This window comes from Bradyrhizobium sp. ISRA464, assembly GCF_029910095.1.
GTDB lineage: Bacteria > Pseudomonadota > Alphaproteobacteria > Rhizobiales > Xanthobacteraceae > Bradyrhizobium.
Map to the genome: position 1 here is coordinate 5695291 of NZ_CP094526.1, position 57671 is coordinate 5752961.

Annotated in this window: 52 protein-coding genes and 2 pseudogenes (1 of these 54 running past the window's edge); 17 read left to right on the plus strand and 37 right to left on the minus strand. The window is 61.1% G+C overall.

The genetic code is table 11. The features are described 5' to 3' along the window. The first annotated feature begins 116 nt into the window (after nucleotides 1-116). The 13 genes from MTX19_RS26580 (at nucleotide 117) to MTX19_RS26640 (ending at nucleotide 14445) form a co-directional block, all read left to right on the plus strand. Nucleotides 117-1073 carry a dihydrodipicolinate synthase family protein gene (locus tag MTX19_RS26580; protein WP_280980034.1) on the plus strand — a complete coding sequence of 319 codons (957 nt, stop codon included), beginning with the start codon at nucleotides 117-119 and terminating at the stop codon, nucleotides 1071-1073. A 530-nt stretch (nucleotides 1074-1603) separates the two neighbouring features. Further along, on the plus strand, nucleotides 1604-2902 hold the full coding sequence (locus tag MTX19_RS26585; RefSeq protein ID WP_280980035.1) for an ABC transporter substrate-binding protein: 1299 nt from the start codon (nucleotides 1604-1606) through the stop codon (nucleotides 2900-2902). An 81-nt stretch (nucleotides 2903-2983) separates the two neighbouring features. Then, nucleotides 2984-3697, plus strand: a complete 714-nt coding sequence (locus tag MTX19_RS26590; protein ID WP_280980036.1) for an ABC transporter ATP-binding protein — start codon at nucleotides 2984-2986, stop codon at nucleotides 3695-3697. After that, the gene (locus MTX19_RS26595) at nucleotides 3694-4431 is read left to right on the plus strand and encodes an ABC transporter ATP-binding protein (protein WP_280980037.1); all 738 of its coding nucleotides are present in this window, start codon (nucleotides 3694-3696) and stop codon (nucleotides 4429-4431) included. The genes MTX19_RS26590 and MTX19_RS26595 overlap by 4 nt, the downstream gene beginning before the upstream one ends. Nucleotides 4432-4433: 2 nt before the next feature. Next, nucleotides 4434-5330, plus strand: coding sequence for a branched-chain amino acid ABC transporter permease (locus tag MTX19_RS26600; RefSeq protein WP_280980038.1), 897 nt, complete (start codon nucleotides 4434-4436; stop codon nucleotides 5328-5330). Nucleotides 5331-5353: 23 nt separating this feature from the next. After that, nucleotides 5354-6325 carry a branched-chain amino acid ABC transporter permease gene (locus MTX19_RS26605; protein ID WP_280980039.1) on the plus strand — a complete coding sequence of 324 codons (972 nt, stop codon included), beginning with the start codon at nucleotides 5354-5356 and terminating at the stop codon, nucleotides 6323-6325. A gap of 310 nt (nucleotides 6326-6635) precedes the next feature. Next, nucleotides 6636-7754 carry an IS110 family transposase gene (locus MTX19_RS26610; protein WP_280979077.1) on the plus strand — a complete coding sequence of 373 codons (1119 nt, stop codon included), beginning with the start codon at nucleotides 6636-6638 and terminating at the stop codon, nucleotides 7752-7754. Between the two features lie 445 nt (nucleotides 7755-8199). Continuing rightward, nucleotides 8200-9255, plus strand: coding sequence for an IS110 family transposase (locus MTX19_RS26615; RefSeq protein WP_280979078.1), 1056 nt, complete (start codon nucleotides 8200-8202; stop codon nucleotides 9253-9255). 735 nt (nucleotides 9256-9990) lie between these two features. Beyond that, nucleotides 9991-10152, plus strand: a complete 162-nt coding sequence (locus MTX19_RS26620) for a hypothetical protein (RefSeq protein WP_280980040.1) — start codon at nucleotides 9991-9993, stop codon at nucleotides 10150-10152. An 86-nt stretch (nucleotides 10153-10238) separates the two neighbouring features. Further along, a complete protein-coding gene (locus MTX19_RS26625; RefSeq protein ID WP_280985547.1) occupies nucleotides 10239-11729 on the plus strand; it encodes a hypothetical protein in 1491 nt (496 codons plus the stop codon). Between the two features lie 450 nt (nucleotides 11730-12179). Beyond that, complete coding sequence (locus MTX19_RS26630; RefSeq protein ID WP_280976153.1) at nucleotides 12180-12356, plus strand: hypothetical protein; 177 nt, start codon at nucleotides 12180-12182, stop codon at nucleotides 12354-12356. A gap of 327 nt (nucleotides 12357-12683) precedes the next feature. Continuing rightward, nucleotides 12684-13016: a hypothetical protein gene (locus tag MTX19_RS26635; protein ID WP_280980043.1), complete on the plus strand. Its 333-nt coding sequence runs from the start codon at nucleotides 12684-12686 to the stop codon at nucleotides 13014-13016. Between the two features lie 52 nt (nucleotides 13017-13068). Beyond that, nucleotides 13069-14445 (plus strand): IS1182 family transposase, encoded by a 1377-nt coding sequence (locus MTX19_RS26640; protein ID WP_280980044.1) that lies wholly within the window; start codon nucleotides 13069-13071, stop codon nucleotides 14443-14445. A 135-nt stretch (nucleotides 14446-14580) separates the two neighbouring features. Here MTX19_RS26640 and MTX19_RS26645 read toward each other — a convergent pair whose 3' ends face one another. The 8 genes from MTX19_RS26645 to MTX19_RS26680 all read right to left on the minus strand — a co-directional run bounded on the left by MTX19_RS26645 (nucleotide 14581) and on the right by MTX19_RS26680 (nucleotide 21912). Next, nucleotides 14581-15534, minus strand: a complete 954-nt coding sequence (locus tag MTX19_RS26645) for an aldo/keto reductase (RefSeq protein WP_280980045.1) — start codon at nucleotides 15532-15534, stop codon at nucleotides 14581-14583. A gap of 544 nt (nucleotides 15535-16078) precedes the next feature. Further along, nucleotides 16079-17680, minus strand: a complete 1602-nt coding sequence (locus MTX19_RS26650; RefSeq protein ID WP_280980046.1) for an IS66 family transposase — start codon at nucleotides 17678-17680, stop codon at nucleotides 16079-16081. Nucleotides 17681-17748: 68 nt separating this feature from the next. After that, the gene (gene tnpB / locus MTX19_RS26655) at nucleotides 17749-18102 is read right to left on the minus strand and encodes an IS66 family insertion sequence element accessory protein TnpB (protein WP_128930932.1); all 354 of its coding nucleotides are present in this window, start codon (nucleotides 18100-18102) and stop codon (nucleotides 17749-17751) included. Further along, on the minus strand, nucleotides 18099-18527 hold the full coding sequence (locus tag MTX19_RS26660; protein ID WP_280981739.1) for a transposase: 429 nt from the start codon (nucleotides 18525-18527) through the stop codon (nucleotides 18099-18101). The genes tnpB and MTX19_RS26660 overlap by 4 nt, the downstream gene beginning before the upstream one ends. 38 nt (nucleotides 18528-18565) lie before the next feature. Then, complete coding sequence (locus tag MTX19_RS26665) at nucleotides 18566-19360, minus strand: aldo/keto reductase (protein ID WP_280980047.1); 795 nt, start codon at nucleotides 19358-19360, stop codon at nucleotides 18566-18568. 8 nt (nucleotides 19361-19368) lie between these two features. Further along, on the minus strand, nucleotides 19369-20649 hold the full coding sequence (locus tag MTX19_RS26670; RefSeq protein WP_280980048.1) for an MFS transporter: 1281 nt from the start codon (nucleotides 20647-20649) through the stop codon (nucleotides 19369-19371). Nucleotides 20650-20678: 29 nt separating this feature from the next. Then, on the minus strand, nucleotides 20679-21434 hold the full coding sequence (locus MTX19_RS26675; RefSeq protein WP_280985548.1) for an NAD(P)-binding domain-containing protein: 756 nt from the start codon (nucleotides 21432-21434) through the stop codon (nucleotides 20679-20681). 157 nt (nucleotides 21435-21591) lie between these two features. After that, nucleotides 21592-21912 carry a hypothetical protein gene (locus MTX19_RS26680; RefSeq protein WP_280980051.1) on the minus strand — a complete coding sequence of 107 codons (321 nt, stop codon included), beginning with the start codon at nucleotides 21910-21912 and terminating at the stop codon, nucleotides 21592-21594. Between the two features lie 675 nt (nucleotides 21913-22587). Between MTX19_RS26680 and MTX19_RS26685 the strand changes: the two are divergent. Next, nucleotides 22588-22818, plus strand: a pseudogene (locus MTX19_RS26685) (carbohydrate porin); the annotation flags it as partial. 120 nt (nucleotides 22819-22938) lie between these two features. Here the strand turns inward: MTX19_RS26685 and MTX19_RS26690 are convergent. From MTX19_RS26690 to MTX19_RS26720, 7 genes and pseudogenes are all read right to left on the minus strand, one after another. Further along, nucleotides 22939-23776, minus strand: a pseudogene (locus MTX19_RS26690) (DUF1194 domain-containing protein). Nucleotides 23777-24475: 699 nt separating this feature from the next. Beyond that, nucleotides 24476-25321, minus strand: a complete 846-nt coding sequence (locus tag MTX19_RS26695; protein WP_348638205.1) for an ABC transporter ATP-binding protein — start codon at nucleotides 25319-25321, stop codon at nucleotides 24476-24478. A 6-nt stretch (nucleotides 25322-25327) separates the two neighbouring features. Continuing rightward, entirely contained in the window at nucleotides 25328-26029 is a 702-nt protein-coding gene (locus MTX19_RS26700; protein ID WP_280980052.1) for an ATP-binding cassette domain-containing protein, read from the minus strand. Continuing rightward, complete coding sequence (locus MTX19_RS26705) at nucleotides 26023-26520, minus strand: branched-chain amino acid ABC transporter permease (RefSeq protein ID WP_280980053.1); 498 nt, start codon at nucleotides 26518-26520, stop codon at nucleotides 26023-26025. The genes MTX19_RS26700 and MTX19_RS26705 overlap by 7 nt, the downstream gene beginning before the upstream one ends. Then, nucleotides 26468-27061 carry a hypothetical protein gene (locus MTX19_RS26710; RefSeq protein ID WP_280980054.1) on the minus strand — a complete coding sequence of 198 codons (594 nt, stop codon included), beginning with the start codon at nucleotides 27059-27061 and terminating at the stop codon, nucleotides 26468-26470. Before MTX19_RS26710 ends, MTX19_RS26705 begins: the two co-directional genes overlap by 53 nt. Continuing rightward, nucleotides 27061-27927: a branched-chain amino acid ABC transporter permease gene (locus MTX19_RS26715; RefSeq protein WP_280980055.1), complete on the minus strand. Its 867-nt coding sequence runs from the start codon at nucleotides 27925-27927 to the stop codon at nucleotides 27061-27063. Before MTX19_RS26715 ends, MTX19_RS26710 begins: the two co-directional genes overlap by 1 nt. Nucleotides 27928-27943: 16 nt before the next feature. Further along, entirely contained in the window at nucleotides 27944-28840 is an 897-nt protein-coding gene (locus MTX19_RS26720) for an ABC transporter substrate-binding protein (protein ID WP_280980056.1), read from the minus strand. On the opposite strand from MTX19_RS26720, the gene MTX19_RS26725 reads away from it, so the two are divergent. Next, entirely contained in the window at nucleotides 28839-29285 is a 447-nt protein-coding gene (locus MTX19_RS26725) for a GTP-binding protein (protein WP_280984889.1), read from the plus strand. The two genes, MTX19_RS26720 and MTX19_RS26725, sit on opposite strands and share 2 nt — an antisense overlap. Nucleotides 29286-29709: 424 nt before the next feature. Here MTX19_RS26725 and MTX19_RS26730 read toward each other — a convergent pair whose 3' ends face one another. The 9 genes from MTX19_RS26730 to MTX19_RS26770 form a co-directional block, all read right to left on the minus strand. Then, a complete protein-coding gene (locus tag MTX19_RS26730) occupies nucleotides 29710-31434 on the minus strand; it encodes a chemotaxis protein (protein WP_280980057.1) in 1725 nt (574 codons plus the stop codon). Nucleotides 31435-31441: 7 nt separating this feature from the next. Then, the gene (locus MTX19_RS26735) at nucleotides 31442-32533 is read right to left on the minus strand and encodes a chemotaxis response regulator protein-glutamate methylesterase (RefSeq protein WP_280980058.1); all 1092 of its coding nucleotides are present in this window, start codon (nucleotides 32531-32533) and stop codon (nucleotides 31442-31444) included. A gap of 16 nt (nucleotides 32534-32549) precedes the next feature. Next, nucleotides 32550-33392: a CheR family methyltransferase gene (locus MTX19_RS26740; RefSeq protein ID WP_280980059.1), complete on the minus strand. Its 843-nt coding sequence runs from the start codon at nucleotides 33390-33392 to the stop codon at nucleotides 32550-32552. A 17-nt stretch (nucleotides 33393-33409) separates the two neighbouring features. Next, the gene (locus tag MTX19_RS26745) at nucleotides 33410-33898 is read right to left on the minus strand and encodes a chemotaxis protein CheW (protein WP_280980060.1); all 489 of its coding nucleotides are present in this window, start codon (nucleotides 33896-33898) and stop codon (nucleotides 33410-33412) included. Nucleotides 33899-33960: 62 nt separating this feature from the next. After that, a complete protein-coding gene (locus MTX19_RS26750; protein WP_280980061.1) occupies nucleotides 33961-35655 on the minus strand; it encodes a methyl-accepting chemotaxis protein in 1695 nt (564 codons plus the stop codon). Nucleotides 35656-35706: 51 nt separating this feature from the next. Continuing rightward, nucleotides 35707-36174: a chemotaxis protein CheW gene (locus tag MTX19_RS26755; RefSeq protein ID WP_280980062.1), complete on the minus strand. Its 468-nt coding sequence runs from the start codon at nucleotides 36172-36174 to the stop codon at nucleotides 35707-35709. Continuing rightward, the gene (locus tag MTX19_RS26760) at nucleotides 36174-38264 is read right to left on the minus strand and encodes a chemotaxis protein CheA (protein WP_280980063.1); all 2091 of its coding nucleotides are present in this window, start codon (nucleotides 38262-38264) and stop codon (nucleotides 36174-36176) included. The genes MTX19_RS26755 and MTX19_RS26760 overlap by 1 nt, the downstream gene beginning before the upstream one ends. Next, entirely contained in the window at nucleotides 38261-38626 is a 366-nt protein-coding gene (locus MTX19_RS26765) for a response regulator (RefSeq protein WP_280980064.1), read from the minus strand. Before MTX19_RS26765 ends, MTX19_RS26760 begins: the two co-directional genes overlap by 4 nt. Nucleotides 38627-38637: 11 nt before the next feature. After that, the gene (locus tag MTX19_RS26770) at nucleotides 38638-38952 is read right to left on the minus strand and encodes an STAS domain-containing protein (protein ID WP_280980065.1); all 315 of its coding nucleotides are present in this window, start codon (nucleotides 38950-38952) and stop codon (nucleotides 38638-38640) included. 272 nt (nucleotides 38953-39224) lie between these two features. On the opposite strand from MTX19_RS26770, the gene MTX19_RS26775 reads away from it, so the two are divergent. Beyond that, the gene (locus MTX19_RS26775; RefSeq protein ID WP_280980066.1) at nucleotides 39225-40400 is read left to right on the plus strand and encodes an HD domain-containing phosphohydrolase; all 1176 of its coding nucleotides are present in this window, start codon (nucleotides 39225-39227) and stop codon (nucleotides 40398-40400) included. Nucleotides 40401-41103: 703 nt separating this feature from the next. Here the strand turns inward: MTX19_RS26775 and MTX19_RS26780 are convergent. From MTX19_RS26780 to MTX19_RS26830, 11 genes are all read right to left on the minus strand, one after another. After that, complete coding sequence (locus tag MTX19_RS26780; RefSeq protein WP_280980067.1) at nucleotides 41104-41325, minus strand: hypothetical protein; 222 nt, start codon at nucleotides 41323-41325, stop codon at nucleotides 41104-41106. A 43-nt stretch (nucleotides 41326-41368) separates the two neighbouring features. Beyond that, nucleotides 41369-41740 carry an aldolase/citrate lyase family protein gene (locus MTX19_RS26785; RefSeq protein ID WP_348638322.1) on the minus strand — a complete coding sequence of 124 codons (372 nt, stop codon included), beginning with the start codon at nucleotides 41738-41740 and terminating at the stop codon, nucleotides 41369-41371. Between the two features lie 36 nt (nucleotides 41741-41776). Then, nucleotides 41777-41947 (minus strand): hypothetical protein, encoded by a 171-nt coding sequence (locus MTX19_RS26790; protein ID WP_280980068.1) that lies wholly within the window; start codon nucleotides 41945-41947, stop codon nucleotides 41777-41779. 336 nt (nucleotides 41948-42283) lie between these two features. Further along, a complete protein-coding gene (locus MTX19_RS26795) occupies nucleotides 42284-44620 on the minus strand; it encodes a N,N-dimethylformamidase beta subunit family domain-containing protein (RefSeq protein ID WP_280980069.1) in 2337 nt (778 codons plus the stop codon). 68 nt (nucleotides 44621-44688) lie between these two features. After that, complete coding sequence (locus MTX19_RS26800) at nucleotides 44689-45054, minus strand: hypothetical protein (RefSeq protein WP_280980070.1); 366 nt, start codon at nucleotides 45052-45054, stop codon at nucleotides 44689-44691. 82 nt (nucleotides 45055-45136) lie between these two features. Beyond that, nucleotides 45137-47461, minus strand: a complete 2325-nt coding sequence (locus MTX19_RS26805; protein ID WP_280985549.1) for a N,N-dimethylformamidase beta subunit family domain-containing protein — start codon at nucleotides 47459-47461, stop codon at nucleotides 45137-45139. Between the two features lie 74 nt (nucleotides 47462-47535). After that, complete coding sequence (locus MTX19_RS26810; RefSeq protein ID WP_280980073.1) at nucleotides 47536-49185, minus strand: branched-chain amino acid ABC transporter permease; 1650 nt, start codon at nucleotides 49183-49185, stop codon at nucleotides 47536-47538. A gap of 3 nt (nucleotides 49186-49188) precedes the next feature. Beyond that, entirely contained in the window at nucleotides 49189-50070 is an 882-nt protein-coding gene (locus MTX19_RS26815; RefSeq protein ID WP_280980074.1) for a branched-chain amino acid ABC transporter permease, read from the minus strand. 3 nt (nucleotides 50071-50073) lie between these two features. Next, complete coding sequence (locus MTX19_RS26820; protein WP_280980075.1) at nucleotides 50074-50841, minus strand: ATP-binding cassette domain-containing protein; 768 nt, start codon at nucleotides 50839-50841, stop codon at nucleotides 50074-50076. After that, entirely contained in the window at nucleotides 50838-51614 is a 777-nt protein-coding gene (locus MTX19_RS26825) for an ATP-binding cassette domain-containing protein (protein ID WP_280980076.1), read from the minus strand. The genes MTX19_RS26820 and MTX19_RS26825 overlap by 4 nt, the downstream gene beginning before the upstream one ends. Then, nucleotides 51614-52897 carry an ABC transporter substrate-binding protein gene (locus MTX19_RS26830; protein WP_280980077.1) on the minus strand — a complete coding sequence of 428 codons (1284 nt, stop codon included), beginning with the start codon at nucleotides 52895-52897 and terminating at the stop codon, nucleotides 51614-51616. The genes MTX19_RS26825 and MTX19_RS26830 overlap by 1 nt, the downstream gene beginning before the upstream one ends. Before the next feature lie 649 nt (nucleotides 52898-53546). Between MTX19_RS26830 and MTX19_RS26835 the strand changes: the two genes are divergently transcribed. Then, complete coding sequence (locus MTX19_RS26835) at nucleotides 53547-54584, plus strand: LuxR C-terminal-related transcriptional regulator (RefSeq protein WP_280980078.1); 1038 nt, start codon at nucleotides 53547-53549, stop codon at nucleotides 54582-54584. A gap of 17 nt (nucleotides 54585-54601) precedes the next feature. On the opposite strand, the gene MTX19_RS26840 is transcribed toward MTX19_RS26835, so the two are convergent. Then, entirely contained in the window at nucleotides 54602-55894 is a 1293-nt protein-coding gene (locus MTX19_RS26840) for an MFS transporter (protein ID WP_280980079.1), read from the minus strand. Next, on the minus strand, nucleotides 55875-57671 hold the 3' portion of the coding sequence (locus MTX19_RS26845) for a primary-amine oxidase (RefSeq protein ID WP_280980080.1). 162 nt of this gene lie beyond the right edge of the window; only the last 1797 of its 1959 coding nucleotides appear in the window; its start codon lies beyond the right edge, outside the window — the gene reads right to left on this strand; the stop codon is at nucleotides 55875-55877. Before MTX19_RS26845 ends, MTX19_RS26840 begins: the two co-directional genes overlap by 20 nt.

The following is a 57671-nucleotide window of genomic DNA, read 5'->3' on the forward strand; positions in this document are numbered from 1 at the left end:
TTTGCCTCGTCATTCCGGGACGGCACGTAGCGCCTACAAATTCGGTGCCTGATCCGGAATACCGGGTTCGCTCGCTTTGCTCGCGCCCCGGAATGACAAGGGATAGGAGGCGAGCCATGCCCCGGCACGTGAATTATGTCCCGCACGGCGTAATCCCGGCGGTGCTGCTGCCATTTGATAACGATCTCGCCATCGACGAGGCGAGCTTCCGCAAGCACGTTCGAGACGTAGCCTCCGTCGAAGGCCTCTCGGCCATCACCGTCAACGCGCACTCGACTGAGGTCGGCTCGTGCAGTTTCGACGACCAGCGCCGCGTGCTCGACATCGCACAGGACGAGATCGGGGCCAAGCTGCCGCTGATCAACGGCATCTGGGCCGACGGCAGCCTCGAGGCGGCGCGCCTTGCGCGTATGGCGACGCAAGGCGGCGCCTCCGCGCTCTTGGTGTTCCCGCCGGCGCCGTTCACCCTCGGCCAGTCGCCGCAAATGGCGCTCGCGCATTTCAAGCGCATCGCCGACGCGGCGGCCGACCTGCCGCTGATTGTGTTCCAGTATCCGCTCGCGACCGGCCAAGGCTATCCGAAGGACACACTGCTGAAGCTATGCGAGGAGGTGCCGACCGTCCGCGCCATCAAGGACTGGATCGGCAACGTGCCGCATCACGAATGGCACGTGCGTACGCTGCAGAATCTACCTCGGCGGGTGAATGTGCTCACCACGCACAGCGCCTGGCTATTCTCCTCGCTGGTGCTCGGCTGCAATGGATTGCTGTCAGGTTCCGGCAGCGTGATCGCCGATTTGCAGGCGCGTCTGTTCCACGCGGTGCAGGGCGGCGACCTCGCCGAGGCCAAGCGGCTCAACGACCGCATCGAGCCGCTGATGCGGGTGTTCTATGCCGATCCTGTCGTCGACATGCACAACCGCATGAAAGAAGCGTTGGTACTGCTCGGCAAATTGCCACGCGCAGTGGTGCGCCCGCCATTGATGAAGATCGAGCGTTCGGAGATCATGCGCATTCGTCAGGGGCTGATCGAGGCCGGTTTGCTCGACAAGAACGCGAGTGATGCGGCCTAACCTCTCTTGACCACCCGCCACCCATAGGATCTGAGCTGCGAGCGAAGCGAGCCTCGAAGGATGAACGGCCTGGGTCGTCGTCCTTCGAGGGCCGCGCTGCGTGCCCGTTGCTGGGGCGGCGTCGCGGCGAAGCGGGCCCGATCCGAGCAAATCGCGCGTGGCAGTGCAACATCCGTCGCCGGTTGTGCGAGCGGTGTCCACTCATTTCGCGAGCAACATATTCGACCATGTGAGTACGTCTGCATCAATGTATGTGGGTTGAAACTCGCCCCTGGAACGCGTTTGCTAACGTTTGCCAAAGAGAGCAAATTGCTCAGCAAGAGCCCGCCAAGGGCCGCTGAAGGAGGATGGTCGATGTTGGCTCATGCCGCTTTATGCGCGCGTGGAGTTCCAAGGTGCGGAGCTTTGCATTGCACTGCCCGTCCGGATGACCGAATCGACCGACCGACTGCACACTTGGCTCTTCCGCATTGCCGTCCGCGCAACAGCGCGGCTGTACCGACCTGATGGAACGCAGGGGAGGAACGACTATGACTGAGCAGTGGAAGGACGAAGAGTGGGCGCAGGACATCTGGTATCGCGGCAAGGTCACGCGTCGTCGCGTCGTCGGTTGGGGCGGCGGGGCGATCGGCGCGATGATGCTGGTGCCGGCGCCCTGGCGCGCCGCCTTCGGAGCCGCCAAGCCGTATAAGATCGGCTCCGAGCAGCCATTGTCCGGCGCCGGCGCCGCCGGCGGCAAAACCGCGCTGGTCGGCCTGCAGATGGCGGTCGACCGCATCAACCACATGGGCGGCGTCATGGGCCGGCCGATCGAGCTGGTGATTGCGGACGACGAGTCCAAGCCCGACGTTGCCCGCCGCAAGACGCAGAAGATGGTGGAAGAGGACGATATCGACGTCCATGTCGGCGGCTTCCTTTCCAATATCTGTCTTGCCTGCATGCCGGTCTGGGAAGAAGCCCAGGTCGTCAACATGATCAGCGTGTGCCTCGACACCACGCTCACCACCTCCAAGTGTAACCGTTACAGCTTCCGCGTCCACGACTACGCGCCGGCGCAGGCGGTAGCCTTCGGCCCGATGCTCGCCAAGATGGGCAAGAAATGGCACATCGCTTATGCCGATTATTCGTGGGGCCAGTCGACGCGCGACGCTTACGCGGCCGAGATCAAGAAGAACGGCGGCGAGGTCGTCGGCACGACCGGCATCCCGCTCGGTACTGCCGACATGACGCCGTTTCTGTCGAAGATTTCCGGCAGCTTTGACGGATTGTTCGGCATCTTCTTCGGCAAGGACGGCGTGACCGTCGGCAACCAGGCCTATGATCTCGGCCTCACCAAGAAGTACAAATGGGCCGGTGACGGCGCTATCTGCGAATCCGTCAATCTGCCGGCGCTCGGTAACAAGATCGACGGCTTCGTCGCCATCAACCGCTACATCCCCATCTTCCAGGGCGCGCTCGATACGCCCTATCACCACCGCTTCTTCGACGAGGCCACGAAGCGGCTGGCCAAGATCGATCCGTCCGGCCCACTGCCCGACCGCTACGTGCAATCGAACTACGAGGCCATGAACGCGCTCATGCACGGCATGGAGATGTCGAAGTTTGAGACGCGCACGGACACGATGAAGCTGATCGAGGCGTTGGAAGGGCTCGAGATGAAACTCAGCGACGACTTCCCGCAGGGGGACAAGACGCTGCGCAAGGCCGATCACCAGGCCTTCCTCAACGAGTTCCTCTACACTGTCAAAGGCGGTGAGTTCCACCTGCTCGAAATGGTTCCGAAGGACAAGACCATCGTTCCTCCGGCCTGCAAGTTCTCCGCTGCGTAAGTGAGCCTGAAACCGACCAACGACGGGCGCTCCCCGGCGAATGGCCGGGGAGCGGCGTGGGCTCCTGTACTCAAGACCGAAATGTTGACCGTCCGATTCGACGGCCTGGCCGCGCTTTCCAAGGTCAATTTCGAGGTCAAGCGCGACGAGGTGTGCGCCATCATCGGTCCGAACGGGGCCGGCAAGAGCACCTTCTTCAATTGCTTGACCGGCGTGCTCAAGCCCACCTCCGGCCGCATCCTGTTCAACGGCGAGGACATCACCGGGCTGCCCTCCAACGCCATCTCGCAGAAGGGCATCGCGCGCTCCTATCAGATCACCAACATCATGCCCAACGCCTCGACGCTGGAAAATGTGCGCATCGCCGCGCAGTCGCGCCGGCATGCCTGGAACATGATCTCGCATCACTCCGCCTTCCCCGACATCAACGAGAAAGCGGAGGCTGCGCTTCAATTGGTGGGCTTGCTCGAGAAGGCGGATCAGCTTGCCGCCAATCTTTCGCACGGCGAACAGCGCAATCTGGAGATCGGCATTGCGCTTGCGACCGAGCCGATCTTGTTGTGTCTCGACGAACCCACCGCCGGCATGAGCGCAGCGGAGACGCATGACACCATGCAGCTCGTGCGCCGCATCGCCCAGAATTTGACGATCCTGATCGTCGAGCACGACATGCAGGTGGTGATGGAACTGTGCCATCGCATCACCGTGCTGCACTACGGCGAAATCCTCGCCGACGGCACACCGGAGGAGATCCGGCGCAATCCCAAGGTGCAGGAGGTCTATCTCAAGACATGAGCGAGACCGCGCCCCGCACCGAACCGATCGTCCTGGTCGAGGACGTGCACACCTATTACGGCAAGAGCCACATCCTGCATGGCGTCACCCTGCACGTGCAGCCGGGCGAAGTGGTGGGCCTGCTCGGCCGCAACGGCGTCGGCAAGTCGACCACGCTCAAGACCATCATGGGCCTGGTGCAGCCGAGCCACGGCAGTGTGTTGCTCGACGGCAATGCCATTACCGGCTTGCCCACGCACAAGCTTGCCCGTCTCGGCATCGGCTATGTGCCGGAAGACCGGCGCATCTTCCGCCTGCTCACGGTGATGGAGAACCTGCGCACCGGGCTCGACCGCAACGGCGTCACCGAAGAGCGCAAGGCGGCGCTGCTCGACAAGGTGTTCACCTACTTCCCCGTGCTGGCCGAGCGGCGCAACCAGGCCGGCGGCACGCTTTCGGGCGGCGAGCAGCAGATGCTGGCGATCGCACGCGCCATGATGCTGGAGCCCAAGATCATCCTGCTCGACGAGCCGACCGAAGGGCTGATGCCGCGGATGGTGTCGCAAATCCGCCAGATCATCGAGGTGCTGCATCGCGAGGGCGTCGCCATCCTGCTGGTCGAGCATAACGTGCCGCTGACGCTCGATGCGAGCGAGCGCGTCTACATCATGGAGAAGGGCCTCGTGTGCCACCATTGCGCGGCGTCCAAGATCAAGGTCGACGATCCGATCGTCAAGCAGTATTTGGGGGTCTAGGGATGGACGCGGTCACGCATTTCTTCCAGAGCATTCCGGTCGACTTACTGATCATCCAGACGGTGAACGGCGTGGTCACCGGCATGATCCTGGCGCTGGTTGCCTCGGGTCTAACGCTTATCCTCGGCATCCTGGACGTGGTCAACTTCGCGCATGGCGAATTGTTCATGCTCGGCGCCTATGTCGGCGTGCTGGTCTTGACCGCGACGGGGAGCTTCTGGATGGCGCTCGTGCTGTCTGCCTTGATCGTCGCACTCCTCGGCGCAGCCATTCAGATCGTCACCTTGCGTCCGCTGGTCGGGCGCGATCCGCTCAACACGATTCTCACTACCTTCGGCATATCGCTGATCCTGCAAAACTACGCGCTGTGGCAGTTCGGCCCGGTGGCGCGCAAGATCAGCGAGCCGATCACCAGCCACTTCAACCTGTTCTATCTCACCTATCCCTGGTACCGCATTCTGATCGCGGTATTGTCGGCGGCGATCATCGGCGGCTTCTGGCTGTTCCTCAAATACGGCAAATACGGCGTCTGGATCCGCGCCACCACGCAGGACCGCGTGATGGCACAGGCCATGGGCATCCCGGTTCCGATGGTGCACACCGCGGTGTTTGCAATCGGCGCGGCAATGGCGGCGGCGAGCGGCGTGCTATTTGCTCCGCTGGTCGGCGTCAGCCACACCATGGGCCTCGACTGGGTGCTCAAGGCGTTCATCGTCGTGGTGGTCGGCGGCATGGGCAATCTCGGTGGCTCGATCGCGGCGGCGATCTTCATCAGCCTGCTCGAAGCCTATGCGGCGATCTGGGTCGATCCTTCGCAAGCGGTGATCGTCTCCTTCGTGGTGCTCATCCTCACGCTCCTGTTCCGGCCAACCGGCCTCTTCGCTCCGACGCCCAAATGACAACCGCTCCGCCCAGCAAATCGATGCCGCTCAAAACGAAATTGGGCCACAGCGCCGGTTTCTGGATCGGCTTCTGCGTGGTCATGGCGCTGCTGATTGTCGCGCCGCTGGTGCTGCCCGAATATTGGCGGCGCTTCCTCACCGAAATCCTGATCTGGGGCCTGCTTGCGATGTCGTCCGATATCCTGATCGGCTATACCGGCATGGTCTCCTTCGGGCATTCGGCCTTCTTCGGACTCGGCATGTATGGCGCGGCGGCGGCTCTCTTGATCATCAGCCCGCCCAATCTGTGGCTCGCCATTCTGTTCGGGCTCGGAGGGGCGGCTGGCGCTGCGCTGTTCGTTGCCTATTTCTCCACGCGCCTGCGCGACATCTACTTCGCCATCACCACGCTGATCTTCTCGCAGATCTTCTATGTGATAATCTTCACCTGGACCGAGGTGACCGGCGGCGAGAACGGGCTGATCTTCTCGCGCCCGCATTTCACGATCCCGTTCCTCTATGACACGCGTTTCTCGACCGCGACGCTGTACTGGTTCGTGCTGGCGGTGGTCGGCGGCTCTTACGTGCTTTTGCGCCGCATTATGCAGTCGCCCTTCGGCATGGTGCTGCAGTCGATCCGGGAGAACGAGGCGCGCACGCGCGCGATCGGCTATCCGGTCGAGCGCTACAAGATCGTGGCGGTGATGCTGTCCGGCCTGTTCGCTGGGCTTGCCGGCGTGCTCTACGCCGTGCAGAACCAATTCGCGGCGGCAGAATTCGTGTTCTTCACCACCTCGGGCGACACCGTCATCTTCAACGTCATGGGCGGCATCGGCACGCTGGTCGGCCCCATCGTCGGCGCCGGTTTCTTCCAACTCATTCGCGAGCTGCTGCCGCGCATTTTCGGCGATCAGTTCCCCTATCTCATCCCGCTCGGCGTGATCTTCATCGTCATGATCATCTTCCTGCCGCAGGGCCTACTCGGCTTTGCGCGGCGCTGGCTCAATCGATAGCGTGCCCGTGCTCGTGGCCGCTAGAATGGTCGTGCAATGCTCGTTACGAACCGACGCGCGAGGGCGATCACCTCGCGGTAAATGACTGTGGTCGCTGCCAGCCGGGTGGGCTGGAGAGATTGGCACTTTGTTGCCGACCCACGAGTGGCAGTGGAGCAACCTCTTGCCTTGCGCACCGCGGGATGTTTTCAGCGCGCTGATGTCGGCTAGACTGTATGTCCCCTCCACAAAATGAGGCGACTCACCTTCGATGTTGCGACGAGGGTTGCCTGGATGGACCGGGCAGAGCCTCAAACAAGGAGGGCGAGTCGTGGGTCATCATACCGAGGTCTTTGTCGGAATCGATACGTCAAAATCGCGCAATGCAATAGCCATTGCCGAAGGCGGCCGTGGCGGCGAGGTACGATATCTCGGGGAGTTTTCTGCCACGGAGGCAACGATCCGAAAGCTGGTGGCAAAGCTTGCAGCGAAATGCTGTCATCTGACATTTTGCTACGAAGCAGGGCCGACAGGATATGGCCTCTACAGACTGCTCAAGAGCCTCGGCCATGACTGCCTGGTGGTGGCTCCCTCGCTCGTTCCGAAGAAGGCCGGCGATCGAGTGAAGACGAACCGGCGCGATGCGGTAAGCCTCGCCAAGCTGTTGCGCGCGGGCGAGCTCACCGCGGTGTGGGTGCCGGACGAGCGCCATGAGGCTATGCGCGATCTCTCGCGCGCCCGTCAGGCAGTAAAGAAGGACCTCCAGGGCAAGCGTCAACAGATCTCGTCATTGATGCTGCGGCTGGGACGCATCTATCCGGGCAAGACAACGTGGGGACCAGCCCACATGAGATGGCTGATGTCGCAGAAGCTCGAGCATCGCGAGCAGCGCATCGCATTCGAAGAGTTACTTGAGGGGATACGCCAGGAAAGTGAGCGGATGGAGCGTTTGGAGGATGCCATCCGCGAGGTGGTGGCCGAGTGGTCGCTTGCCGAGGTTGTCGCGGCCCTGCAGGCGATGCGGGGGATTGATCTCATTGCGGCTGTGGGGGTGCTGGCCGAGATCGGTGATCTCTCCCGCTTTCAAAATCCGCGCGAGCTGATGGGCTATCTGGGTCTGGTGCCCACGGAAAACTCGACTGGTGACAAGGTCAAGCGAGGCGGCATCACCAAAGCCGGTAATGGGCGGGCGCGACGTATTCTTGTGGAGGCGGCCTGGAGCTATCGATATCCGCCGCGCGTGAGCCGAGACAAGCAGCCAAAGGTGGAGGCCGCACCGAGACGCGCGCGAGAGATTGCGTGGAAAGCGCAAACCAGATTGTGCGGACGCTTCCGCTCACTCGAGCGGAAGGGCAAGCGGCGAACCGTAATCGTCACGGCGATTGCCCGAGAGCTATCCGCCTTCATTTGGGCAATCAATCGCGAGCTCATGCCACCTCGACAGGCGTAACGTCGTTGGGGGCTGTGGACCGCTCGAGTCGTGAGGTGCGCTCGACCGGCCCACAGCCCCCTTTTGTTGCAATCAGGATCAGGGGTAGTCGCAGACATCAATCGTGCAGAGGTGAAGGTGGGACCACGGCAGGGGAAATCCTGAAACCCATTATGTGGCCGATCATCCGATCGACGCCCGACGCTAGACCAGGACAGCCCCAGACGAAAAAACGGAAATGCGGTATCCAACCCGCGCATCAGAGCCTGTTCACCGACGTCTTTGGGTCCCGCCTTCTCCTCTGCACGATCCATCGGCGCAAGAACTTCACGATGAGTCCTCGTGGAGATGAGAAAACCGTGCGCTGTGTGCTTGACTGGGGACATCAGAATGGAATGGTCCGGCCGTGCTCCGGCCCCGCCAGTGCGAGAAGCTGGCAAGGGGCGCTCAGGTCAAGGAGCACGCCATGTCTCGGAACCTCAACACAGCGGTCGCCGTGATCGGCATCGATATCGGCAAGAACTCGTTCCACCTCGTAGGTCATGATCACCGCGGTGCCATCGTGCTGCGGCAGAAGTGGTCACGCAGCCAGGTGGAAAGACGGCTCGCCAACTTCCCGCCCTGCTTGATCGGGATGGAGGCTTGCGTCGGCGCGCATCACCTCAGTCGCAAGCTCCAAATGCTCGGCCACGACGCTCGCTTGATGCCGGCGAAAGACGTGCGCCCGTATTCGAAAGGACAGAAGAATGACTTCCGAGATGCGGAAGCCATCGCCGAGGCTGTCCAACGCCCGACCATGAAATTCGTCGCAACCAAGACAGCCGATCAGCTCGACCTTCAGGCGCTGCACCGCGTCCGCGATCGATTGGTCAGTCAGCGTACCGGCGTCATCAATCAGATCCGTGCGTTTCTGCTGGAGCGGGGCATCGCCGTACGCCAAGGCCTGCATTCCCTGCGATCCGAGTTGCCGGGTATCCTCGCGACGCGCACCGATGTGCTCTCGCCTCGCATGTTACGCATCATCGAGGATCTGGCGGGCGACTGGCGCCGGCTGGATGCGCGTATCGAGGGGCTGTCTAGCGAGATCGAAACGCTGGCTCGTCAAGATAAGGCTTGCGAGCGACTGATGACAGTGCCCGGCATTGGACCGCTTATCTCGAGTGCAATGGTCGCCGCGATTGGCAGTGGAGACGTGTTCTCGAAAGGCCGCGACTTCGGCGCCTGGCTTGGACTGGTGCCGAAGCAGATATCGACCGGCGACCGCACGATCCTCGGCAAGATATCAAGGCGCGGCAATCGCTACCTACGCGCGCTGTTCGTCCAAGCCGCATGGGTGGTGCTGGTCAGGGTGAAGTGCTGGGAGCGCTACGGCCTCAAATCTTGGATCGAAGCTGCCAAGAAGCGATTGCATCACAACGTGCTGGCGATTGCGCTCGCCAACAAGCTCGCCCGGATCGCCTGGGCGGTTCTCAACAAAGGACGTGCCTTCGAGTGCGTCAAGGCTGAGGAGACGGCGTCCTGACCTGGCCGATCCTCGCGCCGTGCTCGGGGCCGTCAAGGCGCAGCCTGGCAGCGTAGAGCAAGACGTCAGGACAGCACGACGGCCGGCCTTGACGGCCCCTTGCGCGCGGCGCGTCTGCGCGCGCAGGCCGGGACGAAGGAACGACCGCCAGGCACGAACAAAGGAACAGCGCGAAGTGAGGAGCTATCGAGATGATGTAACCAACATCCCTTACCCGCCGAGGTCTGCGAGAGGATGCGACGACGATGGAAGATCGGTCTTCCCGGCGCATGCGAACACTGGTGACCCGAATGGCCCGTTCGAGGCCTGTCCGCTAATCAGCTCGAATGCGTGCTGATATCCATGATGGCCCGGAGCACAGCACGCTCCAATCAGAGGCCGGATACATTGATGCAAGACCGCATCTGACAGGTTGCCGAAACCTCTTGCAACGCGCGGCCGGACCATACATTCGGGTCAGAATCTGCCGATGGCGGCCGAGCTGACCGATGTCCGTTCTACCCCCGCGAGCCGATGCCCCCGGATGGTCAAGGGGACCTTCGACCACGGGCCAATGCCGGACGCTGCGCTCCAATCGCTCAAACTTTATTTATCCGTCCAGATACTCCTTTACGCGGTGGGGGCTAGGTAGGCGGCAAAACAAGCGAGACAAGGACTAAAGCGGCTTTGGGACCTGAGTAGATGGGTGAGCGGTCGAGAGCGCCATACACTGAAAACGATGCCGGGAAGCTCAGCTTGAAGGAGCTTACCGGCTGGATCAGTATTGCCGAATTTCGTGCGACCAAATTGAAGCTTTCGGCATCGCTCAAGAAGTCCGCAATAAAGCGCCTCGTCTGGCTCGAATGTCAGCGCGAAAAGCTCCATGGCGTGCCTGCACCGAAACGCGGCCGCTTTTGATCGCGGATACGAGCCACAAAAAGACATGCTGCTGGACTTTGAATGGGCTTCTTGAGCGTCTAAGTTTTCGGGAACAGTATCCACAGATGCGACGGCAATTGCTCATCTCAGTAGCGCTAAGTTTGACTACTCTGTACCTCGGGTCGCTACAAGCTGCGCGTGCTGTTGAGTGGATCAATTACAACGATCCTTATTACCACACGCTGGATCTGGCACCGGTCGGCGCAGGTCCCCTCGAGCTTACGAAGGTCTTTTTCCAGCGCGTTGAAGCCAATTTCAAAGGGACCGCTATGGTGTCGCCGGATGGCCGCGCGGTCATGTACCTTCAGGGTGGCAGCGACTACTCAGCGGAGCGCAAGGTATTGTACGTCGCACGGCTCGATGCGCGTGATAGCTGGAGCAGCTACGTGCTGAACATGGGCCCGTTGTGGCAATTCGGCCAGGCCAAGCGCTCGGTTCCGGCTTATGGATGGGCGTCGGACTCGTCGGGTATCTGGACTGCGACGCGGGAAAAGATCGGCCCCGGTGGAATTAACGGTTCGGGTTTGCAGCCCGCGTTCATCTCCCTGAAGGACGGTAGCATCCGTCTCTTTGAGCCACCTCGTCATAAGGCGGGCCCGCTGGACGGGCTCCTATGGGGGGACGGTGACGGATTGGCCCTCGCTTACTTCGGCGCAAGAGGCCAGTCATACCAGCCGCAACGTCACGATAAACATCCGACGTTTGCAATGATCGACGCAAAACGAGGCGTGATACTGGACACTGTCTTTGAAGGTCTCAAGGACGCCTACTACATCGCCAACGTCAACAACGCCGCGGTCACTCGACTGCAAAATGGCAAGCTACGCGCCTTGGTGAGTGCTCTCGACCAGTGGGTCGTGTGGACGCAAGGCGAGCCGCCGCGAATCTTGCCCAATCCTTATCCCGATCCCCAGGAGAGCAACAAGAAGATAGCGATCTCCCGGGACGGATCACGTCTCCTGGTCGCCAGGCTCCGCTGCGATGCGGGCACCGTCGATGAAACAAGAGCGCGCCGTTTATGGATTAGCGAGCATTACGAGCCCCCCTGCAAGCCGGTCGAAAGCGTCATCGCGGCCCTCTATGATCTCGACACGGGCCGCCAGCTTTGGGACGTTCGCGCGACCGTCCCTCGGCTCGATTTTTATCCAAATCCGGCAATCAGCGAGGATGGACGCTATGCGCTCGTCGGACTTCCCTTCGATGGTCCCGATGCGCTCGTGCAAATTGCCCTGATTTCGATGGGCGATGGGAAAATCGTGCAACGTATTCGGGCGCCGGGACCGGGGTCGCTCGCCCCGGGCTTCCTTCAGGGAGATCGTGGCGTATGGGTCCGCACGAAGGCGCAACGTCGCTTTATGACCTTCGCGCTCCTGCGCAGTGACGGCGCGCGTCCGGATCTTTTTGTAGGCTGCTTGCCGCCGGTCCTAGAGGGCAAACTTTATCCGGATTTGGAGTTTCGCGCGTCGAAAGGCAATTCCCAAACCAGCTATTCCAGAGGGTTGTTGAGGATGTCGGGGACGAACTATGTCCGGCGCTGCAGCCGGCTGTGGACGTAGTCGATGTCGATACGGCTGCGCATAACACAGCCTCCGGTCGGCATGAACAACGCCACCGGCAGGCCGACAGTAGCTCCCTCCGCAACTGATCGGGGCGCAGTTGGCGATTTTGAATAAAACCGGAGACCGCCGCTTTTGGCTATCTTGCGCGAGCGCTTGTTTTGACAACAGCGGGTCTTTGGTAGCGACCTTTGGCTATCCGCGACATGCGCCGGGTTGCTCACCAGCGAGCGGCGGTCTCATGGCTTCTAAAGTCCTGGCGTGGCTCTTCGTTCCCAATTCTGATCGCGAACGAAATGAGGAACCTATGGAGCGCAGTGCCGAAGCATTGATCATGCAAAGGCCGGGCAGCGATCCCTGCCGGCGATGCCCATGGAACTCACTCGCGCTCGGGAACCAATTCTGAAAGTGTCCGGTTAATTCGTGGGACCGATGGGAGGGACCATCGCCATGAGGATCGAATATCTTGCTGCAATTGCGATCGCGGCCTTCACCGCTGGTGCTGCACTGGCGGTGCATCCCGTCGGCGCGCTAACGCTCGAAAAGCAGTCCACGCCGTCCGCCGCCGAATTGGCGACCCGGCTGGCTGCGTCCGTGGATACGTTTTTGCATCGGCCCGGTGGCTAACAGCCGGCGCAACTCAAGCGCATAGGCGGCGTTCGGCCCCTACGGCAGTAAACATCAATAGGCTGATCGCAAACAAGTTGTATCTGTTTATCATGCCGCCGCTGACGAATGCCATACAACCAGCCCCGCCCGCGCACCAAACACTAAGAGTAAGGTCGCCTTAGTTCGTGGCCTCTCGCGCACTGGCCAACCGCCCGCCGTTTAACGGTTTGGTACCAATTGGTGTCGGCATCTCATAATTGCAGATAGGCCGCGATCAGCGGCAGCGAATTCTCAAATGTCCTAACCCGACCAGCCCGGTTGGCGGTCTTTCCGAAGGAGAGGCCCATGCTCAAAGGCTTCGCAATCAGTCTTCTCCACATGGCCAATTTGAGCTCGCGAAAGGTCAATGAGAAGAAGGTGCGGCGGATCTCGATCCGTGTTGGCGGTAAGCCGGAAACAGATGCTGATGGCACCTACTTCTTCGAGTTCATGGAGCTCGTAAGAGCCTTCCAGGGAGCGCTCACCCGATGGATCGAGAGCTATAACCAGGACCGCTCGAAGTTTGTGAAGTTCGTGGAGCGATACGACGAGACCATCTCGGACAGCCGTATGGCTCAAAATGCGACCTCGCGTAAAGGGCAGCTCTTGGCGGATTGTGTTGAAAAACACCGCTGTTGAAGTCGAGTGAGATCGCTGATTCATTTCCCCATGTGGGTGGAGGCTTGAATCGATGATGGGTCCGCGGCAGATCGATCAGGCGGCGCTGTTCTACGAGTTCTCACTTGAACGACATGTTCCCGCCGCGCACCTGCTGAGGGCAATCGACCGATTCGTCGATTTGTCCGACGTTCGGAGCCACCTGGCGCCATTTTACGGCTCGACTGGCCGGCCTTCGATTGATCCCGAGCTGCTCGTCCGGATGCTGCTGGTTGGCTACTGTTACGGCATTCGTTCCGAACGGCGGCTGTGCGAGGAGGTGCACCTGATCCTTGCCTACCGCTGGTTCTGTCGGCTCGGGCTTGGCGGCGAGGTGCCGGACCACTCGATCTTCTCCAAAAACAGGCATGGCCGCTTCCGTGATTGCGATCTGCTGCGCAAGTTGTTCGAGACGGTGGTTCGGCGCTGCATGGCAGAAGGGTTGGTCGACGGGGCCGCTTTTGCGGTCGATGCCAGCCTGATTGCCGCTGATGCCAACAAGCAGCGTTCTGTTGCCGGGTCTGATGAGGTTGACTGGGAGGCCGTTGCCAGGACGCGCCGATCCGTCCGGGAGTATCTCGACACTCTGGATAAGGCTGCTTGGGGCGCGGCGAGCGAAACGGTACCGAAGTTCATCTCGAAGTCGGATCCGGCCGCGCAATGGACCGGCGCTCACAAAGGACATGCCTTCTTTGCCTACGCCAACAACTACCTCATCGACCTGAAGGTCGCGATCATCGTCGACGTCGAGGCGACGCGAGCGATCCGGCAGGCAGAGGTCGGCGCGGCACGCACAATGATTGAGCGTACTGAAGAGCACCTTGATCTCTGTCCCGGGCGCCTGGCCGCCGATAGTGCCTATGCATCGGCGGAGATGCTGGGATGGCTAGTCAACGAGCGGGCGATCGAGCCGCACATCCCGGTGTTCGACAAGTCGGCCCACGCGGATGTGACGTTCTCGCGCGAAGCATTCGCCTACGATCAACAAAGCGACGTTTACATCTGCCCGGCAGGCAAGGTGCTGACTGCCACGGGGACGCTGGTGCATGATGGAGCAACACTGCTCTATCGGGCCATCAAACATGTTTGCGATGCCTGCGAGCTTAAGCCACGTTGCTGTCCGAAGACGCCCGCCCGCAAGGTCGCACGTTCAATCCACGAAATGGCTCGAGACGTTGCGCGCGAGATCGCCAAGACTGATGCCTATGTCAGGTCCCGGTGCGAGAGAAAGAAGATTGAGACGCTCTTCGCGCACCTCAAGCGCATCCTGCGCCTCGACCGTCTCAGACTAAGCGGCCCGTTGGGCGCTCGAGACGAGCTCCTCCTTGCTGCCACGGCCCAGAACCTCCGGAAGCTGGCAAAGTTGATCCCGCTGCCCAGCCCACGTTCCAGCCCGCCTAAGCGCCGGTAAGCCTGCGCAGGCCACGCTCTCCGCGCTATCCCTGACGGCTCATTCGGTGACTTCTTCAACACAATCCGCCAAGAGCTACCCTCCCCGCCAAGTCGCATTTTGGACCCTGAGCGGTCATTCAGCGCCAATTCAACTCTAGCGGCTTGATAGCGGATGCGCTGCGTCCAGTGTTTGAAGCTCCTGAGGTGTCAGTGTCAGTGACAGTGCGACGGCGTTTTCCTTTACATGTGCCACGGACCCGGATTCGGGAATTGCAATGACGTTACCGCTGCGGATGGTCCAGGCCAGTGCCACAGCGGCTGCGGAGCAAGCGTGTGCTGCGGCAATGCGCCCAAGATTGGGATCACCCAGCAGGTTGGCGCCGAGGCCGCCAAGCGGCGAATAGGCCATCACCGGCATGCTGTGCCGTTCGCACCACGGCAGTAGGTCGCGTTCAATGCTGCGGCCGCCGAGGTTGTAAAAGACCTGATTGGTCACGCAACGATCGCCTTGTGGAGTATGGAACAGATCTTCCATTTGGGTGACTGTGAAGTTGGACACGCCCCAGGCACGAATCTTGCCAGCTGCGCGTAGACTTTCGAACCCCGCTGCGACCTCGGAAAGTTCGGCGTTCGAAGTTGGCGAGTGCAGCAAATAGAGATCGAGATGATCAATACCGAGCCGGGTAAGGCTCGCCTCACAAGCACGTGCCATGGCATCTCCAGTGACCTCATCGGCTTCCACCTTGGAAACTACGAAGGCGCGGTCACGCTGACCGGCAATCACGCGCCTAATCAACTCTTCGGAACGGCCTTCACCGTAATTTCCCGATGTGTCAATCAGCCTCATCCCAAGAGAAAGGCCCGTGCGTAACGCTTCTTCTTCGTCAGCTGCCGGATGTCTCCCCTGCCCGATATGCCAAGAGCCCTGACCGATCGCCGGGACAACGGTGCCGTCGCGAAACTTGACGGTCCGCGCCGTGCCCGTTGCCGCGACGGCAGTTGCTGCATCGAGAGCCAACGCGCCAGACAAAGTCACCAACGAACCAAGCGCGACGCAACGTTCATTGAATTCACGCCGGCTCAGAAATCTTGTATCGCTACTCTTCACGACACTGTCCTTCGACTGCGTGCTCGATCTGAAGATCGATCAGCTGAGTTCCGATTGGCTGGCTCACCACGAAGATTGAAGCCTCCGGCTGCTCAGTCAAGATATGCGGAATGGGTATTTGTGGCCCTTCGCGTCGGCGGGCAATGCCATAAGATTTGGTCGGCTTTTGGCAACCCCGGAGATGCGAGGGTGCGCCGCCTCGGGCGAAAACGTCGTGGATGACCCCTTCTCGAAGATAACTCCACAGTGAATCGATTTCCGCTTTCGGGGGCAGAGCTAGAGGCCAATGATGTCGCCGCTGGCTAAAATCGCATCAGGGTTGGCGAGGTTTCTAGTATCGATAACAAGCGGATTTTGGGGCAGGCTAAAGTTTTTCGTGCTTTGATGCGTGTCACGATCAAAGCGACTCGACAAACCCGATCATTCGACGGCGTTGATCAGGATCGGGCAACGGGCCGCGCATCGCGCCGGCGTTGTCCGTCATGTGGCCGGGATCGCCGGTCCCGGGGATCACCGCGGTCACACGCGAGTCGCCGGTAAGCGCTTAACCGCCACCCCATTGATGCTGGCTTGACGTTTTGCGGAACCGCCATGGCATTAAGTCGTCGATTTCGCTTTGGGGATGGCCGGCGATGATCGCCGTGAGCGTTTCGGCGATGTAGGCGGCCGGGTTGACGTCGTTGAGCTTACAGGTCGCCACGATGGATGCGAGCAAGGCCCAGTTTTCGGCTCCGACCTCATGACCAGCGAAGAGTGCGTTTTTTCTGGTCAAGCAGATCGGCCGGATCGCGTTTTCAACCGGATTGGTGTCGAGCTCGAGCCGCCCGTCATCGAGGAAGCGCGTCAGCCTCTGCCAATGATTGAGCGCGTAGCGGATGTCATCAGCGAGCGTCGAGCCGCTGGAGATCATCGACAGCTGTTTCTCGAACCACGGCTTCAACGCCTCGACGAGGGGCCGCGAGTGTTCCTTGCGCGCGGCCAGCCTGATGTCCGGCGATGAACCGCGTGCCATGGCTTCGATGCCGTAGAGCTGTGCGATCTGCCGGACGGCGGCCTCGGCGATCGGCGATTTACTGTTGCGGGCCAATTTGACGAAGCGCCGGCGCAAATGGCTCCAGCAGTGTACGAGCGTCCAGGGTCCTTGCGGTCGAGCGACTTCGATCAGCCGATCATAGCCGTCGTAGGCATCGCATTGCAGGAAGCGTCCGGTGAAGCCGTCCAGGAACTGCTCAGCGAAGGCGCCGCTGCGACCGGGGGCATATCGGAACAGCACGATCGGCGGACTTGGGCCGCTATGGCCGCGGTCGTCGGAGACGATCGCCCAGAAGTAACCCTTCTTCGTTTGACCACGCCCGGGATCGAGCACCGGCGCCGTGGTTTCATCCATGAACAGGCGATCCGCCGCTGCCAGATGGCAGCGCATGCGGTCGGCAACGGGCTGCAGATGGAAGCAGGCGCGACCGGACCAGTTGCCCAGTGTCGCCCGATCAAGTCGAATCCCCTGGCGCGCATAGATCTCGGCCTGACGGTAAAACGGCGTATGGTCGCCAAACTTGGAGACGATCACCTGCGCAATCGCCGCTTCGGTCGGTAGTCCACCAGGCACGACATGCTCTGGTGCGTGCGCCTGCACGACAGGGCCGGAGCAGCGGCGGCAGATGTATTTCGGGCGACGCGTGACCAGCACGCGCCATTGTGCCGGGATCACGTCAAGGCGTTTGCTGACGTCCTCGCCGATCTTCGTCATCGCGCCGCAACCGCACGGACAGAACGTGCTCGCAGGCTCGAGGATCCGCTCCACCTGCGGCAAATGGGCGGGCAAGCAGCCCCGATTGCGATGACGGTCCTGATCCGATTCAGCACGCGATCGGCCCCTGATGACCGTCGCAGCCTTCTCTTGTGCCGCGTCCAGGACGCCTTGCGCGATCTCCACGTCTTCGAGCGGCAAATGATATTGATCTGGCCGCAGCTTCTCGGACTTCGCTCCGAACTTCTCTCGGCGTAGTTCCCCGAGAATGACCTCCAACCGGCGCCGCGCTTCTTCCGACGTTGCCAACGCCGCTTGATGTTCGCTCAATGCTGCCTGCGTTTGCGCTAAAAGCGCCTTCAGGCGTTCATTCTCGTCGCGAAGCGTCGCGGTGCTCATGCGCCATGTCGAGCACATCTGCGCCGACGGCGCCATGCCCAACTCGGCACAGAGTCATTCTGCCGCACTTATCCAGCGATCTGTGGACGCCGCGCTTCCTCCGGGCGGACCAACCGCCAATCCAGGCCCTCAAACAGCGCGGCGAACATCGCCGGCGATATCCGCATCACGCCGTCCGCAATCTTTGGCCACACGAACTTGCAACCCTCGAGGCGTTTATGCACCAGCACCAGGCCCGTTCGATCCCACACCAGAATCTTGATCCGGTCCGCCCGTTTCGACCGGAACACGAAGGCTGCACCGCTGAACGGATCGAGGCCAAGCATCTCCTGCACCTTCGCAGCAAGCCCATCGTGCCCACAGCGGAAGTCGACGGGCCGCGTCGCGATATAAATCTTCAGTTCGGAGCCGGGGACAATCATCGCGACGCCCGCACCGCGCGGATCAATCGAGACAGCTGCTCCCCATCTATCGCCGCGTCCGTCCGCACGACGACGTCGCCAATCGCAATCTCGAGCTTGACTGCCGGAACGTGACGCTCCTCTAACGGCCCGTCCACGACCAGCGGCGCGAACGGCGGCTGCGGAGCCTCGCACGACGGTAATTCGCCGCGCCGTCGGAAGCGTCGTCGCCAATCGTAAATTTGCCAGCGCGTCGCTCCGTGCTTGCGCGCTACCTCCGCCACCTGAGCGCCGGGCAGCAGACTTTCGCCGACGATCCGAGCCCACTCGGCATCTGAACGCACACGACGCCCGGACGGTCCCTCAAGCACTTCAAGCCGGCTGACTGCTCCAGACCCAACTGTTGAGCTGTCCAAATGGGCGTCTTTTTTGCCGTCCAATCCCATCCCAAACCTCCGTTCAAGCCGGAGGCTTCTTCGCACATCTAATCCAATCCCGGAGCCAGGGTATTGGCTGAGCGCTTACAGTCGCCGAGCAAATATTTCAGGAAAAACTGTCCCCACGAGTTCGCGAACACCCGCGCCCAGTCTGGCAATTCCTTGCCGTGCACTGCCTTGAACAATCTGCCATTGCCGTAAGGCAAGGCGGTCAGCACGCCGGCTCTGATTTGGGCAGCCATTGGCAGGATTGTTTTCTCAGCAGCGCGGTTATCGAGTGAATAGTCGATCTGGACGAAATCAGGCTTCTCGCGTTCCATCACGGCTTCGACGGCCGGATAGTCGCGGTGGAATGTCGAGGTGATGCCGACATAGCGGCAGATGCCCCGTTTCTTCCACTCGCGGAACCGTTGCAGGGATTGCTGCTTGCTCCTGACGTTATGGAGCTGCAGCAGATCGACGCTTGCCATCTTTAGTCGAGCCAACGACCGCTTGAGTTCTTGCGGGTCGGGCGATTCGAGCTTGGTGGCGATGAAGAGCCTGTCGCGCAAGTCGACAGTTGTCGTGACCTCGCCCAGCACGCTTTCCGCATCGCCATAGGTTGAGGCCGTGTCGATGAGCCGTCCGCCGTTCTTAACCAGAGCCTGTACGACTGCATCGGCCTTGCTTCGCGTCGTTTCGTTATTCTCATCGAAAACATAGGCGGTGCCGAGGCCAACGGCGGGAATGCGCTCGCCGCTGCCCGGAATCGCACGGGTGAGAAACGGTGTCTCCGTTTGGGCAACGGCTCTGGTTGATACCAGAAATCCACCGGCGAGTGCGGCAAAGTCGCGGCGGGTCATTTGGCGAGTCATTCGGACTGCCATCCTGGCGCTCCTTCGTCATCTGTTTTCGTCGCAAGACGCTCGTGCGTTCGCCCCAGCGCGGTTGAGAGAACGAGCCAGCCCGCTGCGACCGGCAGCGCGCAGAGCGCGATGGCGCCAAGCTTCAACCCCAACGCTTGCAGGCTGTCATAGACCCAGCCATACAACGCGTCCGAGCCGCGATAGATCACCACGTCGATCAGGTTCTTGGCCTTGTACTTTTCCTCCCGCCCAACCACGGTGAAGAAGACCTGCCGCGCCGGATTTGCGATTGCAAAATTCATCCAGCGCTGCGCGACCTGGAGTGTCACCACGACCGACAGGCTCGGCGCGATCGCCAACGCCCCGAAGCCCGCGACATAGATGGCGGGCAAAGCTGCGGCCGAAATGCCGGTGCCGAAGCGCTTGAGGAACGCGGCGGTGGCGAAAACCTGTGTTGCCAGGCTCAAGAGGCCTACCGCGAGATCGATACCTGCAAACAGCCTGGTTTGTGCTGCTGCATCGTGCATCATCGTTGCCGACACGATGTTGGCCTGCGCGAAATAGGCAATCGTCGCGCCGAACGAGAGCAAGCTGACCCAGCCGGCCACGCCCAGGAGATAGGGCGAGCGCATCAGTTCGGACAAGCCGGCGAACGCGCTGCCGCCAATACGCTGCCGTCGAGTATCTACCTCCGTCGGCGGCTCCGCCACGCGTTCAATTCGATGCACGCAGAGCACAGCCAGTTCGAGCAAGATAGCGGCCCCGATCAAGAGGTTGACCGGACCGAGCGGCCTCGACAGCCAGATTGTGATGATGGGACCAAGAAGCGCGCCAGCCGTTCCTCCAGCGCCGATGAACCCGAACAGCCGCTTGCCCTGCTCCGATGTAAACAGATCGGCCATGAACGACCAGAACACCGCGACCGCGAACAAGTTGAAGACGCTGACCCATACGAAAAACACGCGCGCCACGATCACTTTTTCGATGTCAAAAAACAGCAACAGCCAAAACAGAATCAGGTTGGCGACAAAGAAGTGGTAGACGATCGGAATAAATCTGACCCGTGGCAATCTCGCCACCAGCGCGCCGTAGATGGGTTGTGCGACGAGCAGGCTGACAAACGTGGCCGTGAACAGCCAGGGCAGGTTTTTGGTCCCGCCCGCAATGCCCATCTGATCGCGCAGCGGACGCAGCACGTAGTAGCCGGCAAGCAGGGTGAAGAAATACGCGAACGACCACAGCGCTGTCGCCCGTTCGCGCGCGGTACCGGGCACCATGCGCTTCAACCAGCCCCCGAGAGCCGCCGCGGAAGTCATCATGGTGCCAGCGACAGCTTCTGCTTAAGTTCCGCTGCGCTCACTTTCTGGCCATATCCTGGCGCGCCGCGCTGGAAGCGGCTCGCATCGGCCAGTTTGCCGACCTCCACCGGATCAAAGCCGGCATCGCGTACCAGTTGCGCTGCGACCTGGACTGCCTTCTGATCATCGCCCGCAATCGGCACCGCGAGCCTCGGGGCAGGACGGCTCGCTTCGCGTTCAAAGATCGTGTAGGAGAGCGTGTTGAAGGCGCGCACCAGCCGCGCGCCCGGCAGGTATTTTTGCGACGTCACTCCGATGCCGTTCCGCTCGACCTCGTCGGCAATGGCGTCGTCACGGCTGGCCACCGCATTGTCGGCGTCGAGCACGATCTTCCCCGCTAGCGATTTGCCGTAATCTTTGCCGATCTGCGGCAGCGCGCCGTAAGGCACCGCGATGAAGACGACGTCGCCAAATGCAATGGCCTGATCGACTGTGCCGGCCTGTGCAAGTGGCCCAAGGCGAGCCACAAGGTCTTGCAACTCCTCCGGATGACGCGATGAAAGGAAGACTAGATGGCCTGCCTTGATCCAGAGGCCACCGATCGTGCCGCCGATATGGCCCGCACCGATAACGCCGATTTTCAACTTGGGACTTGGGGCGGTCTGACCCGATGCGGTAGTCGGTTGGAGTACCGATTGGAGGATGAGCGCGCCTGCGGCGCCTAACAGTGCGCGGCGGCGGCGATCAACAGTGACATGCTTGAGCGTCAGCACACCAATTTGCGAATTGCAGCAATCGAGTCCCGCCTTAGAGTCGATAACGCGAAAAGTGTTATAAATAGTCGCCCGGAATTGGCGCTCGCACAGAGTTGATCCCTCGCCCCTCAATTTCAGGCGCTTGCCGCTATCGTCCTTTAGCGGCTCGGCGGATCTATTTGGGTGCGGCCGACGGAGCGGCATTCGCCTTCGGTTCCGAGGGAATAGCCGGTACGTCATCTTTTACGCTGCACTGTTCGACATAAGAATCTTCAGTCATACCGCCTTTCATCATTGCCTCCTGATTGGCTCTCCATTCATCCTCGCAATCCTCCACAACTGTCTTCGAGCTTTGTCCGTCTGTTTTGAGTGGTGCGGACGAGGAAGCAGGGGCGGCGGCAGTCGAATTTGGCTTGGCAGTTTCCGCAAGTGCACTGCAATCCAGCATTGTTATCCCAACAAGCGCACCACAGACCAAATAAAGGCGCTTTTTCACCGTTCGACTCCTGTTGACATCGCTTGTATTGCGAAAAGCTTTTCTAAACGCGTGGCCGCACCTGCAACCGTTCCATTCGTGACCTCGCACGGACCAATTCGAACTTTTCGCGCCTGTTCCCCCACAGCTGTCAATTGTTGAATTTAGTTGATGTCTCTTCATGGCCGTTCGCGTCGGACGGCAACGCCTCAAGATTTGGTTGGCTTTTGGGGAACTGCGGAAACGCGGGGGTGCGTCGCCGCCACCGAAAACGTCGGATAACAATTGCTGACCTAGGGGCTCTCTTCCAAGACCGGGACCAGCCTCCATCCCGTCACGACCCCGGCCGATGCGTTCTCTCCCGCAACGGATCGCCGTGGAACAATCGGAACCCGCGGACAGTGTCCGAGGCATTCGGCCAGCCGGTTGTACCACCGTGTCTGATCATTCGGAGCAAAGTGGGCATTGGCCCTGCTCGGGTTGGGACGCATGGCACCAGGCCGCCAGAGCAACGCCCTTGCCGCCAATTGCAAGCACCAGCTTCATTGTGGCTCTAGACACACGTACTAGTTCTACACGCTGGCTGGCGTTTCGACGACTGCTATTCCAATACTGGCCCAACGCTCCAGCTCTCCGCGGAAACAGCATCGATCGCCAAACTGAGCCTTTGCTAGAGGCAACCGGCAACTATCGGGAGGCGTGTCCGCTCCGCATCCCGATTTCCTTGCCGCCGACGGCCTCGGCCTGTTGATTGGTGACGGACGCTTGAACTACAGCCCCGAGCAATTCTTTGAGACCTACTACGCCTATCAGGTCACCAAGAATTTTACCGTGACCTCCGACTATCAGATCATCAACAACCCCGCCTATAACGCCGACCGCGGGCCGGTTTCGATCTTCTCCTGCCGCGTGCATGGTGAGTTCTAGGCCAGGCGGCGGGTCCGATGATGCTGCACGACCTCCACAGCGATCGTCTACGCTTCAAGGGCACCTGAAAGTGGCTGAAAGTCTCCGGACGGTAGTAGCCAGACTACCCGACTAGGCTTTTTAGCGCCCCCAGCGATCCTGCCAGAGTTTTTCCCCGATCGTGCAACTTATGCGTGGCTCCTTTTCAGCGGCCGGAACAAGCGGATGTTCGGGAACTCTTCCCGCGACCTCGAAGCAGGAGCTTGGCGCGGATTGCCTCCTTGAACTTTTCGCGGTCCTTAATCGATACCACAAACGAGCCCGGCCCGCCGATGACGCAATCTTCATAGTACCAATCAAGATTGTCGATATCCATCGTCGAATAGGACGGCTCCTTCACCATGATCGGCAAACCGTTAATGACAATGCCCTTCGCCAACGCTTCTTGGCGAACGGGCGTGACCGGCGGGCCATTGTTGTTCGGACCGTCGCCTGAAATGTCGATGACACGACGCAAGCCTCGATAGGGATCTTCGTCGAACAGCGGCATCGCGAAGAGGATGGCGCCCGAGATCGAGGTGCGCGACCCCCGCCGGACTGGTGTCTGCGTAATTTCGTTGGCGACCGCGTCAGCCGTCTCGGGTCCATCGATCACGCGCCAAGGAATGATAATCTTCTGGTCACCGGACGCGGATCACTCGAAGTAGGTCAATGAAATCTTGCTGTTTGGACCGCTCCTCAGCGCCTGCAAGAATTCCTTTGAAACAATGGCTTGGGCGTAACCCTCGCGCTGAACGGCGAGCTCGTCCAGATCCATCGAATAGGAATCGTCGACAGCAATAATGAGTTCGACATCGACGGGCAGCGCGGTTTTCTTGTCCGCTATTTCCGGTCCTTGGCCCGGTGCGGCAGTGCTTGTGAGATCGCCACCGCCAAGGATGCCTGCAATAACCGCCGCTACGATAGAGACACACCGCATTGTGGACCTCCACATCTCGAATGCGATGGTGACATGCAACCTGCGCCGCGCAAGTGGAACATGGGGGCTTCACGTTCAAGTTAGCGGGATTGCGTCCGAATTTCGGATATCTCGCCCGCAACCACTGCTTTGCCAATTCGTCTCGATAGCACTCTTCACCCCTGGAAGTGCTCTTCAAAAGGAAGCCGTCTTCGGACATAGAGCGATCCGGGGTGCTGGTGGTGGGTAATCAATGCTGCGAGCCTTCGCCAGGCGCGGACTTGCGGACAACCCTTCCAGGTAGGTCCGCGATACATTCTGTTCGGCGGGCCTGACGAGCCAGTTCATTGGGTTCAAGCGCACTATCGAAAGCAGCCAAGATCCGCTTGAACCTCTCCTCCAACGAATGCCGTCCGTCGATGTGTGCGTGAAGATGGAAAGATCGTTGGGCCGCTACACACGCTCAGGGACGTGCGCGGGATCCATGCCGGCTTTCAACCCGGCCGCGAGCGCGGCGCCTCCGACATTTAAGGCTGTTCGTCAGCACTCCCCTATCTCCCCGCCCTCGGAAATCTTGGCCGTGCACGTGCGCCGACCCAAGGCGGCCCTGTCCGACTTCAAAGGGTCTGCTCACGTTGCCTGTCGCAAGATTTCTCTTGATCTCCCGGTGCACACGCCGCCTCTAATCAGCTGAAAATCTTAAACTCTCGCTTCAATCCATCATGAGCAAAATTGAGCCAAGTACATCCAACTAGCCGCAACGTCATCGAACGCGAAGTATCGCGGGTGGACCACGTTTGCCTCATCCCCTAATTCGATCGTGCTGGCGCAAGCCCGTCGCGAGGGCTTCCTCGAATAGGCGCTCCCGAGCCCAGGAGACAAACGTTGATGGGAGCGGCTAGAATTGGGAATCGGAATGCCATGGAGCGGCATCGAGCGTCGGCGGCCCGAATGTGTCTCGCCCCTCCTCGTCGTGCAAGCGATCCCAACGGAGGCGACCCTCGTCTGCTCCACCATCAGAATCGTCAGCCCTTCGCGATCCTTCAGCACACCCAATGTCTCGATAATCTCCCCGATAATCGATGGCTGGATGCCCTCCGTCGGTTCATCCAGCAGCATCAAGCGCGGCCCGGTGCAGAGGCAGCACGCAAGCGCGAGAAGCTGTTGCTCCCCTCCCGAAAGTGCGCCTCCAGGACGCCCGGTCAGCCGTTTCAGCCGGGGGAACATCGCCAGCACTTCTTCGATAGGACGCCCACTGCGCGCCGCTGCTATGATCAGGTTCTCCATCACGCTGAGGGCGGGAAATATCCGCCGCCCCTCCGGCACGTATCCCAACCCCGCCCGCGAGCGAAGATGGGGCGGCTTGCATGTCAAATCGACGCCATCAAACCTGACGCGACCGGCCGTCGCCGGAAGAAAGCCAGCTAGCGTCTTCAGCAGCGTGGTCTTTCCTGCCCCGTTGTGGCCCAATACGCCAAGGAATTTCCCGCGCCGAATATCGAGGTCCACACCGCGAATGACGGGGATGCGACCAAATCCGATCGCGATTGCCTTGACCTCAAACATGCGAAGTCAGCCCCTTCCCAAGGTAGATGTCCTTGACCACTTGGTCGAACAGAACCGCGTCGCAATCGCCTTGCTTGAAGACGCGACCTTGATGGAGCACGGTACCAGATCGGCGATGCTGCGGACAAACGTGATGTCGTGCTCAACAACGAGAAAGCTCTGCCGGCCACGCCGACGCAAGATCAGTTCGGCAAGATCGGCGACGTCGGCATCGCTCATGCCGGCGGCGGGCTCGTCCAGCAGCACCAGTTCTGGCTCGCTGGCAAGAACGCCGGCCACTTCGACCCTCTGCCTGATCCCATGAGCAAGAGTGCCGACGACCTTGTCCGCATGCGCGCCAAGAGCCAGCTCTTCCACCAGGGCCGCAGTCCGTTCCACAGCCTCGCGCGGTGCGAAGCGGCGATTGGCTCCAAGCCAGATGTTGTCGCGCGCGGTTTCCGTTTCGAAAAGCTGGGGCGTCTGCATCTTAACGCCGATACCCAGATTCACGATGGCGTTCGTGCTGCGACCGGTGATGTCGATGCCGCGGAGACGGATGCTGCCCGCGCTAGGGCGAAGCTGGCCGGTCAGCATCTTGAAGAGGGTGCTCTTCCCTGCTCCATTCGGCCCGATCACGCAGTGGACATGGCCGGCGGACAACTCGAAATCGACGCCGTCGATCGCATGGACTCCGCCGAAACGCATGACGAGGTTGGCGCAGGTCAGCATGCTGCGTCCTCCCCAACCGTCCGCGCCTCATCAGTCTGGACATCTGGCGCGCGGCGGAAAAGAGCAACCATTTCGGCAAGGGCCGGCACCAAGCCACGCGGCAGCAGTATCACCATCAACATCAGCAAGATTCCCAAGAAGACCGGGGGATTGAAAAGGCTGTTGCCGAGGCGTGAAGTCATGTACTGCAGCGCCACCGCACCTATGATCGGACCGACGAAGGTCTCCCTTCCGCCTACGATCAACCAGATCAAGATCTGCGCGGTCGTCGATAACGAGAACGCGCTAGGCGACAGGAAGCCGTTCCAGTTCACGAAAAGGCACCCCGCGTAGCCGGCAACGCCGCTTCCCAGCACGAAGATGCCAAGCTTCAGCGCGGCCGTGTCGTAACCGAAAAGCTCTGCGCGCAGTTCGTTCTGGCGGGCCGCGGCGATGGCTCTACCCCATCTCGATGTGGCGATGACCTTGCACAGCACATAGATGACCAGCAATGAAATGCCGCAGAGCACGTAAATGTCGACCGGTGTCAGTGGTAGATCGGGTCGCCCCGGCACGTTGATCGGCGCAATCCCGGACATCCCATTGAACCCGCCCAATCGAGCCTCGCCGATTCGGTACCAGGGATCGGAGGTGGAGTTCATCAGATTGTAGAGGATCAAGGAGCGTGACGACCCCGACGTAGAGATCGGAAAGTCGGCCCATGAACATGAACCATCCCAGCACCAGCGCGAACAACGCCGGCACGGCGATCGACAGCAGGACGGGGATCGTGCTTTCGCCGAAGTTGATCACCCCAACCGCGTACGCATACGCGCCTAGCCCGAAGAACGTCGCCTGCCCGAAGCACATGATGCCACCCAGGCCCCAGGTCAATGCCAGGCTCAAGGCCAGGATCGCCATGACCACAAAGACTGTCGCTTGGAGCATGGCGAAGAGGTCGAACAGCATCGGCGGCAGGACCGTAGCCGCAAGCAGAAGCACCGCCGTCAGCCAGGTCCCTCGTCCGAGCCGCGCGAGAACGGGAGTGCTCATCACATGCCTCCCCTGGCAAGGCGGCTCGAGAGCCCATTCGGGAAGATCCGCAACAGCAGGATCGCGACCAGCAGCATCGCGGCTTCCCCAATCACGGGGGTGGAGAGGAACGTTGTCGCCTGATTGACCTTACCGAGAAGCGCTGCGGCCGCTGTGGTGCCGAAGATGACCGCGGAGCCGCCCGATATGACAGTGATGAAGGCCTTGGCGACGAATGCCGTGCCCATGGACGGGATGACCCCGGTCAACGGGGCAAGCACCCCGCCGGCCAGGCCCGCCAGTCCGGCTCCGGTTGCGAAAGTCACTGCATAGACCGTTCGGGGATTGTAGCCGAGCGCGGCGACCATCTCGGCGTCCTGCATCGTGCCGCGCGCGATCAGGCCGACATTTGTTCTTCTCAGGGCCCAATAAGCGACCAGCACCACCGCCAGCGTTACGGCCACGACGACTAGATTATAGGCCCCGAAACCGTACTGGCCGATTTGGATCGTACCGCTGGGGGTCGGAACCCCACGTGTCGTATTGCCGAAGACCATGGTTGCAGCACCGACCGTGAAAAGGCTCAACCCCCATGTCGCCAACAGCGTATCGATCAGCCGACCGTAAAGGCGGCGGATCAGAACGCGCTCGACAACAACGCCGTAAAGCGCGACCCCGGCGGGCGCGGCCACCAGCATGGCGGCCCACAGGTTCAACCCGGCTTCGTAGCTCTTCACTGCGGTAAATGCGCCCAGCATGATGAACTCGCCATGGGCGAGATTGATGACCCGCATCATCCCGAAGACGACAGCCAACCCCATGCTGAAAAGCACGATAGTCGCTATCGCGATGACGACTTGCAGAAAAAGAACTGCGACGAAATCCATGTCTGCCCTTGCTGACTTATTTTGCGCCAAACACGACGTTGGTATCGGGATTCGCGATCAGGTCGCATTTCCCGATCGAGTCGAGCGGCTTCTGGCTCGGATAGCTGTCGAAAATCTTCCAGCGGCCACCGGTGCACCTTCCCATGAAGACGTCACGCACCGCCGAATGGGTCGGGCCGTCTATGGCGAGCGTCCCGCCGGGGCCTTTCCAGGTCGTGCCGCTTTCCAGCTCGGTGATCACCGCCTTGCGTTCGGCCGTGCGCGCGTTGCGCACTGCGGTTGCCCACAACCATGTGCCTTCGTAGCCGCCGAAAGAAATTGCGGTCTGGTCCGGCGCCTCGGGCCCGAATGCGGCACGATAGCGCTCGGTGAAGGCCTTGTTCAGCGGATTGTCGAGTTCGGGAAAGTAACTATAGGCGGCGACGATTCCCTCACTGGCCTCCGGAGGCAGCAGCTTGTGCTCATTGCCGCTGCCAAAGGTGAAGGACAATAGCGGAATCTTTCCGATCATGCCGGCCGCCGCCCACTGCCGGAAAAAACGCAGATGCGCCGCGCCGACCAGACAAGCCGAGACGAAGTCGGGCCTCGCATTCTGGATCTTCGTGATGAGAGGGCCGAATTCGGTCACGTCGAGGGGGAAGAACTCGTTGGCGATCTGCGTCGCGCCCAGTTTCTCACCGTAGACCCGGCTCCAGTCGGCCATGATGCGCGGCGCGCTATAGTCGGCGCCGATGGAATAGAACCTCTTGCCCCACTGCCCGACAGCCCACGCCATCGGCTTCTGTTCGCTCATCGCGGGCGTCGTTCCGGTGCAGAACGTGTTGCGGTCGCAGACGCCACCCTCATAGAGAACGGAATTGATGTAGAGTGTGTTGTAACGGCGCAGGGTTCCCGAAACGAAAGAGTACGGCATTTCGAGCTTCGTCTATCGCGCACGGCGCCCGTTTGATCCGACCCGGTTTTCAGAATTCCTCGCCAGTCCTTGGAACGGGGTCCTGCGGGCAAAAGGCTTTTTCTGGCTTGCAAGCCGCCCCCGATGGGTCGGCGAACTCAGTCAATGCGGCGCTCTTGTGCGGACAACCGGAAGGAGTTGGTGGTGGTCGGCAATCAGCAAGACCCTTTGGCCCAGCGATGCCCAATGGCGCCGCGAGCTTGAGGCCTCGTCGGACGCCAAATATGGCGATCGCAAGCAGGAGCTCGTGTTTATCGGCACGGATATTGATATCGACGATCTATGTAGAAGGCTGGATCTGTGCCTGACGGAATCTCGCCTCCCTCAAGTGCATTCAGAGCTGGTCGACGAGGAAGACTGCTTTCCAGTTTGGTTCGCGAAAGCCGATCTCCATAGCGGCGCCTAGGTGCCGCCGCGACCTTATTCCGAGATGGAAGGCCGGCCGGCTTTCGAGGCGACTGAACGCTGGCGGTCAACCCGCTGTCCTCGGACCACGAAGGTCCATCGTCGCGGTTCGTGGGAGATAGGGCAGGTTTGCTTGCGTCGAGAGCCGAGCAGGCGTCGGCGGAGCACCGCAATTCAAGGCGAGCTGCGCGCGGCGAGCGCGCGAAATCGCAGAAGATCGTAGTTTGGCGTGGAAAATCAGGGCCCATGGTAGCGGGGGTCCTCTACATCGCGAAACCCACTACCTGTCCAAGCTTATTTTCGTTTCACAGGCAGCTTGACGGCGCCTTCACGTCTTCAGGTCCAAGCCGGCGGGCGTGGTCACTATGCCGGACGGTTGAGCACGACCGCAACTGCGCTGGCAACTGCTTTGGGCCAAAACAACTTCAGAAGAGCTCTACACCGTCGTCGAAAGTCGGGGCTTCGAGTCGGGACGGCACGCCGGCCTGGGCCAGACCGAAATGTTGCATGAATTCCCGATGCACTTGCCGCTCACGTTCCATCGTATAGCGGGCGAACAGCCCATCGAGCACTACCTGATCGCCGGAGCCCAGGGACAGGCTCGGCCCCGTTGCGCTGGCGGCACTCAGGCGCGTTGCGACAGCCGGCAATGTCGCAGATCCGTCGTTTAGCACCCGCATTGCTCCCTGAGCCGAATTCATCAGAACTTCAAATTCGCTGCTCTCTTGGACCAGGCGACTGATCAGTCGGCCAAGTCGGTCATTCCCCGCCTCCACCTCGCGCAAGGCATGCAGGATCGAAGGCTCAAGCTTGGCCAATTGCGATGGATCTCCGCGCACACGAAGCTCTCTGAGATCATTCGCGGACTGCTCGATCGCGCCGAGAGCAGGTTTCAGCCTCGACACGCCGCTGGCGACCTGGTCTGCAGTAGACTTGAGTTCGTTAGCGATCACGACAAACGCGCTGCCCCTGCTGCCAAGATGCCCGGCCTTCAGGCTGGCATTCATGCCAACGAGAGTGATATCGACGACGGCCTCCGAAAGCCCAGATATGGCATAGCGAAACTTGCCGAGCGTCTCTTCCACGATCGTCAGGGCGTCATCAACGGATTTGCCGGCGCTCTCGCACATTGCAATCAACGTCGAGGCTTGTGAAAGGGTTTGCTTGATGCGGCCAAGGAATGACGAGGAGCCGCTGTCCTCGCCACCATATAAGGAACGACCTTGGCCGACGACGCCAATCGCGTCAGAAAGAATCGCCGAGAGCGAGCAAAGGATCTGGTCGATATTGGCCTCAAACTCGTGCTGGGCGTCCTTTAGCTGTGCCGCCTGCAGCTGCGAGATCACGCGCACGCCGTCGGGGTTGTCGACCATATCAGGCAGAATCTCGGGTTCCGAGGCAGCGGCCAGGCGCAGCGCGTGGCAAATATGCTCCAGGCGTTGCCTCGTGGCGTCGCCAGCTTGCAAGGAAATGATCGAGCGTCCCACCGCTTCGGCGATCTTCTTGGTGCTTGTGCCGGCGAGATCAGCCAGATGGATGCTCTTGTCTCTTTGCCTGCGCATCTCGGAATGCGCAGAAATCAGGTCGGTACCGGCTGAAAGCAATTGAGCGCAGTATCTCTTCTGGAAATCCTTCTGCCTGTCGAGGGCGGTTTCGACCGACTGCGAAAGGAGCTCCTGATCTCGCGCGCTGCCTTCGATCAAACGCTGCACCGCCGTCCCGAGTTCGTAGGCTTCGCTGGTGAAAGCAAGAAAGTGCCCGCGGTCGCCGTCGAGCGAGGCTGCTTCGATTCTGGCGCTCCGGGCGATGATCGTGATCATCTGGATGTGTTTGAAGAGAGGTTTCAGCAGCGAGGATGCTTCGGTCGCCCACCTTTCGATATTGTCCAGCAAGGCGCTTTCGGCAGGCAGCGCTTCTGCCAGCCCGTTCAAACTCTCCGCGACTTCCCGGAGAGCTATTGATGCTCCCTCGATCTCCTCACCGAAAAGTTCGCCGGATAGCGCGGTAAGGTCGTCGTTCAGCTCCTGGAACATCGTGTGGCCACGACCGAGCTGACGGCCGACCTGCGCAAAGACATCTTCGATACGGGACGCAACGTCCTCGATCGAAGCGACCCCATCGACAAGCGTATCGGTTGGGAGTGGGGACATCGCGCTATCAACTCATCGCCGCGGCCTGTCCGGCCTGATACCAGAGCATGATCTCGCGCGGGATTTGGTGCAGGGAGACCACTTTTTCCACTGCACCGCAGGCGATGGCTTCCTTGGGCATGCCGAAGACCACGCTGCTTTCCTCGTCCTGTGCGCGCGTCGCGGCGCCGAGCCTGCGCATCTCCAGAAGCCCGCGCGCGCCGTCGTCCCCCATTCCGGTCATGATAATGCCGAGCGCATTACTGCCCGCATATTGGGCCGCCGACCGGAACAGCACGTCGGCGGATGGGCGATGCCGCGACACCGGCGGGCCGTCCTTGATGGCGATGTGGTAGCGCAAGCCTGTCCGCTGCAGCAGCGTATGGCGGGCGCCGGGCGCGATATAGGCGTAGCCCGGCAACACCGGCTCGCCGTCTTCGGCCTCCTTGACCTGGATCTGACAGACGCCGTTGAGTCGCCTCGCAAAGGCGGCGGTAAAGCCCTGCGGCATGTGCTGGACGATGAGAATGCCCGGACAATTCTGCGGCAGCACCTCCAGCACGTCATTGAGGGCTTCCGTTCCGCCAGTCGACACTCCGATGCAGACGATGCGTTCGGTCGTCGCACGCGACCTACCCTGCACCGGCGGCGGGATGATGGCATCCGCGGTGAGCTTCTTCTCGATCATTCTCCGCTCGGTGCGGGGACGCACGCGCGCACGCGCCGCCGATTTGACGGCCTCCCGCAACCGGGTGGAGCACTCCAGCAGTGCCTGTCGCGTGTCGATCCGCGGCTTGGGAACGATATCCACGGCGCCGGCCTCGAAGGCCTCGAACATCAAGCTTGACCCCTCCACCGTGAGCGAGGAGCAGATGATCACCGGGATCGGGCGCTGCGCCATGATCTTGCGCAGGAAGGTCATGCCGTCCATCCGCGGCATCTCGATATCCAGGATGATCACGTCGGGCAGCTCTCTCTCGAGGCGGCGGGCGGCGGCGAAGGGATCTGACGCCGTGCCTATCACTTCGATATCGGGATCTTCAGCCAGGATCGCGTTGAGGATTTGGCGCACGGACGCCGAATCGTCCACGATCAGCACGCGAACCTTCTGCCTGGCCATCGTCGATGCGCTCCGATCAGACCCTGAAGATTGTTGGTTGAACCTGCCTCAACCTCGGCACCGCGCTATGGATCATCGATTCCGAATGCCCCACCATGAGGTAACCGCCGGGCCGCAAATGGCTCGCCAGCTGCTCGACCACCTTGCGCTGTGTCTCCCGATCGAAATAGATGAGTACGTTGCGACAGAAGATGATGTCGACGTCCCGGTCCACCGGATAGGCTCCATCAATCAGGTTCATTCGCATGAAGTTGGTCAAGCGCCGTAGTTCCGGCACTACCCGCACTTCGCCGCGCGCTTCATCCTTCGACGACAGGAAATATCGCTTAACGAAGTTGTTCGGTACGGACGCGATGGTGTCGCGCGTGTAAATCGCGGCTTTGGCTACACGCAGGACCGCGGTCGAAATATCGGTACCCAGAATGCGGAACCGAAACCTCGCGCCGGCCCTGTTCATGTCGTCGAGGACCATCGACGCGGTATAGGCTTCCATCCCCGTGGAGCAGGCCGAGCTCCAGATCTTCAGATCGTGCGATCTTCGCACGCGCGACCTGAGCAGCTCGGGAACCGCGATATCCCTCATGAAAGCAAAATGCTGCGGCTCGCGGAAAAAGTCCGTCTTGTTGGTCGTCACTACATCGATCAGATGTGTGAGCTCCCTATCGAACTCGGTCTTCTCGAACAGATGGTCGACATACTGGCCGAGATCTGAATAGTTAAGCGCGCGGGCGCGCTTGTGCAGGCGCCCCTCCAGCATCACGCGTTTGCCGGGCGGCAGCTTGATGCCGACCTGCCCCTCGATCAGCTCGGCAATCGTTCTGAAATTCTGATCGGAAAGCTGTAGCACGGCGTCAGACATTTGCGCGGACGACCAGTTCAGGCCGCAGCGGATGCGTCGCCCTGGAGCTCTCGCTCTGCGGGCAACCGGGCATTGGCCATCAGCCGCGCGAGATCGAACAAGATGATGAACTTCTCGCCCTTGCGGCCGATACCGCCGATGTAGTCGGATTTCCAGCGCCCGCCTACAGCGGGCACAGGCTCGATTGCGTCTTCATCGATGTCGGTCACTTCGAATACGCAATCGGCCACTAAACCGACGCCCAGCAGGCGATCGTTCATCGGAACGTCAAGGATGATGATACGGGTCGCCTCTGTTGCGGGCACGCTTGGCAGGTCGAGCTTCAGCCGCAAGTCGACGATGGGATAGCCACTGCCGCGTACGTCGATCATACCGAGCATGAAATGCGGCGCATGGGGCAGCCGCGAGATCGGGCGCATGTCCAGGATCTCCCGAACGTTGCGGATGCCGATACCGAAAGTCTCGCCGGCCAGACCGAGCGTCAGATATTGAGTCGTTTCGGCCATCTTTACGTTCCTCATCGTGCGGACTGGAAGAGGTCCGGTCCCCCCCAGGACCGGACGTCTATCTAGCGTTTAAAGTCGACGTCGTGATCGTCCTCGCCGTTATCCATGCTGAAGGCGAAACCGCCACCGCCAGCGACCTTGAGCGCGCGCGCCGGCTTGGATATCGGCTTTTTCACGCCGCGCTCGGCTGCCGCCATGCTCGCTGCCTTCGCCTTAAGCTGGCTGACTGCCTGATCGATCGGCGCCACGCGGGTCGACTTCTCCTTCGAGCCCTCGTCAATACGGAAGAAGGCGATCGTCGATTGCAGCTGTTCGGCTTGCGATGCAAGTTCCTCCGAGGTCGATGACACCTGCTCCGAAGCGCTCGCATTCTGCTGGCCGACCTTGTCGAGCTGCTGGATCGCCTGGTTAATCTGCGCCGAGCCGACATCCTGCTCACGGCAAGCTGCGGTAATTTCGGCCACGAGTTCCGCCGTCTTCTTGATGTCCGGAACCAGCTTCGACAGCATAGCACCAGCTTCCTGTGCAGCCTTCACCGTCTCGCCGGACAGCATCCCGATTTCGGCCGCAGCAGCCTGGCTGCGTTCGGCGAGCTTGCGCACTTCGGACGCCACAACTGCAAAGCCCTTGCCGTGCTCACCAGCCCGCGCGGCTTCGACTGCGGCGTTCAGGGCCAACAGATCAGTCTGCCGCGCGATCTCCTGCACGATTGTAATCTTCTCCGCAATCGTCTGCATCGCCTCCACCGCGCGGCTGACCGCGCCGCCGCTCGCCTCTGCATCCTTCGCCGATTGCACCGCGATCTTTTCGGTTTCGTTGGCGTTGTCTGCATTCTGCTTAACGTTTGCTGCCATTTCCTCCATCGAAGAGGACGCTTCCTCTGCCGAGGACGCCTGCTCGGTTGCGCCTTGCGAGAGCTGCTCAGCGCTCGCCGATAACTCCTGGCTCCCAGCCGAGACATTCTGGGCCGCTGTTAGCGCTTCCGAAACGATCTGACGCAGCCTCTCGACCATCGAGTTCAGCGATTTGACCAAATCGCCAATCTCGTCATTGCTGGTAATGTTGATAGTCTGAGCGAGATCTCCGTTTGAGACCGCGGCGGCCAATCCAACGGCCCGACCAATGGCGCGGCTAATTCCAAGCGCGATCCACGTTGCTGCAGCAACCGCGATGATGAGCGATGCAACGATAATGCTGAGCAGCAGTGTCTGGGCACGAGCACCGTCCTCGCGGGCAAGTTCGGATCGATCGGCCACCTGCTTGTTAACGAGCGCAATGTACTCGTCCGCCGCCGCGATCGCTTCGTTTCCGACCTTTCGTACCTCGCTGGAAGAGTGCGCCGCCGCCTTCGCCCGGTCGACCTTCGCGAGTTTGAATCCCTCGTCCTGGGCGGACATCATCCGAGCCTGGGAGGAAGAGAGCTTGTCAATCAGCTTCTTGCCGTTGTCCGAAGCGATAGCATAGAGCTCGTCCCTCTTCTTTGCGAAAGCGCTCCGAAGATTGCCGATGTCGCCCACGATACGGTCGGTCTCCGCGTCGGACGGTGCCAGGATGGCGTTCTTCTCGGCACGAATCTGCAACAAGATATCCTTTTGCAGATCCGCCGCTTTCTGGATACGGCTCGCTGACATAACCAGCGCGTCGGTCGCACCGATCAGATCGCTGAGCTTCACATAGGCAACGCCGCCCGCAATCATGGATAGCACAATGATAACGCCGAAGGCGCTCGCCAGCTTCGCTTTGACAGTAAATCTCATAATTGACCCCCTACAATTAGCCCTTGCCTCTGGAGCCCAGCCAGAGGCCGTTCAATTCAGGATGCGTTCCATGTTCGGAACGATGACAAACTCTCCACGCCACTTGCTGATGAAACGGATGTATTCCGGATCCCACTGGATACCGACGCGCGGCGTCTGTTGCGCGTCGGTCCGCGAAATCTCAGTGACCTCGTAAACCTTGTCGGCGGTGACGCCGACCAACACGGACTCGTTGTCGATCTCAATTTCGATGACGACGATGCGCGTGTCGGCCGAACTCTCAACCTGCGGCATGCCGAAGCGGATGCGTAAATCCGCAAGAGGGATGACGTTGCCGCGTACATTGATCACGCTAGGGACGAAGGATCTGGCGCCCGCGACCTTCGTGGCCGGCACCGGATCGATGATTTCCCGCACCAACCCGGCATCGAACGCGAATTTCTCGTCGCTCAGGCCGATCATCACGACCTGCATCGAAGCCCCGTCGTGCTCGCTCGCTTCTCCAAGCCCCTGCTTCATCACGCCGCCTCGCTGATATGCTTTTCTGTCTGCGACTGCGCCAATGCGACCAGCTGCGCCACATCGAGGATCAGCGCCGCGGTGCCGTCACCGAGGATGGTCGCGCCGGAGAAGATCGTGACATCGGAATGCAGCTTGGACAGCGATTTTATGACGGTCTGGTGGTTGCCGATGATCTGGTCGGCGACCAGCCCCACGCGCGTCTCGCCGGTTGATATGATGATCGTCTTCTGGTGCTGATCCGGGGCGCCAGGAACGGTCAGGATCTCGCGCAAGCGTAGGAACGGCACGAGGTTGCCGCGCACATTAAGGAAGTTGCGTCCGCGCGAGCGCTCGTCCTCGGCGGTCAGTTCGACGCATTCCTCCACCGCCGAGAGCGGAATGATGTAGCGGCCTTCCCCGACACCGATTAAGAGCCCTTCTATGATCGCTAGCGTCAGCGGCAGGCGCAGCGTGACGGTGGTGCCCTGGCCCGGCCTGGTCGCAAGATCGATCGAGCCCCGCATGTTTTCGATGGTGCGCTTGACCACGTCCATGCCGACGCCACGGCCGGACAGCGCCGAGATGGTCTGCGCGGTCGAGAAGCCCGGATGGAACAGGAATTGGTGGATTTCGTGGTCGGAGAGCGCAGCACCCGGCGCGATCAGCCCCTGCTCTTCGGCCTTGGCGCGGATCCGCACGGTATTGAGACCACCGCCATTGTCCTTCACGGTCACCAGCACCTGTGCGCCGGAGTGAATGGCGTGCAACTCAATCCGCCCCTGCGCGGTCTTGCCGGCGGCGGCGCGACTTGCCGCGTCCTCGATGCCATGGTCGATGGCGTTGCGGATCAGGTGCACCAAGGGATCCGCCAGGCATTCGATCATGGTTTTGTCGAGTTCGGTGTCTTCACCAACGGTGACGAGTTCGACGGGCTTGGAAAGATCCCGCGACAGGTCGTGCACCAGGCGGCGGAAACGGCCGAAGAGCGAACCGATCGGCACCATCCGCGCGCTCATGGTGGTGTCGCGCAGACTTGCGGCCAGACGCTCGATTTCCTCCGCGATCATCTTGATCGAGAGGTCGGAACCTGAGGCGGCCAACTGGCTCAGCCGCGCCTGCGCGATGACGAGTTCGCCGACCCGGTCCATTAATTCATCGAGGCGCTCGGCCTGCACCCGGACGGTGGCAATACCGCGCTCCTCGCGCTTTGCTTCCTCTCGCCGCACGTTGGGCTCTCCTTCGCGCTTTCGCGCGGGCTGTGCCGCGCTGTCCGTTGCGAGTGGCTGTTTGGGCGAGGCGGCTAACTCGGTAAGGGGGGCTAGCGCTTCCGCCGGCGGCGCGGTGGCCGGCTCATCTTCAAGGAGCTGCAGGATCGGCACCGCCACTGGCGGCGACGCTTCCACTGGCGCCAGCGGCGACAGCGTCAGCTTCATCTCATCCTGTACAAACATGAATACGTCGTCGATCGCGGCCCTATCGCAATCGGCGTGCAGGGTGACGTTCCATTTCAGGTAGCAATATTCCGGCTCCAGCTCGTCCAGGAACGGCACGTCCTCAGTGACCGGAACGACAAAACAGGGGCCGAGCTGGCAGAGATCCTCCAACAGATCGAGCGGATTCGAGCCGTTACGCAGGATATGGGAATCGAATTCCAGATGTAGTTGCCAGCCGGCAGGCTTGCTTTCGCGCGCTACCGGCGTATCGACCTTCTCCACCACCGCGGCGCTCTGCCCCGGCGAAGAGACGAAGCGTTTGAGGTCATCCAGGATGGCGTCACCGATGATCTCGTTGGTGGAATCCGGCGTCTCGATCAGGGCGCGAATGTAGTCCTTGGCGGCGAGCGCGACCGAGATCAGCTCCCGCGTCGGCTTGATTTCACCCTTGCGGACAAGGTCGAAGGCCGTTTCGAATTCGTGGGTGAAGGCAGCGACCTTGTCGAAGCCGAACATCGCACCCGAGCCCTTGATGGTGTGCAGGGCGCGAAAGGCAGAATCGATCAGTTCTCGATCGTCGGGACGATCCCCAAGGTCGAGCAGAGCCCCTTCCAGGATATCAAAGAGCTCGCTGGCTTCCTGACGAAAGACTTCCGCGGGGTCCATGACGTTCATGACCGCACCAATTTAGCGACAACGCCGAGCAGCTGCTCAGGCTTGAAGGGTTTGGTGATCCAACCCGTGGCACCCGCGCTCTTGGCTTCCTGTTTGAGCGCGTCATTGGATTCGGTGGTCAGGAACAAGATCGGCATGCCGACCGCCGTCGGCAATTTGCGCAAGGCCCGGATCAAGTCCAGGCCGTTCATGACCGGCATGTTGAGATCGGTGATCACGAGATCCAGCTTGCCGGCTCGCGCCCTGGCAAGCCCCTGCGCCCCGTCGCTGGCCTCGACCACGGTGTGGCCGGCCGGCTCGAGCACCACCTTGATCATCTGCCGAATGCTGGAGGAGTCGTCGACCGTCAGAATCGTGGCCATCAGGTGCCATCTTATGTCTTTGGTGGGAAATGCCGCTCGATCATCGCGTCGCCGACAAAGCCGGCGCGACCAATCGTCTTGCGTAGGGCCTGGGAAAATGCGGTAAGGACTACCGGACGGCCTTGCGCCTGACCCGTTCTTGCAGTCGAGAGCAGAAGCTGGATCGAGGTCACGTCGGCCTTGTCGACGCTCGAACAGTCGATCTCAAGACGGTCCTGCCGGCCGAAAGCTTCCCGGATCAGGTCATAGACGCCCCGAATTGCCGCAATGCTGCAATCGGCGGGAAGCCGCAACAACCGCTTCGGCTCCGTGGGATTAGACGTCATCGCGGCCCCCAGTCTCTCGCGAATCGGATACGCGCGCTGCGCGAACCGAATGAAAGGCACTATTGGCGGGATACATGATTAAAATCTTAATTCAGAAGCCCCGTACAACTACTGGTTTCCTTCAAATCGGTATTCTAGTGCGACCTTATCGCGAAAGATCTCGTATAGCGCTGCCTTCAAGAGGCCCCCTTCGACCGAAACCCATTTGCTCCACGTTAAATTCCGCTGCGATACTTTGCCCGATGTGTCCGCCATCCGAGAAAGCCACGGCCATGCTGACTCAAGCGCTTCTGGTTGATGACAGCCGTTCCGTCCTCGATTTTCTGAAACGACACATCGAAGCCGACGGTATGGTGCAGGCGACGGCGTTCTTAGACCCGCTGGAGGCAATCGCCTGCGCACGCGAGCGGGATTTCGACATCGTGCTCGTCGACTACGAGATGCCGAAGCTGGACGGCATCAGCTTCATCCGTGCGCTTCGCGTATTGCCGAAATTTGCCGACATCCCGGTCGTGATGATCACCTCGGAGCAGACGGACAAGGTCAAAATGCAGGCCCTGCAGGCCGGGGCCACAGATTTCTTGCCGAAACGGCCGCAGAGCGTGGAGATGAACGTCCGCCTCCGCAACCTCATCAGGCTCGGCTTTGCCGTGAGAAAGCTCAACGACCGCGCCGCCGACCTCGCTAGTGAAGTTGCCGCCGCCACGCAGAAGCTGCAGGAGCGCGAGGAAGAAATCATCCTTCGGCTCGCGCTCGCAGTCGAATACCGCGACAACGATACCGGCGAGCACACGCTGCGCGTCGCCAAATACAGCCGCATCATCGCTGAACAGCTCGGGCTGCCGCCCCGGATGTGCCGCGACATTTATCTGGCAGCGCCGCTGCACGACGTCGGCAAGGTCGCCATCCCCGACAGCGTTCTGCTGAAGGCCGGACGGCTGAACGAAGACGAGATGGCCGTTATCCGAACGCACGCGATAATCGGCGGACGGATATTGGCGGACAGCGGCTGCGAGTTGATCCAGCTCGGCGCAGCTATCGCGGCGGCTCATCACGAGCGATGGGATGGTGCCGGCTACCCCCGCGGCCTGAAGCATGCGGAAATTCCGATCGCGGCCCGGGTGGTTGCGGTCGCAGACGTCTTTGATGCACTGACGACCAAGCGGCCCTATAAGCAGCCAATGCCGCTGCCGGCGGCTCGCGATTACCTCATCGAAAATAAGGGGCGGCAATTTGACCCGGCTTGCGTCGAGGCTTTCTTGTCGCGCTGGGACGCAGTGGTGGCGATCGCCAGACGGCATAACCGGACGCCGATCCAGAAAGCGAATCAATCGGCGCATTCGTCAGCGGCCGAGCGGGAGGTCGATGGCGCGGAGGAAGGGCGTTTGCTGACGGCTTGCCCAGCGGCTTGCGCGCAGGGCGATTTCGTTCGACGACCCACTACCTGAAGAGAAACCTAATTCCGCATCGTCCGTCAGCGGCTGGTGACGCACCGCAAGGCTCGTCGGATGAATATGAAGTATCGTCTTGGCAGTAAGTGTGTGAGCGGACATCGCCGCTGGAGGCTATCCCAGCGTTTCGCTGACCAGACGCTACGATCAGTCGAACATATTTGTATCGGAGGCGCCCCCAGCGGCTACGATTTTTGTTTTAGGATTCTCTGTTCTCAAGTTCAGCCAGCGCAGCGAGCAACCCACATCAAAGCAAGTCTGACCAAGCTCTTGTCCCAGACCGGCTTTCCTAACCCCGGCTTCTTTTTGTCATGGCAACTGAGGCCTGTGCGGGATGTGAGGAATCGCAGATACTCGCGGCGCTACCATCGAGCGTGCGAAATCGCGGGAAATCGTAGTTTGGCGTACAAAATCGTGGCCCGTGGTAGCGGGGGTCCGCTACACCGCTAAACCTACTAATTCGGAAGCGCTGTTTTCCTATCGGCGAGCAGCCTAGCTGGCCCAGTCACGCCTTGATAGCGCGCCGAAAGCCGCTTTTTGTACGTAATCCGACGCGCCTCGAATGTGGATTGGGCAACTTCAGATACAGGAGGCGCAAACACCCGATCTCTGCGAAACGGCTCCCAAAACGCGAATCCGTCCTCCGACCCCACGCTCAGAAGCTACGGTTTGCGCAGCGACTAAGGGCAACATCGTTGAACTAGCCGCAACAGCGTTGTCGCGGTACTTGTTGTTTGGTCGTCGGTTCGAACGATCGGATACAGAGGAGATCGGGCGGCGTCAAACCATCGATGATCGCCTGCGCACGTGTGAGTTCATCGGCGGCGGGGGTGAGCACCTCATTCAGCGCCTTCGCATGGTCCGGCCGAACCAAGGATTTGCTGCGATAGCCCAGGCGGCGAGCAAATTTCGCCTCGCGCACCGCCCCCTCAAGATCGGTGAACGTGTAGGGCGCATCGATAGGCTCAATCCCGGCCGCACGGGTTTCCAGAACAAAGCGTCTGCGCGCATGGTCTTAGCTCTACGGCATCGGTGCCGCGTTCCGCACAAAGATCGTTGGCCAGGTCCTCGGCTCCCAGCAAGGCACAGCGAATACGCGGACTTCCCGCGGCGATCGCGCGGACATCGACAACGCCCAGTGCGGTTTCACACACCGGCAGTATTTCGGTGCTGTTCTCTGCGATATCGAGTGCGGCTTCCCAATGCGTTATCGCCGCATGCAACGCATGCATCTGCGCCGCGCTTTCACTCATCGGGTAAGCGATGACATCGGGCCGCGCCCTCATCGCCGCTGCCAGGTCAAGCATGCCATCTGCTTCCCGGGCATTGATGCGTATGGCCGCGACGCGCTGGCGCGTTCGACAATCCTCGACCTAAGCCTCCAGCAGCTCGCTGCGCCTCACTCCGTCTTTGTGGCGGCGGAAGTCCTCAAGATCCACGATCAGCGCATCGGCACCGCTATCCAGCATGGCAACGTGCGCCGTACGGTCCGCGGCAGCTCCGAAGATCCATGTGCGACGAAGGTCAGGATCGATGATAGCCATCTGAAACACCGTCTTGCGCGATCAAAGACTATTTTTGTAGCACAGCCGCGGAGAGATCGCATATCGCCGCTCGCCAGCGCGTGGATCCCGCTCAATGGTCGCCCAGCGCCAAACGCTGCCCATCACTTCCATCAGCTTGTTTGGAGAAAGGGCAGCCGCCGAAAGGCAGCGGCCAACTCAGCGAAGGAAGCAGACTGCTGGTCTGCTAGCGGAACTTGTATCTGTGATTCCAAACCACATAGAAGCTCGAGCGGCTGCTGACTAGTAGCCCCATCGAGGTTCTGCCATCACACATTGATACGTAGAGCACACCTCGCACGTGAGGTGGAGGACAAGCTAGGCGACGTTCTCAGTCCTTCCCGTGCTCGGCTGGAGCTTGTGCAGTAAGCTTGGTAACGGACCCGGCCTGACGAAGGCGTTCACCACGTTGCTTAGGAGCTGCGAGACGTTGTTCTCGAAGCCGTTGATGGGCAGGGCACTGCCGAATGCGATAGATCCAGTCGCAAACACCGCACCGTCATTCGGCGCCTCGAAGTACACCATATCGGCCCGCAGGATATAGTTGTGCGTCCCGCTGAAACCCTGATGCGCGTGCGCCCCCTCCTCGTCGTGGGCGATGTAGTTGTCGGGGTGACCACCCGACGATGCGATGATTTTGGTGTTGGGCGGTGTGCCGAACCCCAGCTTATAGCAGTCGATCTCGATGCCCGCCGCTCCGCCGTTGCCCAAGCCGAAATCGCCGATAAGCTCCCCCTCGATTCCCTCGGTGATCCAGGCCAGCGCGGGATCATAGCTGTCAGGCATCCGCCGGTAAGGCTGGCTATGGGCGAAGCCCTCGCCGGCAAACGTGTTGCCGACCAGCTTCTGGCCCCAGCGCTGGAAGCCGGTCCAGATTCCGCCCATCTGCCCCGTCGTGGCGAGGTAATACTCGCCCGGCCGTGCCGCCCAGGCGATCCAGTGTCCACCGGTTTTGCGGCATTCCATGATCCACGGTTCGTCGTCGCGAAACGCCACATTACAGCAGAAGCTGTTCGCACCCATGCAGATGAAGCGCCCACCACCGGCGATATAGTCCTCGTGTGCATCGAGCATGCGTTCGGAATGATATTCCGGATGCGTGGAATTGAGAATGCATGCATAGGGGGCCATCGCGGCGACACCCTCGCGATGAACATCTTCATCGGTCAAGACGTCGTAGTCGTATCCCTTGTGCTCAAGCCATGCCAAGATCGAGAGATCCGCTGGGAAATTCCAAGGCAGATCGAAGGCGGAGATCCGGTATTTCGGCCGCATGTTCACCATCGGGCGACGATAGCTCGAATAGCAGATGCCCGCGCCATCCGCGTGCGAGTCGTAACAGCCTCCGCCAAATTCCGGATTTTCGTAGATTTCAATGTCGACCTCGGAGATCGTCGGTGGCTGACCGGCCATTGGCTGCACAATGTGGCCGTCGGTCGCGAAGCGCTCATTGGCATAGGCGATATAGGTGGCGGTGGAAAACAGCAGAGCGATTCGCCCGCTTGGCACGCGCGGCCGGACGAAGAAGACGATGTACTCCTCGGCCAGGCCCTTGCCGTCGCCACCGCGTACTCGCATCGCGTAGGCGCCGCTGCGCAGCGTTTCGGGCAGCTCAAGCCTCTTTGTGACTTTCCAGTTGCTGTCGATCATTGCGTCGGCGTGGAATTCGATGCCGCCGTATTCATGCGGGGCGAGACGGAAGCAGTCATTACGGCCGTTCCAGTTGTAGCCGGTCTGCGCTCGCACCGGCCTGTTGTGGCCGTTCGCATTTAGCCGGTTTGGTCCGATGTCGACCACGACATCGCCGATGCCGTGATCCGTGTAACCCTTCGTGGTGTCCCAATATGCCACCATGCCGTATGACGGAGGCTGCCCGCCCGAGCGGATCACGTCGAGCTCATCGCGACCCAATGGGCGATCGAACACACCACATCGGTCGATCTTCCCGCAGTAGAGCTGCGACACGAAGTGACCGCGCAGTGCGTGCCAATCGCGCGAACCGGCCACGAGGAACGGCGTATCGGACAGGTTGTTTTGCCCGAACCGAAACACCTCTGACACATGCGATCGATATTCGACCGGCGCGACCTTGCTGAGCAAGCTATTGTAGCGGTTCATGACCCCTTCTTGGTAGAGGGTGGCGCGACCGCTTCGCGCATCGAAGGTGGCCGCGACGAAATACCAGGCCTGTTTCTGCAACGGCAGCTCCGTCTGCAGATAATCGACCTCGTTCCCGCTCCCGACCCAGAACTCCAGCCTGCCGCTCGGATTGATCCCGAGGCCGTAGCCGCGGTTCTTGTCATTGTCCCAGCGGCCGAGCAGACATTGGCGATGCCCGACATCCGGCCATGTCGGCCAGATGAATGCACAAAGCGTGATGCTGCCATCCAGCGCGAGCTTGCGGTCGGGGTCGGCGACCTCGAGAAAGGATCCGACCTGCGTGAACTGCTTCTCGACCCGCCAGGTGCCGTTTGCGACGCAGTCGATTTCCTCCTCGATGAATCCCGGACCATGCGGGTGCTCGTCGCCATGGATCAGACGCACGAGATGGGCTTCAGCGGTGGACGTGCCGTCGGCGCTGACATGGAACTGGATGGTATCCCCGGGCTTCACCGAGATCTTGTCTGCGTAACCGAATATCTTGATCTGCGCCATGGTGCGGAGTTTCCAATCGAGAAGCTGAGCGAGGCGCCTGCCCCATCCAGCGTGTTGCAGCTATATCTCTAGGCTTCGAGAAGGTCGCGAATGCAGCGCAGGAAGAGGCCATGACAGGCCTCGTTCGCCGAGGCGTAGATGGCCTCGTCAACCACGCGCGGGGAGGTCCCTCGATGCCCCGACAGCCTGACCACCTGATACTTGCGGAACGGCTCGACGACCTTGACCGCATATCTTTCGTCCAGCGGTCGTTGACGGAAATAGATCAACAATCGCTCGAGCCGCTCGCTGTGCTGGCCCAGCGGCGACCGCCGGTGCTCCTCGATCATCTCGGGCGTCACAAGGGTCCGCAGAAAGTCGCGGCGGAAGTTGTCAAAGCGATCCCGAACGACAATGTCGCGGTCCTGAGATCTGTCGTACTCGAGAGGCAGCATCCTCAACTCCCCGGAATCTGCAAATGTCTGTCGTGAACGGTGCCGGCCGGGCGTACCGGCACGGCATCCTGAGACGGATGTTTCAAGCCCACTGCTTTTCCTCATTGACCCAGGCGAACCCGGGCAACCTGCCCGCCCGGACGAACGCCTCGACAACGTTGGCCAGCACGCAGGACGAGTTGTTTCTGAAATTGTTGACCGGCAGCGATTGCGCGAACGCGACCGAGCCGCACGCGAACACAGCCCCTCCATGGGGCGCCGTGAAGTAGGTCATGTCGGCATGAACGCGCCAGTCATACGAGCCATAGAGGCCAAGATAGGAATAAAGAACGAGTTGCTGGTTCACGACATAGCTGTCGGTGTGCCCCCCCGACGAAGCGATGATCCTGGTGTGCGGCGGTGTGCCCAGGGCGCGGTCGTAATAGTCAAGGGCCAGCCCCGCCGCGCCGTTGTTGGCAAGGCCGAAGTCGCCGATGATCTCGCCATCGACACCTTTGGTGATCCAGGACACGGTGCGGTGATAGCTGTCCGGCATCCGCCGGTACGGCTCGCTTCGTCCACCGCCCGAGCTGCTTAGGCCGATCCCGACCAGCTTCTGGGTCGCCCGTCCAAGCACCTTCCAGGGGCCGCCGCGCATCCCGTCCGTGGCCATGTAGTGCTCGCCATAGCGCGATATCCACGGCTTGTACCCGTCATCACGGCGGCGACACTCCACGATCCACGGTTCGCCATCGCGAACGCCCGCAGTGGCGTTGAATCCGTTGCCGCCCGCATAGATGTAGCGGCCGCCGCCGGCGATATAATCCTCGGTCGCATCCAGCATGCGCTCGGTGTAGTATTCAGGCCGCGTGCCGCTGATGACGCAGGCGTACGGCGACAATGCCGCCGACCCATCGCGATGCAGATCCTCGTCGGTCAGGACCTCGTAGTCGAAGTCGCTCTGGTCGAGCCATGCGATGATCGAGAGATCCGCAGCCAACCCCGACGCCACGTCGAAACTCGGCGTTCTGTATTTCGGCCGCATGTTCATAATCGGCCGGTGATAGGAGCTGTAGCACACGCCGCTGCCGTCGGCGTGCATGTCGTAGGTCGACAGCCCGAAATCGGCCCGCATGTACATCTCGATATCGATGTCGGACAGCACGGCCGGCTGGCCCGTCAGGGCTTCGCGCTCAGGATGATCGAAGCTCAGCCGCTCGTTCGCAAAGGCAAGGTAAGTCAGCGTCGGAAACAGGAATGCAATGCGCGCCTGCGGCTTTTCCGGCCGCACGAAAAAGACGACGTGCTCCTCGCTCAACCTCGTTCCGCTACCTGAGCGCAGTCGCATGGCATAGCAGCCGCTTTTGAGACCGCGTGGCAGCGTGACGACCCTGGTCGACGTCCAATTGCAGTCCGTCAGCGCGTCGGCATGAAATTCGATCCCCCCGAACTCGTGCGGAGCCAGACGGAAGCAGTCGGTGAAGCCGTTCCAGTTCCAGCCGGTCTGGCCGCGAACGGGCCGGTTGTATCCTCTGGCATTCAGCTTGTGCCACCCGACGTCGACCACGAGATCGCCGATGCCGCGGTCGGTGTATCCTGCGCTCGTGTCCCAGAAAGCAACCAGGTTTTCCATTGCGGGGACAAGGCCGCTCCTGATCGTGTCGAGCTCGGCGGGCTGTAGGGGCTGATCAAACGCGCCGCACCGATCGATCTTGCCCCAATAAAGCTCCGACGCGCATGCACGCTGTTGCGCATCGCGGCCGCGCGAGCCTGCCATCAGGAACGGAGTTGAGGCGAGGTTGCCAGGCTTGCTCCGGAAGATCGCTGAGGTGTGGGAGTCGTAATCAACCAGTGCAACTTTGCCCAACAGGCCGTTGTACCTGTTGCCAACGCCGACCTGATACAAGGTCGCTTGCCGAGTCCTGGCATCGAAGGTCGCGGCCACGAAATACCACATCTGCACCTGCAGAGGGACGTCGGCGGCCAAGCGCTCGACGGTCTCTTCGCCGCGTCCGATCCAGAACTGCAAGCAACCCTTCTCGTCGAGGCCGATCCCATAGCCCTGCTTCCGGTCGCCGTCCCACCGGCCGATGATGGTTTGGCGCTTTCCGGACGCCGGCCAGGTCGGGTGGATGAAGGCGAACAGGGTGAAGCTGTCAGCGAACGCCAGCCGGCCTTCGGGGTCATCGACCTCGAGGAACGATCCCACTTGGGTGAACTGCCGCTCGACCCGCCACGTACCATTCGCGGTGCACGCTACCTCTTGCTCGACGAAGCCGGGTCCTGCGGGGTTTTGATCGCCATGGATCAGGCGCACCAGTTGCGCTTCGGCCGTTTCCGTTCCCTCGGCGCTGACATAAAACTGGATGGCCTCGCCCGGCTTGACCGAGATCCTGTCCGTGTAGCCAAATAGCCTGACCGGTGTCACCACCAACTCCCTCGTTTGCGATCGTCCCGAAGTCCGTCCCGCAGGCGGACACAACTTCTTCATTTCAAGTTCGATCAGGATTCCAGCAGATCCTGAACGCGCCGCATGAAGACGCCGTGGCAGGCCTCATCCGGTGTTGAGTAAATCCTGTCCTCAACCACGCGCGGCGCCACGCCGCGATGGCCGGACAGCGCCACGATGCGGTACCCCTCGAAGCGCTCCACAGCCATGATGGCGTACTTCTCCACCTGAGGACGGGTGCGGAAATAGATCAGCAGCCGTTCGAGTGCCTCGCTGTGCTGTCCATTGAGGGAGTGGCGATGCTCCTCGATGATCTCCGGCGACACCAGCGTCTTGAGATGGTCGCGGGTCATCTTGTCGTAGCGACGCTGATAGATGATGCTCTTGTCGTCGGTCTCGGTCGCCTCCTCCGGCAGCATCTCGCCGCCCTTTTCCGCCCGCGTCGACCTCCGCTCGCTCTTCTTCTTGTCGCGCCATGCACGGAACTGCGCCTTGATCCCGAACAGCCCGTTGCGGAGGTAGAGAACGACCAGCAGCATGATGAGGCCGATGATTATGAAGCGGGCCGGCCCCCATGTGTTCAGCACCTGATCGAAGAACACGACTATGAGGGTACCGACCACCGCGCCTTCCGCACGTCCGACGCCGCCGATTACCAGCATGGCGAGGCCGAGCAGGACGGTGTCGAAGTTGAAGATCGAGAACGCCACGCCGCCGAAATTCGAGGTGTAGAATCCGCCGATGAAGCCCAGCGCCGTCGACGAGATGAGGAACACCCAGACACGCGCCTGGCGAAAGTTCACTCCGGTCGCCTCGGCGAACGCCTCGCGCTTTTCGGGCGCCATGCGAAGGATTCGGCCAAGCCTGCGGCCGTTGACGAACCGGTAGAGCAGCAGCGCGAGCAGCATCAGGCCGAAGCAGGCGTAATAGGCCAAAAGCAGCTGACCCAACTGCGACCAATCTTCCGGCACGTAGGTCGTTGCGCCATACAAACCGCCGTTGGCGGACCCAAACTCCTTCGAGGTGACGAAGTAGACCCGGCAGAGCTCGTTAAGCCCGAGGGTAAGAAGCGCGTAGTAGAAGCCATCCAGCCGCGTGGCCGGCAGTGCGATGATCCCGCCGAAGACCAGCCCCACCAGCGCGCCGATGGGCGGCAACAGCCACCAAGGCAATGAGATCTTGATCGCAAGCAGTGCCGTAACGAACGCGGCCGTCCCAACCACTGCATAGGTGGCGAGCGAGAAGACACCCGCGGTGCCCATGATGAGCATCCAGCACAGGCTGATGGCCGAATAGATGCCGAACGTGGCTCCCGCTGTCAGCAGCGTGTTCTGCAGGTCGCCGGGCGTGAACAGGGGAGCGATCGCCAGCGCAAGAAGCCCCAGCACCCACCAGATCGGCCGCTTGTCGACGATCGTCTTCTCCGCGCGCAAGGTCTTGGGATTGTATTCCCCGCGCACGCGCAGCACCCGACGGCGCGTCGGCCAGTAGCGAAGGCGGTTCCACATCGTTCTGCCATGGCCCGGCCATTTGTAGTAGTAGCGCAGGCGGCCGACCGGGATCAGCTTCGTCTTCGATTGGCGCGTCTTTTCCCAGACCTCCTGATGGCTTCGGAACGGAATGGTCGGAAGTTCTTCAACGTCGCGCTTGCCACCCCAGACGAAGAGTGGATTGCGCCATTTGATGCCGCTATCAGGGGACATTGCTCAGGCCTCCCTCGCCTTGTCGAGCAGCCCGGCGATGCCGCGCGGTCGGACCAAGAGGATGACGATAATCACAACGAACTGGGTGATAAGAACGTAGCGGCCGCCGATCGACATGCCTGTCAGCGCCTCGTTGAGGCCGAGCACGATCGCGGCGATAACGGCGCCGCGCACGCTGCCAAGTCCGCCACAAAGCGCAATGCTGACGCCCTTGATCATTGGCATCAGTCCACCGAACGGCGAGATGTAGTAGGTCTGGGAGAGCAGGACGGCCGCGAGACCCGCCAATCCGCCCGTGATGCCCATGACGTAGAAGGAGGTCCGCCGCACGCCGATGCCGACAATGGAGGCGGCGTGAGGATTCATCATCATCGCTCGGATTTCGAGGCCGCGCCGGCTCGACTGCATCCACCTCAGAACGACTGCGAGCATCAGGACCGACGTCACCACGTTGCCGACCTTGTCGGCCGTGAAGACAGCACCCGGCAGGGACACCGACCAATTGCCGAAAATCTCGGGAAGGCTCTTCGAACGCGGACCGAACCACCAGAGCAGGAACTGCGTGCCGATCAGATTGATCGCGAGCGTCGCAATCAGGCCGCGAATGGTGAAGTTCGGCTTGTCGTGGATCGGTATAAAGCCGACAGCGCAGATGATCACACCCCCGAGAGCACCGGCGAGGATACCCGCAGCCAGCACTGCTGGGCCCCAAGCGGAGACATACTGGGCAAACATCCAAGCGCCATACCCTGCGAATGCGAATATGAAGCCGTAGGACAGGTTGAGCAGACCGAGGCTCGACCACGTGATCGAAATTCCGATCGCGAGCGTGCCGTAAATGCACGCAAGAACGATGGTGTTGCTGACAATGAACCAGATATCCATGTCTTACGCCTTTCGATAAACGTTCAACGCGAGCGCGGCGGAGGCCTCACCCTTGAGCTTGCCGACATGCATACCGATAACGCGGTCGACCCGCCCCTCGAGCAGTACAACGTTCTGCTCTGCAATGATCATGGCGGCATCACCGAGCTTGACCGCCATCAGCGCGTTGATCACGCTCTTGCCGATCTTGGGCGCCAGCCCGAGCGACGGCTCGTCTACCAAGAACAAGGACGCATCGGTCATCAGGCCGCGACCGATCGACACCATGCGCCGTTCGCCGCCCGACAGGCGACCCACCGGTACACCCATCAGCTTCCGCAAGGGTGGAAAGATCTCCAGGATGCGAAGCTTGCGCGTGGCGCGATCGCGCCACGCCGCCGCGGTGTAGGCACCGGAATCGAGATGCTCCTCGACTGTCAGGCCATGGAAAATCTCGTCACCCTGGGGAATCAGCGCTAATCCTGCGCGCACGATTTCGTGGGTGTAGCGCCCGGGCCCCTGGCTTCGCGTACGCCCAACCTCCCTGCCATTCAGCTTAATCGAGCCGCGCTGCCAGCCGGTGAGCCCCGCGATTGCGTAGAACAGCGTCGACTTGCCGTGACCGTTCAAGCCGACAATGCCGATCCGCTCCCCACACTGAACAACGAGATCGAGATCGTGGATGACGCGAACCGGTCCGTAGCCTGCAGACAAGCCCCTGACGTTCAGCACCTCGCGCTGGGGCTGACGCGCCGGATCGCCCTGCAGATGATTGCTTACCGAGATATTCATGCTTCGGCCTCTTCGCTGAAATCCTCGAAATAGGCCGCGTGGACCTTCGGATCCGCCATCACATCGTCCATCAAGCCCTCGGAGATGACCTCGCCGGCATCCATCACCAGAATGCGGTCGGCAATTGTCCCGAGGAGTTCGATGCGGTGCTCGACGATCAGAATCGCGATATTCATCTCCTTGGCGAGGATGCGCAGCAGCGTGTCGATCTCGTCGACCTCCGAATTGATCAGGCCCGCCGCCGGCTCATCCAGCAGCAGCAGAGACGGCCGGCGCATCAACAGACAGGCCAGCAGCAATTTGCGCCGGTTGAAGGTTTCGAGCTGCGTAGCCGGCGTATCCTCGCTGACCTTCAGGCCGACGAGGTCGGCGCCATATTCCGCGTCGAACCTGGTGAGGAAGGGACGATGCGCCTGCCTCGCGGCCTTGAACGTCTCGCCGACGGTCAACTCGTCAGGCACGACCGGCGTCTGGAACGTGCGGCCGATTCCTAGGCGGGAGCGGGAATACAACGGCAGACCGGTGACGTTCTCGCCCTTGAACCACACCGTGCCACTCTTCGGCGACATCCGTCCGGAGAGGATTTCAAACAGGCTGGTCTTCCCCGCGCCGTTCGGCCCGATGATGCCCAGCACTTCCCCGGCCTGGACGTGCAGGCTGATGTCGCGGAGAATTTCGCGGCCGCCGAGATCGAGCGAAATGCCGCTGCAGGAGAACAGGACAGGCTTCCCGCCCCGTTCAGCCTTGTCGCTCGAGGAGAGTTGCCTGAGCATCAGCTCCACCACGGCGCAGAGATGAGCTTCGTTTCCGAGACAGGACCGGGATAGACGATCTTGTGCTCACCGCCCTGAACCTGCACATAGAGCTGCGCGACGCCGGCCTCGAGCTTGCGCGCCTGCAGTTCGTCTCCGCCGTTGTCGGGGAAATGAAGTGCCTCCTGGTAGGGATTGCCCATGTCGACGTAGCCGCAGACGCCGCGCTGCGGATTGGCGCGGATCCAGTCGCAGACCTCGCTGAACTTCCGGGGATCGCCGACGGCCTCCCAGGCCTTCTTGAGGTAATAGGTTTGATCGTACGCAATGCCGGTGTAGGCGAGCCCCGCGATACCGGGAAAACGTTTCTTGTATTTCTGCCTGTAGGCGCGACCTCTCTCGTCGCCATAAATGCCCATGGTCGTGCCCCAGACGAAGCCGTTCGCAGCCGATCCGGCAAGCTCGAGGAATTCTGGCTGCGATGGCCCGTACTGGAGATAGACAAGCGAGTCGCGCACCGGGCTTGCAACGAACTGCTTGCAAAACGCGGCGTATTCAGCGGCCACCCAATGGTCCACCAGGATTGCGGCGGCGTCGACTTCCTTCATCTCGCGAATGACCGGCGCCCAGTCCTGCACGGGATACTGGATGTCCGTAATGCGGGCGACTTCGAACTTGCCGCGCCGCTTGATCGCCTGCTGCGCGGCGCGCGAAATGGTCTGGCAGTAACCGATCTGCTCCTGAATGATATGAACCTTGCGGTTCTTCGGCTTCCAGATGCCCCGCTGCTCCTCGTCCTCCAGCCAGAGAGCATAGGTCCATCCGTAGTTCACCTCCGACGGGCAGAACTGGAAGATGTGGTTGTATTTATCCGGATGCTCCTTGACCGCAGAGGTCCCGGCGCGTTGCGCGTTGCCGTTGATGTACGGACATTTGTACTTCACGGTTGCGTCCATCGCCGGCAGCGGGACGAGCGTGAAAGCAAACGAGATCGCGTCGACCTTGGCGTCAACGCAGGCGGCAAGCGCCTGCTTGGAGGATTCCGGCGACAGAACGTTCATGTCCGTCGTGGATAGCTTCAGCGGCCTGCCGAGAATGCCGCCCGCGGCATTGATCTCCTCCATCGCGAGCGTCGTGCCGTTTAGGAAGTCCTGATGGTCCGCGACACCCGCCGCAGCCGTCTGGCAGTAGGGAACGCCGAGAACGATCGGCTGGGCCGCAAATGCCGTCCGTCCAACAAATGGTGCCGCGATGGCCGCGCCGATGCCCGCGGTCACTGAACGCCTGGTGAGTTTGAAGACCATCTGAGCAACCTCTCCTGCAATCGCGCGCGGGTGCTCGGCATCGCGACCGAGACCGGGCCGGATTTCCTGTTGGGCTAAGACGGTGCGGTCAGGCGACCGTCGGGTGATAGCGGCCTCGATCCGTATCCCTACGGGCTGAGACGGTGGATGCGGCCGAACCGCATGGATCAAAGCCTCGGTTTTCTGCCGATTTTCAGCAATACGTCAGCTGACCGATTTTGAAGGCCGGTCTGGAGGGACCCGGAGTGATCCAGAACTACGCTGCGGGTGCGAACAGGGCTCGGGGGGACAACTTGCGCAGCAAGCCAAGCCCAGATTTTCATCAATCGACGGCGCTGCGGGTCCTCTCGCGTCAGAATTGCTGGCCCTGAATGAGGCGAAGTGTGACACTGCTTTGACTAGAGGAGCGACCGCTTCTAACATGCAATTGCAGCTTTCAGCTCGGTGTCTGACTTCGATCCAGGACAGTCGAGATCAGCAGAGCGAATGGCCACCGTAGTGATGTGGCACCTCGCGTTGGTTGGCGCGGTCCTTGCTCTGAGGCCGCGGAGGTCTCCGCAATCCCGCCGGGCTAACGGATCGTTAGCGGCCAAGAAGAAGATTCGATCACGAACCGTCGGCAAGATCTTTCACGAGCTGGAGGCTCACCGTGAACTCGGCAGCGATCGACCATACGATGTCAGCCACCGTCCGGCTCGACAAACCAGCGGCAGCCCTGAATGATCAGATCATCGATCAAGCGACCCAGGTCACCCGTCTGTTACGCGAGTTCGTGAGGAGCGAGGCAATCGCTCTGGTCGCGATGGATCCGATATCCCGAACCCACCGGTCTCTTGCCGACGACGGATATACGGACAGAACGATGTCCTACGTGCTCGACGGATTCCCTGCCGCTTGCCCCGCTTACGCCATCGCGCGCGAAAAGGACACGCACTCGCTGCGCTGGCGAGACTACAAGCGTGACTGGAATCTCTATCTGCCGGATACATTCACCGCCCAAGAATACCTGATGCCCGATGGATTCAGGGAAGGTTCGACGATGTGCCTGCGCGTCGCAGATGGCCGCTACATCGGGGCCATCCATATGAGCTGGTCCAGGGAGGCGCACGCCACCGACGAACGCCGCGAGATGACGGAGCGCTTCCGCCCGATTCTGCTGAACATCTGCGATCAGCTCAGGACACCACAGCTTCTGGCCGATGAGCTGGCGCCAGGCTCGTATGCGCTCGCCGTCTCCCCGAACGGTTTTGCATTTCACCTGCCCAACCGCAGTCCGGGGCCGCATCTCGGGGAAGGCGGAGAGCTTCGCCGGCTCGTGCTGGAGAAGGCGAAGTCCTCAAAACCGCAACGCTTCGTCTGGCCGGACGACGCCGGCCGCTGCCACCAGGTCACGATCACGCCCTGCCGCGGAAACATCCTCCTGATCACCGAAGAATGTATTCGCTGGCCGTACAATCTCTCGCTCCGCGAGATTCAGATCCTGCACCTCGTGACAAGCGGCGCCTCAAATCCCAACATCGCCGAGCAGCTCTTCGTGTCGCCCCGCACCGTCTCCACGCACATCGAGCACATCCTCGCAAAGATGGGTTGCGACTCGCGCACGCGGCTCGCGGCGCTGGCGGTGTCCGAAGGACTACTGCTGGCTGAGAACCCTTCGCGGCGCTCCCGAAAGCTCGCCGGCCATTGACCGGTCCCGCGACCGCATCAGCCGGATAGCCCGTCCTCCTTCGACGGTCCCTTCAGCAGTATCGCGAGCCCCGCGGCCACGAGGCAGGTAAGGCCAACACTCGCGAACTCGAGCGCATAGCCTGCAGGGCCGAGGGCCCCGACGCAGGCAGAAGCGATCGTAGCTCCTGCCACGTGCGCTGCCATCATCCAACCCATCGCCGTGCCGGTGCGGTGACTGCCGAGGTTTGCGGACATCAGCCTTACGAGCGCTGGAAACGTCAGCGCCGCATCGAGGCCGTAGAGCGCGCCGAGTCGCGCCAGCTCGACAAAGCTGAGGCCAGTGAATGGCAGCCACAGTAGCGCGAGCGCGCGGGCGACAAAGTAAATGGCCAGCAGCATGTGTGCGGGATAGCGATCCGCGAGATACCCGCTCGTCACACTTCCGATCGCACCGCCGAGCAGGACGATGGCCATCACGTCGGCGCTCCATGAGAGACCGAGACCCGAGCCCATGCAGAGGATGCCTTGTCCGCCGTCGATCAAGCCGGATGTCGACGCGCCACAGATGCAGAAGATCGCAGCCAGCGCCCAGAACTGCCAACACCTCGCTTCCGGACAAGACGGCGAGTGCCCGCTCAATGCCGACCGCTGCGGTGTGACTCTCTGTCCGGATGCCGGGACAAGTAGGATGACCGCGAAGGCTGCGGCCAGTACGACGACTGCAGCGGCATGGAACGCAATGCGCCAACCGAGCGCCTCGACCGCGCGCGATCCGAGCAGCAGTCCTGCCGCCGACCCGAGGAACTGCATCGACGTCAGAAGGCCAAAGCGCGTGCCGCAATGCGCCGCGCTGCCACGACTGCCGACCATCGCGCCCAGGATAGATGCGCTCAAGGCCCCGCTGAAGGCAACGCCTACCCCCCAGGCCAGAGCAAGGTGCCAGGGCGACGTCGCGCGCATCGTTGATGCAAGCGATACCGCGAGGAGGACCAGACTGGCGAACAGCGGCAATCGAACGCCCCATCGTTCAAGGCCATGCGCCGCCAGCTGCGACGCAAATGCAGAGACGGCGATGCCGAGCGTGATCGGCGAGGCGACGTCGGAGATTTGCCAGCCCAGGTCCCGCTGGATGGGGACGGCCAGCAGCGCGGGGAGGACACGCGCGGCCGAGCTGACAAAGACCGCTAAAGCGACGACGACAGAGGTCGTCGACGTCGCGCGCAGAACTCGTCGGACCGACGGGAGGCGGCCGGTCCACGATGCCGGCCGGATGAGCTGCGATGCGACGGGTGCGGTGGCGAGCCGTGCCTTACTCGGCGGCCTGCGCATGACAACTCGCGGTGTTCCTGTCGGGCGCGAGATCAATGCCGGGATTACGATCGAAAAAGCCGCTGGGCATCAGCTTGAAGCCGGTGAAGATGCAGGGTTGAACGGGAAAGTCTTCGGGACGCACCTGATGGTGAAGGCCGAAGACGTGCCAGAGCACGATGTCCGTGTTCTCGATGTTCCGGTTCTTCCTGACGAAATCGGAGACGCCTCCCGTGCCATCGGAGTGGTTCATGTGTTCGCCGGCCGGATAACGCTCTTCGGGATCGAAGGCGGTGACCCAGAGCTGGTTCTTGATGAAAGTCGATCGCCTACCCGACGGCGACTCGGGATGGATGAACGGCATCACCGGATGACTGGCCTCGAGCTTGTAGCCCGTCGTCGTGCCGACCCAATTCTTGCGGCTGGGATTGATGATCTTCCAGGCCCTATGTGTCGCCGGGTTCGCCTGACGACAACCGCCCAGCTCGGTCTTCAGAACCGTTTCATCCTCGTAGAAGCCGTTGCCATAGGCATTGTCCGGCCCCCAGGGATCGGCCTGCGTATTGAGCTCGACGACGCTATTGTCGTCGCCATCAACGTTCATGTCCAGCCGCGCGCAGAAGATGTGCTGGTGAATGTGGCCCACAACTCCAGGCGCGACCTCCTTCCCGTATTTGCCTGGTCGCCCCGGATGACACGCGGCCGTGTTGATAATGCCGGTTGCCTTGAGCTCGAATTGGATCGAGCCATCCGTGTGGAAGTACCAGAACAGGCCATATTCGTAGTTGGCGACCGTCGCGATGCAGGAGATGACCAGCCTGCGAGCACGGCGCGATTCGACCTTGTTGGAGCGGAAGTCCCAATGCTTCCACAGCAGGCCGGCATCCTCCTCGTGGATGCAGATGGCATTTTCGATGGTAACCACGTTGCCGTCCATCGTCGCGAGGTGCGCGTCGAGATAGGCGATGGCGCCGAGGCAGTCGCAGCCGAGCTTCAGCGAGTTGGCCAGCTTTCCGATACCGTATTCGCCGATGTCGAACACATTCTTCCGGAAGTGCCCCTTGTCGGTGGTGCCGTACGGCACGACCATCTCCACCAGCGATGCACGGTGCGCGATCGGCCGGCCGTCATAGCTAATGTCATGCAGGGTCAGGCCTTCGCGAGAATTGAAACCCACGAGCACCGACCAGCGGTCCCATTCCAGCCGATGTCCATCAAGCCTGAATGACACGCCCTCAGGCTGGACGATGTTGAGCGGCTTGTAGGGAGTTCGTGGGTTTTTGATGAACTCCACCTCGTAGTTCACCTCAGCTGTGGGGATCGGAATGATCTCGTGATCGTCGACACGGATGATTTCGTAAGTCTTGATGTCCACGATGGCGTTAAGTCCGCCGATCGGGTGCGCATAAAGGTTATCGTTCTCTCGTAGACGTACCCATGCGAAAACGTGGGCGAGATAACGACCGTCTTCCCCCGGAATATCGAAATTGCCGGCCGACCACGGATCGATGCAGACAAGCGACATGTCTTCGATGCCGCGCTTCCTGCAGGCCACAATGAACTGAGGATCTGCGCGCACGGCATCTTCAATGGCGGTGAACTGCTCGAGCTGGATCATCGGCTTGGCAGTTGGCAGATACTTCGACGTGAGCACCTTCCCTTCCGACAACGAGACCGTCAGGCGCCAGATGCCATCCTCTTTGACTTTGAAGAGATTGACCCTTGCCGCCCTCCTTATCGGATCTCCGCGCTTGTACTGACGCACGACCGCCTTCTCCGGCTCCAGGAGCTCGATCGT

Excerpts from the sequence above, each read along its gene's own strand:
- MTX19_RS26580 (WP_280980034.1), top strand. The coding sequence starts at position 117 with ATGCCCCGGCACGTGAATTATGTCCCGCACGGCGTAATCCCGGCGGTG.
- MTX19_RS26585 (WP_280980035.1), top strand. The coding sequence starts at position 1,604 with ATGACTGAGCAGTGGAAGGACGAAGAGTGGGCGCAGGACATCTGGTAT.
- MTX19_RS26590 (WP_280980036.1), top strand. The coding sequence starts at position 2,984 with ATGTTGACCGTCCGATTCGACGGCCTGGCCGCGCTTTCCAAGGTCAAT.
- MTX19_RS26595 (WP_280980037.1), top strand. The coding sequence starts at position 3,694 with ATGAGCGAGACCGCGCCCCGCACCGAACCGATCGTCCTGGTCGAGGAC.
- MTX19_RS26600 (WP_280980038.1), top strand. The coding sequence starts at position 4,434 with ATGGACGCGGTCACGCATTTCTTCCAGAGCATTCCGGTCGACTTACTG.
- MTX19_RS26605 (WP_280980039.1), top strand. The coding sequence starts at position 5,354 with ATGCCGCTCAAAACGAAATTGGGCCACAGCGCCGGTTTCTGGATCGGC.
- MTX19_RS26615 (WP_280979078.1), top strand. The coding sequence starts at position 8,200 with ATGTCTCGGAACCTCAACACAGCGGTCGCCGTGATCGGCATCGATATC.
- MTX19_RS26625 (WP_280985547.1), top strand. The coding sequence starts at position 10,239 with ATGCGACGGCAATTGCTCATCTCAGTAGCGCTAAGTTTGACTACTCTG.
- MTX19_RS26630 (WP_280976153.1), top strand. The coding sequence starts at position 12,180 with ATGAGGATCGAATATCTTGCTGCAATTGCGATCGCGGCCTTCACCGCT.
- MTX19_RS26635 (WP_280980043.1), top strand. The coding sequence starts at position 12,684 with ATGCTCAAAGGCTTCGCAATCAGTCTTCTCCACATGGCCAATTTGAGC.
- MTX19_RS26640 (WP_280980044.1), top strand. The coding sequence starts at position 13,069 with ATGATGGGTCCGCGGCAGATCGATCAGGCGGCGCTGTTCTACGAGTTC.
- MTX19_RS26650 (WP_280980046.1), bottom strand. The coding sequence starts at position 17,680 with ATGAGCACCGCGACGCTTCGCGACGAGAATGAACGCCTGAAGGCGCTT.
- tnpB (WP_128930932.1), bottom strand. The coding sequence starts at position 18,102 with ATGATTGTCCCCGGCTCCGAACTGAAGATTTATATCGCGACGCGGCCC.
- MTX19_RS26660 (WP_280981739.1), bottom strand. The coding sequence starts at position 18,527 with ATGGGATTGGACGGCAAAAAAGACGCCCATTTGGACAGCTCAACAGTT.
- MTX19_RS26665 (WP_280980047.1), bottom strand. The coding sequence starts at position 19,360 with ATGACCCGCCGCGACTTTGCCGCACTCGCCGGTGGATTTCTGGTATCA.
- MTX19_RS26695 (WP_348638205.1), bottom strand. The coding sequence starts at position 25,321 with ATGTTTGAGGTCAAGGCAATCGCGATCGGATTTGGTCGCATCCCCGTC.
- MTX19_RS26700 (WP_280980052.1), bottom strand. The coding sequence starts at position 26,029 with ATGCTGACCTGCGCCAACCTCGTCATGCGTTTCGGCGGAGTCCATGCG.
- MTX19_RS26710 (WP_280980054.1), bottom strand. The coding sequence starts at position 27,061 with ATGAGCACTCCCGTTCTCGCGCGGCTCGGACGAGGGACCTGGCTGACG.
- MTX19_RS26715 (WP_280980055.1), bottom strand. The coding sequence starts at position 27,927 with ATGGATTTCGTCGCAGTTCTTTTTCTGCAAGTCGTCATCGCGATAGCG.
- MTX19_RS26720 (WP_280980056.1), bottom strand. The coding sequence starts at position 28,840 with ATGCCGTACTCTTTCGTTTCGGGAACCCTGCGCCGTTACAACACACTC.
- MTX19_RS26730 (WP_280980057.1), bottom strand. The coding sequence starts at position 31,434 with ATGTCCCCACTCCCAACCGATACGCTTGTCGATGGGGTCGCTTCGATC.
- MTX19_RS26735 (WP_280980058.1), bottom strand. The coding sequence starts at position 32,533 with ATGGCCAGGCAGAAGGTTCGCGTGCTGATCGTGGACGATTCGGCGTCC.
- MTX19_RS26740 (WP_280980059.1), bottom strand. The coding sequence starts at position 33,392 with ATGTCTGACGCCGTGCTACAGCTTTCCGATCAGAATTTCAGAACGATT.
- MTX19_RS26745 (WP_280980060.1), bottom strand. The coding sequence starts at position 33,898 with ATGGCCGAAACGACTCAATATCTGACGCTCGGTCTGGCCGGCGAGACT.
- MTX19_RS26750 (WP_280980061.1), bottom strand. The coding sequence starts at position 35,655 with ATGAGATTTACTGTCAAAGCGAAGCTGGCGAGCGCCTTCGGCGTTATC.
- MTX19_RS26755 (WP_280980062.1), bottom strand. The coding sequence starts at position 36,174 with ATGAAGCAGGGGCTTGGAGAAGCGAGCGAGCACGACGGGGCTTCGATG.
- MTX19_RS26760 (WP_280980063.1), bottom strand. The coding sequence starts at position 38,264 with ATGAACGTCATGGACCCCGCGGAAGTCTTTCGTCAGGAAGCCAGCGAG.
- MTX19_RS26765 (WP_280980064.1), bottom strand. The coding sequence starts at position 38,626 with ATGGCCACGATTCTGACGGTCGACGACTCCTCCAGCATTCGGCAGATG.
- MTX19_RS26770 (WP_280980065.1), bottom strand. The coding sequence starts at position 38,952 with ATGACGTCTAATCCCACGGAGCCGAAGCGGTTGTTGCGGCTTCCCGCC.
- MTX19_RS26775 (WP_280980066.1), top strand. The coding sequence starts at position 39,225 with ATGCTGACTCAAGCGCTTCTGGTTGATGACAGCCGTTCCGTCCTCGAT.
- MTX19_RS26790 (WP_280980068.1), bottom strand. The coding sequence starts at position 41,947 with ATGGCTATCATCGATCCTGACCTTCGTCGCACATGGATCTTCGGAGCT.
- MTX19_RS26795 (WP_280980069.1), bottom strand. The coding sequence starts at position 44,620 with ATGGCGCAGATCAAGATATTCGGTTACGCAGACAAGATCTCGGTGAAG.
- MTX19_RS26800 (WP_280980070.1), bottom strand. The coding sequence starts at position 45,054 with ATGCTGCCTCTCGAGTACGACAGATCTCAGGACCGCGACATTGTCGTT.
- MTX19_RS26810 (WP_280980073.1), bottom strand. The coding sequence starts at position 49,185 with ATGTCCCCTGATAGCGGCATCAAATGGCGCAATCCACTCTTCGTCTGG.
- MTX19_RS26815 (WP_280980074.1), bottom strand. The coding sequence starts at position 50,070 with ATGGATATCTGGTTCATTGTCAGCAACACCATCGTTCTTGCGTGCATT.
- MTX19_RS26820 (WP_280980075.1), bottom strand. The coding sequence starts at position 50,841 with ATGAATATCTCGGTAAGCAATCATCTGCAGGGCGATCCGGCGCGTCAG.
- MTX19_RS26825 (WP_280980076.1), bottom strand. The coding sequence starts at position 51,614 with ATGCTCAGGCAACTCTCCTCGAGCGACAAGGCTGAACGGGGCGGGAAG.
- MTX19_RS26830 (WP_280980077.1), bottom strand. The coding sequence starts at position 52,897 with ATGGTCTTCAAACTCACCAGGCGTTCAGTGACCGCGGGCATCGGCGCG.
- MTX19_RS26840 (WP_280980079.1), bottom strand. The coding sequence starts at position 55,894 with ATGCGCAGGCCGCCGAGTAAGGCACGGCTCGCCACCGCACCCGTCGCA.